Below are 41455 nucleotides of genomic sequence, written 5' to 3'. Positions count from 1 at the left end.
TCCTTGCGCTTTGGGGCGGAGTCCGTATAATCTTCCTCCCTGTGTACAGTACTGATGTGATTTTTACACGAAACTGAGGTAAACTTGTTGGGCTATATCGCTCTATTTTAACGTTAATGTTAGGCAGGGCGGGGGCAAAAGCAGGTTTTCAGCCAGTATGCGGATGTAATCATTCGTCGGCTGTCACAACATATGTCGGCAAACCGGTCAGCCAGGCTATAAATAAAAGTGGTTTGATTGCGTCATTTCATTGACGTGACCCCCTATGTTTTATTACAATCCTGCCTCTTTCTATATTGTTGCGATAGAGGCACAGGTGTAAATCAGTTTCCACTGGTTGCCAACGCGTTTACTGAATCAGTAATAAATTTAAAAGTTAGGTAGAAATCGTTATGAAACGCACTTTTCAACCGTCCGTACTGAAGCGCAACCGTTCACACGGTTTCCGTGCTCGTATGGCCACTAAAAATGGTCGTCAGGTTCTGGCTCGCCGTCGTGCTAAAGGCCGCGCTCGTCTGACCGTTTCATCTAAGTAATAAAGCTAGCCCTCTATTCAAGTGGTTACGCTCGCTTTTACCCGGGAGTTACGTTTGTTAACTCCCAGGCATTTCGATAATGTCTTTAAGCAGCCGCAGAGGGCGAGTTCCCCAGAGATAACAATCCTTGGTCGCCTAAACGAGCTGGGGCATCCCCGCATCGGTCTTACCATCGCTAAAAAAAATGTTAAACGAGCTCATGAGCGAAATCGTATTAAACGGTTAGCGCGTGAATATTTTCGTCTGCATCAACATGAGTTGCCTTCAATGGATTTTGTGGTATTGGTAAGGAAAGGGGTCGCTAATCTGGACAATCAACAGATCACGGAAGCATTGGATAAGTTATGGCGTCGTCACCGTCGCTTGGCTCAAAAATCCTGATCATGCTGATCAGAGGCTACCAACTGGCAATTAGCCCGTTGTTAGGGCCTCGTTGTCGCTTCAATCCTACTTGTTCAAATTACGGAATTGAGGCATTGCGCAGGTTTGGTATGCTAAAAGGGAGTTGGTTAACGGCGAAACGCGTATTAAAATGCCACCCTTTACACGCTGGTGGAGATGATCCTGTCCCACCTAGAAAAACTGATGATAATAGAGAATTATAACGATGGATTCGCAACGCAATCTTCTACTCATCGCTTTGTTGTTCGTGTCGTTCTTAGTTTGGCAGGCCTGGGAGAGCGATAAAGTTGCTCAGGACGTTAAAACTGTTCAAACTTCGCAACAAGCGGATATGCCAAGCAGTGATGCTCAAGCCGTAACTGGCAGTGGGCAAGGTAAGCTCATCACAGTCAAGACTGATGTACTGGATATTCGCATCAATACTCGTGGTGGTGATATCGATGAGGCTGACCTGTTAGCCTATCCTGCGACCCTTCATTCGGAAAGCCCTTTCCGTTTACTGGAAACTAACCCAGGTTTTGTCTATCAGGCACAAAGTGGTTTGATTGGTCTTCATGGCCCAGACAACCCAGCAAATAATAATGGTGAACGTCCGCTGTATAGCGCAGATTCTACAACTTTCACATTAGAGAAAGGCCAAGACGTCTTGCGCGTACCAATGACATTTACTGATAACAACGGTGTTGTGTATCAGAAAACGTACATTGTAAAACGTGGCCAATATACTGTTGAAGTTGAATACAGTATTCAAAACCCAACAGCTCAACCACTGAGCCTCGCTTTCTTCGGTCAGTTAAAACAAACTATCGAGTTACCAAAAGAGCGTGATACCGGTAGCAGTAACTTTGCTCTGCATACTTATCGTGGTGCGGCGTATTCTTCTGATGAAAACAACTATAAAAAATATAGCTTTGGCGACATCGAAGATAAAAACCTCGACTTGACCACTAAAGGTGGCTGGGTGGCAATGTTGCAACAATATTTTGCAACGGCGTGGATCCCTGCAAGTGCAGAAAAGAGCACTTTCTATACCATCGACCTAGATAAAAAGTCTGCCATCATTGGTTATAAGAGTGAACCAATGACTATCGCAGCTAATGGTGCAGGTACTTATTCATCAACATTATGGGTTGGTCCTGAAATTCAGTCTGAAATGGCCGCAGTTGCACCACATTTAGACTTAACCGTTGATTATGGTTGGTTATGGTTTATCTCTCAGCCACTGTTTAAACTGCTGAAATTCATTCACGGTTTTGTGGGTAACTGGGGTATTGCCATCATCGTTATTACCTTTATCGTTCGTGGTATTATGTACCCGCTGACTAAAGCACAGTACACCTCGATGGCGAAAATGCGTTTACTGCAACCAAAACTGGCTGCAATGCGTGAGCGTATTGGTGATGACAAACAACGTATGAGCCAAGAAATGATGGCGATGTATAAAGCAGAAAAAGTAAACCCACTGGGTGGCTGTTTACCTCTGCTGATTCAAATGCCTATCTTCCTTGCACTTTACTATATGTTGATGGGTTCTGTTGAACTGCGCCACGCACCGTTCTTTGGTTGGATTCAAGACTTGTCTGCACAAGACCCGTACTACATCCTGCCTGTATTGATGGGTGTGACAATGTTTGTGATTCAGAAAATGTCACCGACCGCTGTGACTGACCCTATGCAACAGAAGATTATGACGTACATGCCAGTCGTGTTCACTATCTTCTTCCTGTGGTTCCCATCAGGTCTGGTTCTGTATTATATCGTGAGTAACTTAGTAACCATCATCCAGCAACAAGTGATTTACCGTGGTCTGGAAAAACGTGGTCTGCATAGTCGCGATAAGAAAGAAAAGAAATAAATTGAATTTTAGGTGAGCCTTCTGCTCAGCTATCGATATAATATTAAGGCGGCCATTTAATGACCGCCTTAATTTTTTTATAGGAATGACAGAGAAACATCATGCAAATCAACGATACTATCGTCGCACAGGCAACACCTCCCGGTCGTGGTGGTGTCGGTATTTTACGTGTATCTGGCCCGAAAGCGGCACAAGTTGCTGAAATCGTGCTAGGAAAACTCCCTAAACCACGTTATGCGGACTACCTGCCATTTCGTGATGAGGAAGGCTCTGTTCTTGACCAAGGTATTGCGCTTTACTTCCCTGGACCAAATTCATTTACGGGAGAAGATGTCCTTGAGTTACAAGGACACGGTGGCCCTGTTATTCTTGATTTATTGTTAAGAAGAATATTAACGATTGATGGCATTCGTATCGCGAATCCAGGTGAGTTTTCTGAACGTGCATTTTTAAATGATAAGCTCGATTTAGCGCAAGCTGAGGCGATTGCTGACTTGATTGATGCGAGTTCAGAGCAAGCGGCACGTTCAGCGATGAATTCGTTACAAGGGGCTTTTTCTTCCCATATTCACCAATTGGTGGAAGCACTCACTCACTTGCGCATCTATGTGGAAGCCGCCATCGATTTCCCAGATGAAGAAATCGATTTTCTGTCTGATGGCAAAATCGAAGCTAAACTCAACGAAGTCGTGGCAGATTTAGAACAAGTTCGCTCCCAAGCACGCCAAGGCAGTTTATTGCGTGAAGGCATGAAGGTAGTTATTGCTGGGCGCCCAAATGCAGGAAAATCGAGCTTGCTAAATGCATTGGCGGGCCGTGAAGCTGCGATTGTGACGGATATTGCGGGAACGACGCGTGATGTGTTACGTGAACATATTCATATTGATGGCATGCCATTGCATATCATTGATACCGCAGGCTTACGTGAAGCCAGTGATGAAGTGGAACGAATTGGTATTGAGCGTGCTTGGAAAGAAATCGAACAAGCGGACCATGTGCTGTTTATGGTAGATAGCACCACAACCAATGCTACGGAGCCGCAAGAGATTTGGCCTGAATTTATGGCGCGTTTACCTGATGAACTTCCGGTCACCGTCATTCGCAACAAAGCAGATATGACAGGCGAACCGGTTGAGTTTATTGATAATACTCGTTATCCGTTAATTCGTTTGTCCGCACGCGAAGAAAAAGGCATTGATTTGTTGCGCGATCACCTAAAAGAAGCCATTGGCTTTAACAGTAATACAGAAGGTGGTTTCCTTGCTCGTAGTCGTCATTTACAAGCACTGAATGCAGCAGCCGTTCACCTTGAACAGGGCTATGACCAGTTAGTGAATGCTCGCTCCGGTGAGTTACTGGCGGAGGAATTACGTTTAGCTCAGCAGGAACTTAGCGAAATCACGGGTGAATTTACTTCTGATGATTTATTAGGCCGTATTTTCTCAAGTTTTTGTATTGGGAAGTGATACGGTATCATCTATCGTCTATAACCTACACGGTATTACGTGTAGGTTTGCTTTATCGGTGGTCCCCTCCATTTTTCCTGCCTTAATTCTCTATTAAGTTCTAGCAACCAAGTAATATATAAGCTTTACCTTGCTAAGGTATGGCACTGACTGTTTTGTGGGCCATACTTATTAATATATTTTTCACACGCTATAGCGTGTAACTTATGTCTTACCGCCTATAGCGTGTAATCTTGATATTACCGGCTATAGCGTGTAATATAATGTTTACCGGTTATAGCGTGTAAATATTGTTAGGGTGAAAAATAAGGTAGGTTTTAAAATGAAAGTGACGAATACCCGACAACTTAGTGCTTATATGAAGGATGTCAGAGAGATGAAAAAGTTATCTCAAAGCAAAGTCGCTAGTAAAGTAGGTATTCGGCAAGATACTGTTTCTAGCTTTGAACTCTCTCCTGACTCTACCAAATTAGAAACCTTTTTTAAGATTTTATCTGCCCTCAATTTAGAACTCGATATTAAACCGCGAAATGAAAGTGGCTCATCAAATTCAGACTCCGGATGGAAGGAGGAGTGGTGATGGCGACTTTGCATGTATACATGAATGGTTACTTGGTTGGGGATTTGATTCGTTCAAGTACTGGTGCTCACCAATTTACATATAATAGTCACTGGTTGGAAACATCAGGTGCTCGACCTATTTCTTTATCAATGCCACTTAGGCACCAAGAATATCGAGGAGACGAAGTTTATAATTTTTTTGATAATCTCCTACCGGACAATATTGAGATACGGAATCGAATTGTTAGTCGTTATCAAGCGGATTCAAATCAACCTTTCGATTTATTATCTAAGATTGGTCAGGATAGTGTGGGGGCTTTACAACTCATTCTAGATGGGCAAAGAGTCAGTAATATCAGAAAAATTGAATATAAACCTTTATCTAATAAGCAACTAGAAAAAATATTAACAGGGTATAAAGCGAATGCTCCTTTAGGCATGATTGAAGATGAAGATGACTTTAGGATCTCACTTGCGGGCGCTCAAGAGAAAACCGCATTACTCTATTTAGATGGGCATTGGTGCTTACCTCAGAATGCGACTCCAACTACCCATATTATTAAACTTCCCATTGGTAAAATAGAAAGCCATTCTTATTCGATAGATATGTCGGATAGTGTAGAAAATGAATATTTATGTTTATTGATAGCAAAAGAGTTTGGCCTAGATGTGCCCTATAGCTTTATTTTAAATGTAGGTGAAATAAAGGCGTTAGCGGTTGAACGTTTTGACCGTAAATATTCTTCTGATTCCTCGTGGATTATGCGTTTACCACAAGAAGATTTTTGTCAAACATTGAATATTTCACCGGCAAGAAAATATCAAAATCATGGTGGACCGGGTATTTCTGAAATTATGAATTACTTATTAGGTTCAATAAATGCGGAGAAAGATAGATATCAGTTTATGAAGAGCCAGGTTTTGTTTTGGTTACTTGCAGCGACGGATGGCCATGCTAAAAATTTTTCATTATTTATTGAACCTGAAGGCCGTTATCAGTTAACACCTTTTTACGATATTTTGTCCATGTATCCTAGTTATGGGGGGAGGGGAATTAACCCTAGAGATGCCAAATTGGCTATGGGGTTGAAGGGAACAAGGGGGATGAAATACAATATAGAGCAAATTTTCCCAAGACATTTTTTTTCAACGGCCAAAGCCGTTGGATTTGATCGTGCTGAGATGGAAAAAATCTTAATTGAATTTGGTGAGCAAATGGAAAGTGTTATTAAGAAAGTGAGAGAACAATTACCCACAGATTTCCCTGAGCATATCGCAGACTCAATTCTATCCGGATTACATCACAAAGCAGCGAGATTAAATAAAGGCTGGGACTAATTATGCCCCTTTAATCTTTAATTCGACTCCCATGCGTAAACACTGTCGCTTTCCCCTGACGACAAAATCCAACTAACGTTAAGTTGGCTTTCTCTGCTACCTCAATAGCAAGCGCGGTGGCAGCAGAAACGGCAAATAAAATTTCAGCGCCACAACTGGCCGCCTTTTGCACCATTTCATAGCTGGCACGGCTGGAAACCAGTACTGCACCTTGTTGCCATTGGTTGCGATGTTTCATACCCAAAAGTTTATCGAGTGCAACATGGCGACCGACATCTTCGCATCCACCGACTAATTGCCCTTCTGGTGAAATCCATGCGGCCGCATGGGTACAACCTGTCAGCGCACCAATCTCTTGCACTTTTTTCAATTCATGTAATGCATTATCAAGGTGCGAGAGAGAAAAGGTTTGGGTGAAAGGTAGTGGGGCGATCGGTTTGAAAATTTCTTCAAGTTGTTCTGTTCCACAAATACCACAGCCCGTACGCCCCGCTAGATTACGACGACGTTCTTTTAACTCCATAAACCGGCGGCTAGATAATTCAACTTGTACTTCAATTCCGCGGTTGCAGCCTTCAACGATATCAATTCCACGAATTTCATCACCTGACTGTATTATTCCTTCCGAAAGGGCGAACCCGATAGCAAAATCCGCCAAATCTTTTGGCGTCGCCATCATCACTACGTGAGATATACCATTGAAGACTAAAGCAACAGGATATTCCTCCGCAACATAATCATTAACGGGTAAATTAAGGTTGCCTTTTTGTTGCACGGTTGTTTGGTTTAAGCCAATCATTTTGATTAATTTGGAGTCATTTGTAGTATTTGTTTCATACATTAGATGAATTCCTAGCATTAATGATACATAATATTAATTATGGGTAAAAAGAATTTACACCATTTGCCAGGCAATGAACCTGGATACGTAAGGAAGACGTTGAATAAGAACAGTTTACCTGATTATCGCGATTGACGTTAGGTAAACATGAGCAATGTAAATGAGGAGATCCCCATGCAAGTCAGCAGAAGGCAGTTCTTTAAGATCTGCGCTGGCGGTATGGCAGGTACGACTGCAGCGGCTTTGGGTTTTGCACCCGCTACCGCATTAGCGTCAACGCGCCAGTATAAATTACTGCGTGCGAAGGAAACCAGAAATACCTGTACCTACTGTTCTGTCGGCTGTGGGCTGTTAATGTACAGCCTCGGTGATGGCGCGAAAAATGCAAAAGAGAGCATTTTCCATATTGAAGGGGACCCGGATCATCCGGTAAACCGTGGTGCACTTTGTCCGAAAGGTGCTGGACTTATCGATTTCATCCACAGTGAAAGCCGCTTGAAATACCCAGAAGTGCGTGAGCCGGGTACCAATGAGTGGAAACGTATCACGTGGAACGACGCGTTTGACCGTATCGCTAAGTTAATGAAAGAAGACCGTGATGCGAACTTTATTGAGAAAAATAAAGAGGGTGTCACCGTTAACCGTTGGCTGACCACTGGTATGCTGTGCGCATCGGCGGGCAGTAACGAAAGTGGATTTGTAACACAAAAATTTACCCGCGCTCTCGGCATGCTTGCCGTCGATAACCAAGCGCGTGTCTGACACGGACCAACGGTAGCAAGTCTTGCTCCAACATTTGGTCGCGGTGCGATGACCAACCACTGGGTTGACATTAAAAATGCAAACCTAGTTGTCGTTATGGGTGGTAATGCGGCAGAAGCGCATCCAGTCGGTTTCCGCTGGGCGATGGAAGCTAAAATCCATAATAAAGCCAAATTAATTGTGATTGACCCACGCTTTACCCGTACAGCGGCAGTGGCGGATTTTTACACGCCTATCCGTTCGGGTACAGATATCGCGTTCTTATCAGGTGTTATCAAATACTTACTGGATAATGAAAAAATTCAGCGTGAATACGTGGAAGCGTATACCAACGCCAGTTTAGTTATTCGTGAAGATTATGGTTTTGATGACGGCTTGTTCACAGGTTATGACGAAGAAAAACGTCAATACGACAAAACCACGTGGAACTATGAGATGGATGAAAACGGCCTTGCGCTGCGCGATCCGACTCTGAAACATCCACGCTGTGTGTTAAACCTATTAAAAGAGCACGTCAGCCGTTATACACCTGAAGTGGTGAATAATATCTGTGGTACGCCGATCAAAGACTTCCTACAAGTTTGTGAGTATTTGGCTGAAACCAGTGCTAAAGATAAAACAGCCTCGTTCTTATACGCATTAGGTTGGACTCAACATACTGTGGGTGCGCAAAATATCCGTACCATGGCGATGATCCAATTACTGCTGGGTAATATGGGGATGTTAGGTGGTGGTGTAAATGCCCTGCGTGGACACTCCAATATCCAAGGTTTGACTGACTTAGGCTTATTGTCACAAAGCTTGCCGGGTTATTTGACCTTACCATCAGAAAAACAAACGACATTAGAAAGTTACTTAGCTGCAAACACGCCAAAAGCGACGGTTGAAGGCCAGGTAAACTATTGGGGTAACTACCCGAAATTCTTTGTTAGTTTGATGAAGACATTCTATGGCGATAAAGCGCAGAAAGAAAATAATTGGGGCTTTGATTTATTACCGAAATGGGATCAAGGCTACGATGTACTGCGTTATTTCGAAATGATGGATAAAGGGGAAGTGAATGGCTATATCTGCCAAGGCTTTAACCCAGTAGCGTCATTCCCGAATAAAAACAAAGTTATTAAATCGCTTTCTAAGCTGAAGTATTTAATCACCGTTGACCCGCTGAACACCGAAACGTCGAATTTCTGGCAAAACCACGGCGAAATGAATGATGTGAACCCAGCAGAAATTCAAACTACCGTATTCCGTCTGCCATCTTGCTGTTTTGCTGAAGAAAATGGTTCGATTGTGAACTCAGCGCGTTGGTTGCAATGGCACTGGAAAGGTGCGGATGCCCCAGGTGAAGCTATCAGTGATGGTGAAATCCTGTCTGGTATTTTCCACCGTTTACGCCAACTGTATGCCTCTGAAGGCGGTGCGGTACCTGAACAAGTTCTAAGTATGACTTGGAATTACTTCGACCGCGATAACCCAACGCCAGAAGAAGTTGCTCAAGAAAACAATGGCTATGCTTTAGTTGACTTGAAAGATGCTGATGGCAACGTTATTGCGAAAAAAGGTGAGCTGCTTAGCTCGTTTGCACAGTTACGTGATGACGGTACCACCGCGAGTGGCTGCTGGATATTTACAGGTAGCTGGACGCCAAAAGGCAACCAAATGGCTAACCGTGATAACTCTGACCCAACAGGTCTGGGGAATACATTAGGTTGGGCATGGGCGTGGCCTCTGAACCGCCGTGTGATTTATAACCGTGCATCAGCAGACCCAATGGGTAAACCATGGGATCCAAAACGCCAAATCCTCGAGTGGAATGGTAGCAAATGGATAGGAATGGATATTCCTGACTATAGCAATGCCGCGCCGGGAAGTGGTGTTGGTCCGTTTATCATGCAACCGGAAGGTATGGGGCGTCTATTCGCACTGGATAAAATGGCCGAAGGCCCATTCCCAGAGCACTATGAACCAATTGAAACGCCATTGGATACCAATCCACTGCACCCGAAAGTTGTGTCAAACCCTGCGGCTCGTGTGTTTAAAGACGACTGGGCCCAAATGGGTAAAGCGACAGAATTCCCTTATGTGGGAACCACTTATCGCTTGACTGAACATTTCCACTATTGGACAAAACATGCTTTGCTAAATGCCATCATTCAGCCACAGCAGTTCATTGAAATTGGTGAGCGTCTGGCGAATGAAAAAGGTATTAAACAAGGCGATACGGTGAAAGTCAGCTCTAAACGCGGTTATATCAAAGCGAAAGCCGTGGTCACCAAACGTATTCATACGCTGAAAGTGGCAGGTAAAGATATCGATACAATCGGTATTCCTATTCACTGGGGCTTTGAAGGTTTGGCTGTGAAAGGCTTTATCGCGAACACGTTAACGCCGTTTGTGGGTGATGCGAATACTCAGACACCGGAATTTAAATCGTTCCTTGTCAATGTGGAAAAGGTGTAAGGAGATAAATTATGTCAATGCAATCTCAGGACATTATTCGTCGCTCTGCCACCAATTCCCTGACTCCCGCACCTCAGGTGCGGGACTATAAGGAAGAAGTTGCAAAGCTTATCGATGTGACGACCTGTATTGGCTGTAAAGCTTGTCAGGTTGCCTGTTCCGAATGGAACGATATCCGTGACAAAATCGGGACTAACGTTGGTGTATATGATAACCCAACAGATTTAACCGCTAAGTCATGGACGGTAATGCGCTTCTCTGAAGTGGAAGAGAACGATAAATTTGAATGGCTGATCCGTAAAGATGGTTGTATGCACTGTGCTGACCCGGGCTGTCTGAAGGCGTGCCCTTCGGAAGGCGCGATAGTACAGTACAAAAACGGTATCGTTGACTTCCAATCGGAACACTGTATTGGTTGTGGTTATTGTATTGCGGGTTGCCCGTTTGATGTACCACGTATTAACCCAGAAGATAACCGTGCATACAAATGTACGCTGTGCGTTGACCGTGTTGAAGTCGGTCAAGAACCTGCATGTGTGAAAACATGTCCAACGGGTGCTATCCACTTCGGTAGCAAAGAAGACATGATTAACATGGCTGGTGAGCGTGTTGAAGAGCTGAAAACCCGTGGTTATGCGAATGCAGGTTTATATGACCCAGAGGGCGTTGGTGGTACGCACGTGATGTACGTTCTGCACCATGCAGATAAACCTCAGTTGTATCACGGATTACCAGAAAACCCGACAATCAGCCCAACAGTGACTTTCTGGAAAGGTATCTGGAAACCGTTAGCAGCGGTTGGTTTTGCTGCAACATTTGCGGCGGCCATCTTCCACTATGTGGGTATTGGTCCAAACCGCGTCTCCAAAAAAGATGAAGAAGAGGCTTTAGAAGATTTGCATAATGCAATGTCATCTGACACTTCGAAATCAAAAGAAGGGGAGGATCAGAAATGATGCCAGATGATAACGACAAAATTATTCGCCACAAGCCGATTGAAAGGATCAATCACTGGGCGGTTGTGATTTGCTTTTTGTTCACGGCAATCAGTGGGTTAGGGTTCTTTTTCCCTTCACTAAACTGGTTTATGAATATTTTAGGCACACCACAACTGTCGCGAATTTTGCATCCATTTGTGGGTACGGCGATGTTCTTGCTGTTCGTATTTATGTTCTTCCGCTATTTCCACCATAACTTCATTAATAAAGAAGATATCAAGTGGGCAAAAAATATCGGCAAAGTACTGAAAAACGAAGAGGCGGGCGATGTCGGCCAATATAACCTCGGTCAGAAAGGGGTGTATTGGGTTGTCACTATCTGCTTATTGGCGCTGGTGATCACGGGAGTGATCATGTGGCGTCCTTATTTCGCAGATTATTTCCCAATCCCTGTTTATCGTGCAGCTATTCTTATTCACTCGCTCTCTGCAATTGCGCTGATTATCATGATTGTGGTTCACGCTTATGCCGCGATTTGGGTGAAAGGTTCAGTGCGTGCGATGGTTGAAGGTTGGGTGACTCGTGGTTGGGCTAGAAAACACCATCCATTGTGGTATCGCCAGCTTTTGGAAAAAGAAAAACAGCAAAAACAGCAACAAGAGAAAAACTAAGTTTTATTATTGTTGTTATCAAACCCACAAATGACTAATGTTATTTGTGGGTTTTTTATATCTAAAAAATATAAATATTCAATTTATTTGAAAGAAATAAAATTAGATATATTTATTTGATGACCTGTTTGCGATTTATTATCATTATAGTTAATCAAAATAAGATTAATAAAAAAATACACATCAAATAAAGATGCTCTTATTTCGCGTGTGATTTGCAATTTTTTTAAACCAATAATAAACAAATAAATATTTATTCATTTTTATTTTATGTAAAAAAAGACATTAAAAACTTAACTGATTGATAATTGGTTGTTTTAGTGATTGTTATTTTTTTGTGGATATCTGTTGGATATTGATATTAGTTCAATAAATGTCTATCTTAAATGGTCATTATTGATTAGTTCGAGACTTTGTTTTTTATTTTGATTTAAAAGTAAACTAATATTCTAATATTTATTCCTTTTAAGAGCGTTATGATGTACATATATTAAAGGAATTAATTGCTGGACATTGGTGATATTATTTAATAAAAATAGTAATATAATTATTAATAAATATAAAAACAGTCATATATTAAAATATCTTTTTAACACAGCTAAATAATAGAATCCTAATTCATTCCATTTACGATAGCTAAATAAAGAGGTACCACATGGATCTTCCTTTACAAGGTATTAAAGTACTGGATTTCACCGGTGTACAATCAGGACCATCTTGTACTCAAATGTTAGCGTGGTTCGGTGCAGATGTTATTAAGATTGAACGCCCCGGAGTTGGAGATGTCACGCGTAACCAATTAAGGGATATCCCTGATGTGGATGCGCTGTATTTCACGATGCTTAATAGTAATAAGCGTTCAGTGGAATTGAATACAAAGACTCCTGAAGGTAAAGAGGTTATGGAGCGGCTGATTAAGCAGGCCGATGTTCTCGTTGAGAACTTCCACCCTGGTGCGATTGACCATATGGGTTTCACTTGGGAACACATTCAAGAATTAAATCCTCGTTTGATTTTCGGTTCCATCAAAGGTTTTGATGAAGACTCGCCTTATGCAGATGTTAAAGCTTATGAAAACGTTGCCCAAGCCGCAGGTGGTGCCGCATCAACCACAGGGTTTTGGGATGGCCCACCATTAGTGAGTGCCGCTGCGCTAGGTGACAGCAATACGGGTATGCACTTGCTCATTGGCTTACTTGCAGCGTTATTACATCGCGAGAAAACAGGAAAAGGCCAGCGAGTGACTATGTCGATGCAAGATGCCGTACTCAACTTGTGCCGTGTCAAACTTCGTGACCAGCAACGTTTAGAGAAAATTGGCTACCTTGAAGAATATCCACAATACCCAAATGGCACATTTGGTGATGCCGTTCCTCGTGGCGGTAATGCTGGTGGTGGTGGCCAGCCTGGCTGGATCTTAAAATGTAAAGGCTGGGAAACTGACCCAAATGCTTATATTTATTTTACTATCCAAGAGCAGGACTGGGAGCAAACCTGTGTAGCGATTGGTAAGCCTGAATGGGCGACGGATCCCGCTTACAATACACCAAAGGCTCGTCAACCTCATATCTTTGATATTTTTGCTGAAATTGAAAAATTCTTAGCAGATAAAGATAAACATGAAGCGGTCGAGTACTTGAGTAAATATGGTGTCCCTTGTGCCCCTGTACTCAGTATGCGTGAAATCGCACGAGACCAATCTCTGCGTAAGAGCGGAAGTATTGTTGAAGTTGAGCAGCCAAAACGCGGGACTTACTTGACGGTGGGTTGCCCGATGAAATTCTCCTCCTTTACACCGGATATCAAAAGCGCACCATTGTTGGGTGAGCATACAGAGCAAGTCCTAACTGAGTTAGGTTATAGCGCAGATGAAATTGCGACTATGCGTGCGAACAAAGCGATCTAATTTTAAATATTGGAGTGAGAAATCACTCCATTTAATCTTTTAATCAGTTACTTATGAGGTAGACATGTCTGCTGATCAAACCCAAAACCTGACTGATGGTATGCATATTATTGTCGATGCACTTAAAAAAAATGGCATTGATACAATCTACGGTGTTGTTGGAATTCCAGTGACTGACATGGCAAGGCATGCACAAGCTGAAGGTATTCGCTATATTGGATTTCGCCATGAACAATCCGCGGGTAATGCGGCTGCAATTAGTGGTTTTATCACCCAAAAACCGGGTATCTGCTTAACGGTTTCGGCGCCAGGTTTTTTAAATGGCATGGTGGCGCTGGCTAATGCAACCACCAATGGTTTTCCAATGATTCAAATCAGTGGCTCAAGCGACAGAGCGATAATTGATTTGCAGCAGGGTGATTACGAAGAGTTAGACCAAATGAACACGGCAAAACCCTTTGTAAAAGCGTCTTATCGTGTGAATAAACCCGAAGACCTTGGTATCGCACTCGCGCGAGCAATCCGCGCTTCGGTATCAGGTCGTCCTGGTGGGGTTTATCTTGATTTAACAACGGAAGTGTTGTCTGCCGTGATGGACAAGGACGCAGCGGATAAAACCATTTTTACAGTTGAAGACCCTGCACCAAGACAAATTCCATCACCAGATTCAGTGAATAAAGCCCTTAAGTTGCTCGCCTCGGCTAAGCGACCATTAATTATTTTGGGTAAAGGTGCAGCTTATGCCCAAGCGGATGACAATATTCGTCAATTTATTGAAACAACCGGTATCCCTTATTTACCGATGTCAATGGCTAAGGGGCTGCTGCCAGATACACATCCTCTATCAGCCGCATCAGCTCGCTCATATGCCTTATCCAGTGCAGATGTTGTGGTATTAATGGGAGCACGTCTTAACTGGTTACTTGACCATGGTAAAGGTAAGCATTGGTCACCAGAAACGCAATTTATTCAGTTAGATATTGAACCTTCCGAAATTGATAGTAACCGCCCAATAGCGGCCCCAGTTGTTGGTGATATTTACTCCAGTATTGAGTCATTATTGGCAGGACTTAAATCAACCCCTGTTAAATCTCCAACAGAATGGATTGTCAGTATTGATGAGCACAAGAAAATCAATGTCGAGAAAATGGCAGTTAAGTTAAACACTGACACTTCCCCGATGAATTACTTCAACGCATTACGTGCAATCCGTGATGTGCTGGTCGATCACCAAGATGTTTATGTCGTCAATGAAGGCGCTAACACGCTTGATAATGGGCGAAATATTATTGATATGTACCAACCACGTAAACGCTTAGATTGTGGAACATGGGGCGTTATGGGGGTCGGAATGGGTTATGCAGTGGGAGCTGCTGTAACTAGTGGTAAGCCTGTTGTAGCGATTGAAGGCGATAGTGCATTTGGCTTTAGTGGTATGGAAATTGAAACGATTTGTCGCTACAAATTGCCTGTCACTATTTTGATTTTCAATAATGGTGGGATTTACCGTGGTGATGGCGTAAACCTCCATGGTGATCAAGACCCTTCTCCTACCGTTTTAATGGGCGGAGCACGTTATGACAAAATGATTGAGGCTTTTGGTGGCATCGGCTACCAAGCAACAACACCTGCTGAGGTACAAGAAGCCTTGAGAGCCGGTTTAGCATCGGGTCATCCAACCTTGATAAATGTTGTTATTGACCCTGCAGTTGGAACGGAAAGTGGCCATATTGGTAATTTAAATCCGAAGTCTGTCGTAAAAAATTAACGCAGCATAACGTTAACTAACAAAGATAACCCTACGCGGCTCATTTTTAATGAGTGGCGTACGGGGTCTTATTGCCAAAAATAGGTGGGTCTTATGGCTGATTTTATGTATAAGATTTTTATGAGCGACCTATTACCTATCATTATTATTATGGTATTAGGTTATGTGAGTGGTAAACGAAATGTGTTTACCAGTGACCAAGCGAAAGCATTTAATAAGTTGGTATTAAATTACGCATTACCTGCTGCATTATTTGTTTCTATCGCACGCGCTAATCGAGAAATGATATTTGCAGACGCTAAATTGACTATTATTTCATTTGTGGTCTTGCTCGTTTGTTTCTTTTTCTCTTTCTTTAGCTGTAAATATATTTTTAAACATAGTCGTGGCGAAGCTGCGGTATGTGCATTAATTGCAGGTTCTCCGACAATTGGTTTCTTAGGGTTTGCGGTTTTAGACCCTATTTATGGTGAAACTGTTTCAACTGGGTTAGTTGTCGCTATTATTTCCATCATCGTTAATGCCATTACAATCCCTATTGGCCTATTCCTACTGAACCCATCTGATGCGGAAGGGAAAAAGGGTGGTGGCGGTATGGATGCATTAATATCCGCCTTTAAAGAACCCGTCGTATGGGCTCCGGTACTTGCGACCGCACTGGTATTGGTTGGTGTGAAAATTCCTACCGTTTGGGACCCAACATTTGATTTAATTGCGAAAGCAAACTCTGGTGTTGCGGTATTTGCTGCCGGTCTGACATTAGCCGCTAATAAGTTCGAGTTCGATGGAGAGATAGTTTATAACACGTTATTAAAGCTAGTGTTAATGCCAGGGTTAATGTTACTGGCGGGTATGATGTTTAATATGGGAACAGAGCAACTGCAAATGATGGTATTAGCTGGGGCATTGCCACCTGCTTTCTCTGGAATAATTATTGCGAGTCGCTTTAATCTGTATACTCGGACAGGAACTGCGTCGCTGGCGGTGAGTGTACTTGGTTTTATCATCGCAGCTCCAGCGTGGATCTACATCTCTCGACTCGTTTCATAGAAAGAGTCAATAGGGCAAAATGAGTTGCCATGGCGTGAGAAATGACGCCATGGCAGTTTTGTAAAAAGGTGAATTATGACTTCTTCAAAACCGCTTGATGGGATACGCGTTCTTGATTTTACTGGGGTTCAGTCAGGCCCGTCATGTACACAAATGCTTGCTTGGTTCGGTGCTGATGTGATCAAAATTGAACGCCCAGGTGTTGGGGATGTGACACGTAATCAATTGCGAGATATCCCTGATGTGGATGCGCTGTATTTTACGATGTTAAACAGTAACAAACGCTCTTTAGAGCTCAACACCAAAACGCCAGAGGGAAAAGCCGTGATGGAGAAACTAATACGTCAATCTGATGTATTAGTTGAAAATTTTCATCCGGGGGCTATCGACCATATGGGGTTTACGTGGGAGCACATCCAAGAACTCAATCCTCGATTAATTTTTGGCTCAATCAAAGGGTTTAATGAGAACTCGCCGTATGCGAATGTGAAAGCCTATGAAAATGTTGCTCAATCTGCTGGTGGTTCAGCATCGACAACGGGTTTTCCTGATGGCCCGCCAACGGTAAGTGCTGCAGCATTAGGTGATAGTAATACGGGTATGCATTTATTGATTGGCATACTGACGGCGCTGTTACACCGAGAAAAAACAGGTAAAGGCCAACGTGTGACCATGTCAATGCAAGATGCGGTGCTTAATTTATGTCGTGTGAAATTGCGTGATCAACAACGTTTAGAAAAACTCGGTTTCTTAGAGGAATACCCTCAATACCCAAATGGCACGTTTGGTGATGCGGTTCCCCGTGGGGGAAATGCGAGTGGGGGAGGTCAACCTGGAACGATGCTTAAGTGCAAAGGCAGTGATACTGACCCAAATGCGTACATTTACTTTATTAATCAAGACCATAATTGGGAAAATACCTGTGATGCCATTGGGCGTCCAGAATGGAAAACTGATCCTGCTTTTGCCACTACACAGGCACGTGCAAGCCATATCCAAGATGTATGGGATGCAATTGAAGAAATCGCTAAAGACAAAGATAAACATGCACTAACCGATTATTTTGATCAGTTTGATGTGCCGTGTTCTGCAGTATTAAGTATGAAAGAAATTATGGAAGACCCTTCTTTGCGTCGTAGCGGCTCGATTGTTGAGGTTCAACAACCAAAACGAGGGACATATTTAACGGTAGGCTGCCCAATGAAGTTTTCAGCCTTTATGCCTGAAATTAAAAGTGCTCCATTGTTAGGGGAACATAATAACGAAGTGTTAAAAGAGCTTGGTTATAGCGATGAACAAATTATGGAAATGAGAAAAAATAATGTTATTTAATTAATAACATTAAATTCGCTCTTAATATGACTTTCTAAAATGGAAAATTAATATTAGCAGCTATATTTAGGTGCTCGATGTATTTAAATATAGCCGCTACACTCAAGCTATTATTACCTAAATTATTTGGAGTTATAGAAATATCATTCCTATTTAATATTTATTTTTATTAATAGCAAAAAATTATTTATTTACTAATAAATTCTTTGAATAAGGATTATTATATGAGTATTGCTGAAATAAAAAAAAGCAGTAAAGTAGCAGCCGTTGATTTTATTCCTGCATGGGGAGATCTAAATGGAAATATTCAACGTTTAGTCGAAGCGACAGAAAAAGTGGCCGCTCAAGGGGTAAATTACGCTGTATTTCCAGAAACGGCAGTGAGTGGTTATTTATTTTCTGACTCTACGGAATTAGCGCCTTATTTAGATACCATCCCAGGAAAAACGACAGCGGCAGTATTGCCTATATTGGCTCGTACAGGGATGTATATGAGTGTCGGTATCGCGGAACGAGATAGCGAAACAGGGCTAGCTTATAATTCCGCTGTTTTGATGGGGCCAGAAGGCATTATTGGTAAATATCGTAAAATAGGCCTGAATTCCCAAGACCAAAAAGTGTTTGCTCCGGGTAATACTGGTGTTAAAACCTTTGAAACACCGATTGGCCGTATCGCCTTATTGATTTGTTATGATGATACTTACTGGCAATATGTTCGGTTAGCTGCATTGGAAGGGGCACAAATCATTGGTTGGCATTCAGTATCCGACCGTATGATGCCTAACGCGAGTCCTGCTGAAATGCTTGGCGATCATTCAACCGTTGCACATGTGCAGCATATGAGTGCTTTCAATGGAGTGTGGGTAATTTGTGCAACACGTAGTGGAATTGAAACCAATCCAATTACCAAAGGACAGCTTTATTATAATGGTGGTTCGAGCATATGGGCGCCATCAGGACATAAAGTGGCACAATCTCCAGTGCTTAGCCCGTTAGAGCTAGAACCCGGGCTAAATGGTATATACAGTGCGACAATTGATTTAGATGAAGCGGATACACAACGCGATGCATTACTGGCGAAGCGTCGCCCTGAATTATATTTCCCAACGCTCGCTTTTCACCGCAGCCCAACAGATATCAATGCTACGTCAACAATAACACAAACGACACTTATTGCAGCGCAGTGGGAAAAATCGGTTTCTAAACTAGACTCAATTCAAGTGGGGGAAAATGAGCTCCTAGTACTTCCTGAGCTTTCCGCACTATCTTATACCAACGATCCCAACATTGTTTTGTCTTATGCTGAACAACAGGGTGGGGTTTTCGAGCAAACATTGTGTAAAGCCGCTCAAAAAGGGAAAGGGTATATTGTTGGAAGCTACCCTGAAATTGAAAAGGATAGATTGTTCCATACGGTAGTACTTGCAGGGCCGTTAGGAGATATATTAGCGCGCTATCGTGTGACACATCTTAATAAGCGGGATAGTGGCTGGGCAACAGCGGGTAGCTCTGTGAGTGTGACAGCAACGCCAATTGGCCGTATTGCGCTGGCAGCCGCACATGAATTAGACGTACCTGAGTTAGGTGGTTTATATAGTACGTTACGCGCTGATATTCTTGCTGCGCCAGCGGGTATGCCGAGTGATTTAAAAGTGGAGATTGATAGCCATCTTTTTTCGGTTGAAGAGCCACCAACAGGGCGTGCCGATTTTGCCCCTTATGCGATCGCTACGTTAAATCAGTTATGGGTGGTTTGTGGTGGACGAAACGAACGTGATTCTACGTCAGCGGCTATTTATGGGCCAGAGCCTGTTGTCCTTACTCCCACATTGACAGCACAAAGAGGGGCTGAAGATGTGCGTTTGCAAGCTCAGGTGCCAGCCCCTTTTACTTGGATTAACCAAGAACGGTTGGTGAGTGGTCAGCAAGCTATTTGGTTCCCCCCACTGACGCAGTAATGTTCATATCATCCCGTTGTTATTAGAAATATAGCAACGGGATCTTACTGTGAATAGGAGCTATGGTTAATGACTTCCATAACTAGATTATTTATATGCTGACTTTTCGACAGTTTGGTAGCCAAGAAACCTGGATTAAAACACTCCATTTTTTAAGGGGTGTTGCTTCGTTGGTTTTAATCGCGAGTATTTCTATTGAAACATTCAATCATGACCCCTTTCTCAAGCGGTCAATTTACTTTGATATTCAATTTTAGTTCTGCATCTATTTTACATGTGATTTTTTTATCTTATATGATTTTACTCTTTTCAACGGTTTATTTTATTAGATTAATTTTCTACATTTTCGAACGGGGTCTTAATGTTGATGTTAAAACGTATGGGGATGCCATTTAGTGGGCGGCAATGACGGTTTTTCCTATTTTTACGGTATATATCAGTCGACTAAGTTAGTCAGAAAAAGAATCATCAAGACAGGTAAGTAAACTATGATTTCCTCTCCAAAAGTTCCTTTTATGCAGTTACCTACGATCGCATTTTTATTAGCTATTGCGTCAGGAATGCTCGATGGATATGCCTTCTTTACGACTAAATCATTCGCTACTTTTCAGTCAGGCAATATTATTATGTTAGGTTATGAGTTTGCTAAGCATGGCCTAACCGCAGTGATGCCTTATATTGTTTCCATTATTTCCTTTGGTGCGGGGGCAATGCTGTTGGCATGGATCCGCTACCGCTATAATACCGATGAAAAAACATGGACATTTACATTATTATCACTGGAAATCGTCCTTTTATTATTACTCATTGTTTATATTTTTTTCTTTAATGTTCACTCTAATGGGTTTCATGCTGTTTGGGCTCTTTCTTTTATTGCGGGAATGCAAGGTAATGCGTTTCATAAGATTAATGGCATGCTATATGGCAATATTGCGGTTACTTTGAATGTGCAACTTGGCTTTAGTTCATTGGCAGAATCTATTGCATTTAAAGGCCAAGAAAGAAAAAGTGCATTATATAAAAGTTATTGTTATTTTCTGACGCTATTGGGTTTTGCTGGCGGGGCTTTCATGATGGTGTTATTAGCTGATTTTGCAAAGGAATACGCTTTATTTGCTACATTAATCCCATTGTGTTTGATATTTTTCTTTGGACATCAGTTTTCGAAAGAAAATAAAGGAATGCCAATAGATTCAAACTAGTTTGGATGAAAGAGGCAGGGAAGCCCCGCCTGCTAAGATGTTGTTATAGGTCGTGCTGGTGGTTGAGCGCTTCAACTGTTTTTTTGGCACCGTTATCACGTAGTGAAAGGTAGAATGCAGTCACCTTTTCAGTAAATAACGAATTATTAACGAGTTCTTTGGTAAACAAACTGTTGAGAGAAAGCAGTGCGCGAACACGGCTTTCATCATCAGTGCTGTTTGCAACTAGTTCAGCCAATTTTACAGCCTGTGGGTCGCTGACTTGAATTTCTGCACCATGATCATCTTTTCCGCTGACATAACGCATCCATCCTGCAACCGCTAAGGCTAAATAATCAAATGATCGGCCGTTTTTAAGATGAATTTGGATAGAGTCGAGTAAACGTTGAGATAATTTCAACGTTCCATCCATCGCGATTTGCCAAGTACGATGTTTCAACCCCGTATTTTTGAAACGCTCAATCAGGGCATTAGCATAGGCGGGTAAATCCACATTTTTGATGGATAACGTTGGTGCTTGCTCATTGACCATCAGGTGATAAGCCGCTTTTTCATAAGCGCTATCCTGCATGCACTCATTAATGTATTGGTAACCAGCCAAATAACCTAAATATGCAAGGAAAGAGTGGCTACCATTTAACATGCGCAGTTTCATTTCTTCAAATGGAATGACATCTGTCACTAATTGAGCGCCCGCTTTTTCCCACTCAGGACGACCCGCGACAAAATTGTCTTCAATCACCCACTGGCGAAATGGCTCACAGGCAATGGCGACTTTATCGACGATAGGGCCCAGTTGAGATTGAATTTTCTCTGCAGTGTCTGGTGTCATGGCAGGTACAATTCTATCCACCATGGTAGATGGAAAAGTGACGTTGGCTTCAATCCAATTGGCCAGTGTGACATCCTGTTTTGCGGCCATCGCTAAAATGACATTTTTCGTAATATGGCCATTTTCAGGCATATTATCACAGGACATGACTGTAAATGGTGCAATACCCAGTGCTTTACGGCGTTTTAACGCTTCAACAATCAGGCCCGGCAATGATTTTGGAGCATTTGGTGAGGCTAAATCATGTGCGATAGCGGGGTTAGCAAAATCAATCGAGCCTGTCGCGGGTACATAGCAATAACCTTTTTCAGTAACAGTCATGGAAACGATGGCAATATTAGGGTCTAACATGCGATTGATAACAGCATCAATTCCGTGAATGGTTGGGTGTAATGCTTCTTTTACCACCCCCACCGTACGGGTTTGCCAATTATCGCCTTGCATTTCAACTACGTTATAAAGGCAATCTTGAGCGAGTAAATCTTCAATTTGTTGCTCGCCACCGACTAAATTGACTTCACAAAAACCCCAATTACTCTGCTGTTCTGTAGCTAAAATATCCGCAAAGATGGCTTGGTGGGCGCGATGGAACGCGCCGAAACCTAAGTGAAGCATTTTTACCTTTATCTGCTCCCTATCATAGCTTGGTACTTTGATATTCGCAGGTAATTGGTTTAGGTTATTGGTTGACAGTTGCATATTTCACTTTACCTTTTTGTTGTTCAGCCTCTTCAACAGCATCCAACGTACTGGTTAAATCACGATCTTTCACTTCAGGCATGATGATGGCGCTGATTAATGAAATGGCAGAGTAAATGATGATCATGATGGCAATTGGCCACCAGCTTCCGGTGACACTACAGAAAATACCTGCTAGAACTGGGCCTAAGCCAGAGGCAATTAAGCCACCAATTTCTTTGGCCACAGCCATACCGGTGAAGCGATTACGTGAGTTGAACATTTCAGCCATCGTAATATTTTCTAAGGCAAATAATCCGAGTACTGAACAGTTATGAACGATAATAATACAGATGGTAATTAAGCTAACACTGTTCGCACCATCGACGATGACAGATAACATCGGATAGGCGAGCAACATGGCAGATAAGCTAAGAATAATATAAGGAATACGACGACCAAATTTATCGGATATCAGACCAATCACAGGAATAGTTAGGAAACCGACAACGGAGCTGATCATGATCGCATCAGTTGGAATACTCTTATCAAACAACAGGCTTTGAACCAAATATCCTGCTAAGAAAGTTTGAATTAACCCAGAGTTACCTGCTTGACCGAAACGAATGCCAGTCGCTAACCAAAATGCTTTAGATTTAAACATGGCAAAGAAACTTTCTTTCGGTGGTGTTTGTACTGCAACTTTGGCTTCTTGTTCTTCCGTATTTTGCACTTTCTCAAATACAGGGCTTTCTTTCAGATTCAGTCGTAACCATACTGCAAACAGCATTACCACGAAGCTTGCCAAGAAAGGTACACGCCAGCCCCAAGCCAGTAAGTCTGACTTATCTAGCCAGAAGAACATGACAGCCCAAATTGCAGTTGCGCTTAATGTGCCACAGTTTGTTCCCAGACCCACTAATGAGGCCACAATACCACGACGGCCTTTCGGTGCATATTCTGCTAGCATGGTACCTGCACCCGAAATTTCAGCGCCTGCCCCTAAGCCTTGAATAATTCGCAAGAGAACTAATAACAGCGGTGCGAGGATACCTACCTGTGCGTAGGTTGGTAATACCCCGATTAATGTAGTACACACCCCCATCATGGTGATGGTGATAAAGAGTACTTTTTTACGGCCGATTCGGTCGCCCATTTGACCAAAGAAAATCGCACCAACAATACGTGCGACATATCCGGCACCGTAAGTTCCCATCGCAAGAATTAATGCCATTGAAGCGGATTGTTCAGGGAAAAATATTTCATGGAAAACAAGTGCTGCACCTAACGAGTAAAGCTGGAAATCCATAAACTCTAGAGCGGTTCCTAGCCAGCCAGAAACTGCAGCTTTGGTTAGATCGCCAGAACTGCGTTCCACTTTCCCTGATGGGTCAATTGACTGAGTATTCATATTATTATCCTATTAATCACGTAGGGTAGTATCCAAATCGGATTTAGTTTTTTTAATTAAATTAAAAGGTTAAAAGAATTTTACAGCAGGTTTTCTGGTCTTTTTCAAAGGTTAAGATTGCCTCTTGCGCTTCAGTGAATGGTAACTGATGCGTCAAGATTTTCGTTGGGTCAATTTTTTTAGATTCTATCCAGCTAATCACCTCAGGGAATTTTTTGGCATTCAAACGTGAAGAAAACAATGAAATCTCTTTGCTGGTGATACTTTGCTGTGTAACGGCACTTGCTTCACTTGAAAAGCCCATAATAGAAACTCTTGCTGCGGGAGAAGCAATCAAGACGGCTTCTTGTAAGATAGCGGGATGGCAAGCTGCATCAAGTACTAACGTTGGGCGAAGACCCAGTGTTTTGAGTTGATCTGGTAGTGGGGTTTGTGAGTTATCAATGACAATATCAGCACCACAATCTTTTGCTCTAGCTAAACGCTCAGCCACGCGGTCAACCATGATCAAGGTTTTGACTTGATAAACCCCTTTGAGAACCTGTGCGCAGGTTAACCCAATCGTACCCGCACCATAGACTAATGCGATGTCATCTTGAGTTGGATGAACATGCGAAGTCACGTTGGCGGCAATAGAGTATGGCTCAACGGTAACGGCACACTCATCGCTGATTGAATCAGGAATAGTATAAGCATTAGCCGCAGGGACATTGACATATTCAGTGAACCCGCCATCAGTATGAACACCCAATACTTCTAGTGTTTCACACACATTTGGTTTACCAATTGAGCATGGGTAACAATGACCACAGCTAAGGACAGGGTCGATAGAGACTCGTTCACCAATGCGTTTGCTATCTATGCCTGAACCCACTTTTTCAATGACACCGAAAAACTCATGGCCAATCACACGTGGATATTTTGCAAATGGGTTATGGCCACGGTAGATATGGCTGTCAGAACCACAAATACCAGCTAAGCGAACTTTTATTTGTACTTGGTTTTCAGCTGGTTCAGGAACTGAACGTTCTTCAAACAATAATGTATTGGGTTCTTTGATTACTACCGATTTTACAGCTTTCATATTTGACTCCGAATAAAATAAAAATTACCAGTTCCACAACGTGCCGTCTTCGAGACGAGCGACTGGAAGATAAGCTGGGTTGTACGGGTATTTCGCTGCCAGTTTTTCATCAAAATCGATACCTAAACCGGGCTTATCACTTGGGTGCATATAACCATCGTTGAACGTCCAGTTAGTCGTAAATACGGACAACATTTCTTCTGAATAGCCCATAAACTCTTGAACGCCGAAATTGGGTACCCAAAGGTCAAAGTGTAAGGCGGCAGCATGGCAAATTGGGGATAGGTCAGATGGACCATGAGAACCGGTTCTGACTTGGTAAAGCGATGCAAAGTCCGCAATTCGGCGCATGCCTGTAATACCTCCGGCATGGGTAATTGTGGTGCGGATATAATCGATGAGTTGCTCTTCAATCAGTTGTTTACAATCCCAAATGCTATTAAAAACTTCACCTACGGCGATTGGGGTGACGGTATGTTGACGAATTAATCTAAAACAAGCTTGGTTTTCTGCTGGTGTTGGGTCTTCCATCCAAAATAATCGATAATCTTCAATACTTTTACCGAAGCGAGCCGCTTCAATAGGGGTCAAGCGATGGTGCATATCGTGTAGAAGGTGTTCATTAAATCCGTATTTGTCCCGAACGGCTTCAAACAGTTTGGGCATAAAATCCAGATATTTTTCGGTTGACCAAAGTTGTTCTTCAGGGTGATGGCCTTTTGTGGCAGGTTCATAAGCAAGGTTTTTTCCTTTACTCTGTCCATAGGTAGTTGCCATTCCTGGAATGCCACACTGCACACGGATCGCTTTAAAACCTTTTTCTTTATATTTTGCGTAGTTATCTAGTGTTTCAGCAATATCGGTACCCGTGGTGTGGCAATAAACCATCACTCCTTCACGAGAAGCGCCACCGAGTAACTGATAGACCGGAAGGTTGGCAATTTTGCCTTTAATATCCCACAGTGCCATATCAATCGCAGAAATGGCGGACATCGTAACTGGGCCTCTACGCCAGTAAGCTCCCTTATAGAAGAACTGATAAATATCTTCAATTTTATGTGGGTCACGGCCTATTAGCTGAGGACAGAGGTGATCTTGAAGATAGGATGCTACAGAGAGCTCCCTCCCGTTAAGGGTGGCATCACCTAATCCATATACGCCTTCATCGGTTGTAATTTTTAATGTGACAAAATTACGACCGGGGCTACATACAAAGACTTCTGCTTTTATAATTTTCATTTTGGCCCAAATCCCTATTACTTGTTAACCAACTGATCAACCAAATCACCATGAAATACTCAAAGTGGTTTATTTATTGGTTGACCAAACTCTCTTTTTTTCACTCTATCAATCGGTAAATTAAAAAACAATGACTAAAAAGACGACAATAAGTGAATCTGATCACAAATTGGTTAACTAATTTTGCGGAAATAGTGGATAAATTGGTTGACCATTGTAATGAGGGACGATAATCTACAATGGAAGAACTAAATTTAATTCGACAACGCGTTGTACATATATATGAAAACTCAATACCGCTCGTACCAATACCTAGGTCAGCAGTTAAAAGAGCTCATTGCATCTGGTGAATATCCGATAGGAAGTCGTTTAATGCCAGAGCGTGAGATCGCTAAAAAATATGATGTTAGTCGCTCATTGGTACGTGAAGCACTCATCATGTTGGAAATTGAAAAATTGGTTTCTATCAAGAAAGGTTCTGGGGTTTATGTCATTAATCATCCAGACCTATTGATTGATGAAATTAAAAGTTTAGATCATGGCCCTTTTGAAATACTGCAAGCTCGCCAAGTGATTGAAAGTGCAATAGCTGCATGCGCTGCTTTGTCAGCAACAAAAGCCGATATCCAAGAGATCCGCGCATTATTAGAAGATGAGCGAATCAAAGTCGCGAATAATGAAAGTGACGATGCTAATGATCATAAGTTCCATGTGTTAATTGCTCGCGCAAGCAAGAATGACATGATGGCGAAGATTATTGATGATATCTGGGCTGTGCGGTTACAAAGCCCTATGTGGGATAAGCTTCACGAACATATTGACAACACGACTTACCGAAAAAAGTGGTTGGTTGATCATGAAAATATTTTAAATGCACTACAAAAACGTGATCCGGAGTTGGCTAAAAAAGAGATGTGGCAGCATTTAGAGAATGTCAAAAATACGCTAATGCAGCTTTCTGATTTTGATGACCCCAATTTTGATGGTTACCTATTTGAAACAATTCCTTATCAGACTATTTTTGAATAATCGAAGGAGAAGTACTCATGGAGCATACGTGGCGTTGGTACGGTCCTAATGACCCTGTTTCTTTAAGTGATGCTAGGCAAGCAGAGGCGACAGGTATCGTCTCTGCGCTCCACCATATTCCTAACGGTGAAGTTTGGAGTGTCGAGGAGATTTTAAAGCGTAAGGCTATTATTGAAGATGCTGGGTTAGTTTGGTCTGTCGTGGAAAGTATTCCTGTTCACGAAGATATTAAAACTCAACAAGGTAATTTTGATCTCTATATTCAAAATTACCAACAGAGTATTCGTAATTTAGCATCCTGTGGTATTAAGACCATTTGCTATAATTTTATGCCAATTCTAGATTGGACGCGTACTGACCTTGCTTACACGCTACCGGATGGCTCCAAAGCGTTACGGTTTGATAATATTGCTTTTGCTGCGTTTGAAATTCATATTTTAAAGCGTGAAAATGCGGCAGAGAGTTATTCAGAACAAGAAGTTAAAGAAGCGGCTGAGTATTATGCCAATATGTCATCTGATGACATTGAAAACCTGATTAAAACCATCATCGCAGGGCTACCGGGTGCGGAGGAAGGTTATACATTAGACCAATTCCGTGAGCGCTTGGCGCTGTATAATAATATTGATGAAAATCAGTTACGTGAGAACTTACGTTATTTCTTGCAGAAAATCGTTCCTGTCTGTGAAGAAGAAAATGTGGTTTTAGCTATTCACCCTGATGACCCTCCACGCCCAATTTTAGGCCTGCCACGTATTGTTTCTACCATTGAAGATATGCGGTTTATTAAGCAAAGCTGCGATAGTATTCATAATGGGTTTACTATGTGCACAGGTTCTTATGGTGTACGAGCCGATAACGACCTAGTAAAAATGATTAATGAATTTGGTGATCGCATTCATTTCACGCACTTACGTTCAACGGTGAGAGAAAATAACCCGAATACCTTCCATGAAGGCAATCATATTGCAGGTGATGTTGATATGTTTGAAGTGGTCAAAGCCATTTTAGCGGTTGAACAAAAACGCTATGCTGCGGGACTTGCACCCATTCCAATGAGACCAGACCATGGCCACCAAATTTTAGATGATTTGAAAAAGGTGACCAATCCAGGCTATTCCGCTATTGGGCGCTTAAAAGGTTTAGCAGAAGTTAGAGGTTTAGAGCTCGCAATTAAGCGTATGTATTACCCTGAATTACTGAAAATCTAAAACCTAATTCGTTGTTAACAATATTGGCTTTTTATTTGGTATTTTGATGATACCAAAGGGACTGTTATACCCCTAAAGAAGCAAAACTGTTATTTCATTGTTACGCGACCGAATAGTATTTGGTCGCGTATTCTATTGACCATAAATGCTTTTTATATTTATTTTTATCTAAAAGGTACAGTAGATATGATATTAAATATATTTATGTTTTTATTTATTTCTTATTGAAGAACGGCAATAAAAAACACCTGAGATAAGAGTGAAATACCTATTCCTGTTGCAAATAGAAGGCTGCTTGCAGCATAAGCTTGTAGTCATAACCACTTCAAACCTCAACTTCACTATTTTTATCCTAGTGATAACAAATTATTTATATCAAATAAAACAATCATCATCCTGATTTACATTTACCTTGATCTACTACGGGTTAATGGAATGGATAATTCAGGGGCCAGAGTAGCCTCAAGGTGACTTTTGTTTTATCCTGAATGTTAGAGAACCGCTTTCGCGGATATAAATATGATGAGCAAAAACGCTTTCGAGAAAATAAATAGCCTTTTCTCGGGAATTGTCGTTATAAAAAAATAGAAAAGAGAGAACGCAATGGGTATTCGTATCGTTCCTAAAGAAGAGTTAGGACAAGAAAGATTGAAAGAAAAGGGAATTGGTTTTATTCCACCAGTTCTGTTTCCTAACTTAAAAAGCTTATATCAGCGCCGTGCTGAGCGACTAAAAGAACTTGGTGCGGGAGAACATCCTTTTGCAGATTATCTGAATTTTGCAGCTGAAGTGGCAACTGCCCAACATAATGCACAGCATGATAATCCATTAGAAGTGGATATGGTCTCTATCCTTGAACGCACAACAAATACTAATAATTCGCCATTGGATGCAAAAACATTTCCACGGACAACACATTGGCACAAATTATTAACGGCAATTATTGCTGAATTAATGCCAGTCGTGCCTGAGTCTGTGCGACCTGCATTAGAAAACCTGAATAAAGCCTCTGAAACAGAACTTGAAGGTATGGCAACGGCTTTGCTGAATGAAGAGTTTGAAAAAGTGCCTGCGGATAAATCGATGTTTATTTGGGCTGCACTATCGGTGTACTGGGCGCAAATGGCCGCAAATATCCCAGGTAAAGCGCGTGCGGAACATGGTGACCATCGTCATTTCTGCCCTGTTTGTAATAGCATGCCAGTGTCGAGTATTGTGCAAATTGGCACCTCACAAGGTTTACGTTATTTACACTGTAATTTATGTGAAACCGAATGGCATATGGTGCGCGTAAAATGCAGTAACTGTGAGCAAACCGGTAAATTAAATTATTGGTCATTAGATGATGAAAATGCAGCAGTTAAAGCGGAAAGCTGTGGTGATTGTGGTAGCTATCTGAAGATTCTTTATCAAGAAAAAGAAGCCAAAGTTGAAGCTGTTGCTGATGATTTAGCATCAATTATTTTAGATGCTCGCATGGAAGAAGAAGGCTTTGCGCGTAGTAGTATTAACCCGTTCTTGTTCCCTGGTGAAAAATAAGCGGTAAAAGAGAATTGTGACTATGGCTGAATCAGACTTGGCTTTATATCGTCAACTTCCTGCTATTGATAAATTATTGCAGCTCGATGAAGTTCAGATATTGGTTGAACAATCAGGGGCTCATTGGGTCACGGCATGTTTACGTGAGATGCAGGAGCAAGCTCGAGCCTGTATTGCACAGGCAGGGAAATTACCTGCTTGGCAGGACGATTGGGTCAAAGAGTTAGTTCAACGCCATCAAGCTTTAGGGCAAAGTGCGCTAAGAAACGTGTTTAACTTGACCGGTACAGTGCTACATACCAATTTAGGCCGTGCGGTAATGTCAACCACAGCGGTAAATGCAGTTAGCCAAGTGATGAGTTCGCCTGTCACATTAGAATATTCTCTCGATGGTGCGATGCGTGGGCATCGTGACCGTGCGATTGCTGATTTGCTGTGTGAGCTCACTGGCGCCGAAGATGCCTGTATTGTTAATAATAATGCGGCAGCCGTTTTATTATTGCTAGCAACGGTTGCAAATGGTCGACAAGTTATTGTTTCTCGTGGTGAATTAGTTGAGATTGGTGGGGCTTTCCGTGTGCCTGACGTGATGGCGCAGGCTGGCTGCCAATTAGTTGAAGTGGGAACCACGAATCGGACTCACTTACGTGATTATGAGAATGCGATTAATGATCAAACTGCATTATTAATGAAAGTGCATACCAGCAATTACAGCATTGAAGGATTTACGGCTGAAGTTGAAGGTGAAGAACTCGCAGAGTTAGGTAGAAAGTACCAATTACCGACAGCAATTGATTTAGGTAGCGGCTCGATGATTGATATGACAGCTTATGGGCTACCCGCAGAACCGATGCCACAAAGCTATCTTTCTCAAGGAATTGATTTAGTTTCAATTTCTGGAGATAAACTTCTCGGTGGTCCACAAGCAGGGATCATTTTAGGGAAGAAAAAATGGATTGATGCAATTCAGAAGCATCCATTAAAACGAGCTTTGCGGGTTGATAAAATGGTTTTAGCTGCGCTAGAAGCAACACTAAAACTGTATCTAACTCCTGAGAAACTCACAACAGATTTACCCACATTGCGTTGGTTGACCCGAGACCCTGAGACGATCCGTGATAGCGCAGAAAGCATAGTTGTTGCTCTACAAGCCTTTTACGGGGACAAATTTATTGTTGAAGTGGAGCCTTGTCTCTCACAAATAGGGAGCGGTTCACTTCCCATCGACCGGCTTCCTAGCTTTGCGGTAACCTTTACACCGCTAAATGGAAAAGGTGGCACATTAGAGCAACTCGCTACACAGTGGCGTCAGTTACCTCAACCTGTGATTGGGCGTATGAAAGAAGGTAAATTGTGGCTTGACCTGCGCTGTCTTGATGATGAACATGCATTATTACAGGCTTTACTTTCATGATTTTTGCGACAGCTGGCCATGTTGACCATGGTAAAACTTCTTTAATTCAAGCTATTACTGGCGTTAATACCGCGCACCTTCCCGAGGAAAAAAAGCGCGGCATGACCATTGACCTAGGGTATGCCTACTGGCCACAGCCAGATGGGAGTTCTATTGGTTTTATCGACGTTCCTGGACACGAAAAGTTTTTAGCCAATATGTTGGCTGGGATTGGCGGCATAAACCATGCTCTTTTGGTTGTCGCTTGTGATGATGGGGTAATGGCGCAGACCCTTGAACACCTTTCGATTTTAAGACTAGCAGGCTGTGAAAATGTCAGTGTCGTATTGACGAAGGCTGACCGAGTCGATCACTCACGAATTGAACAAGTTACTGAGCAAGTCACCTCCGAGCTGTCTCAGCAAGGTTGGCCTGACGCAAAATTATTTATTACGTCTACTGAAGATGGCCGTGGCATTAATGCGCTGCGGTTATATCTGCAACAACTTCATCAGCAAAGTGGTTCACATCCTAATACCCAACGTCGTTTTCGTTTAGCCATTGACCGCGTCTTTTTGGTAAAAGGCGCAGGGATAGTGGTGACTGGCACCGCATTAGCAGGAAAAATTCACGTTGGCGAGTCACTTTGGGTGACTGGCGCAGATAAGCAAGTTCGTGTCAGAGGCATTCATCGGCAAAACCAAACATCTGAATTCGCTGTTGCGGGTGATCGCGTGGCCTTAAACTTGGCGGGCGATATTGATAAAGAAAATATTACCCGAGGTGATTGGTTACTTGCGGAGCAACCTGCATTCATTGCAACACGGGTTATTGTCGAATTGGAATGCGATGCCTTAATTAAGCACTGGCAGCCTGTGCATCTTTATCATGGTGCGAGCCATATCACTGGGCGAGTGTCATTATTAGTGGAGCAAGGTGAAACCCCCGTGCTTGCTGAGTTAATTTTAGATACCCCATTATGGTTAGTAGAGAATGACCGATTAATCATCCGTGATATTAGCGCTCGCCAAACGTTAGGCGGTGCTCGCGTGATACGTTTGGTTTCTCCACGCCGAGGCAAAAGGCTCCCAGAGTTTTTGGATTGGTTATCTAAGCTTTGCCGAGAACAAGATGAGCTGGCTCACTTTAAGTTACAACTTCCTCAAGGTGAACTTAATTTACGTGATTACAGTTGGGCACGGCAACTCACCCATGACGCGTTAGATAATTTGCTATCACAATCAGATGTAGAACGTGTTGGAAACCATGTTTTATCCGTATTTAAAGCTCAAATAGCAAAAGATCGCATTGTTCAAACCCTTGAGAAATTTAATGAGATACACAGTGACCAAATCGGTGTGGGTAAAGCTCGTTTAAAACGTATGGCTCTACCTTCCATGAGTGAGGCGTTAACATTTAAATTCATTAATGACCTCATTGATGAAAATGTTATTAAGCAAACTCGAGGTTGGTTACATATGCCCCAACATGGGCTGGTATTTGATGCGCAACAGCAGTTAATTTGGCAGCAAATACATCCTTTATTTTCGCGTAACGAGGCGTGGTGGGTCCGTGATTTAGCATTAGAAAGTGGTTATGAAGAAGATACGATGCGCCGCGTTCTAAAAAAGGCTGCGCAAATGGGATTAATTACAGCGATAGTTCGTGACCGCTATTATAGCCATGAGCAAATTAACTATTTTGCTTCATTGATTCATCGCTATTGCTTGGAAAATGAGGCCATTTTTGCAGCTGATTTCCGTAACGAATTAGGCATTGGCCGTAAGCTTGCTATTCAAATTCTTGAGTTTTTTGATAAAAGCGGTTTTACTCGTCGTAAAGGCGATGGTCACCATTTACGAGACAAAGGCATTTTCGTTGAATAAATTGAGTGTTTGGATCCGTTATAGTAGTGCCTCATAGCAACCTCCAATATTAAATTTGTGGTAAAACTGATGAAGAAAAAGTTATTTGCAGGCTTTTATCTGGCATTGATCTTTATTGGCTCCCTTTTCTTGGTTTTTGAAAAAGGTAGCGTAATTTATCCTGTGCTCATATCGGTCAGTGTATATGCCGTTTTATTCGGTATTTTAATGGTGTTAACAGCCCGCTGGTTATTTTCTGTGGTGATTACCAGTACATTATTTATCATCATTAAATTCTTGAATCAGTTAAAAGTTCATTATTACAAAGAACAGCTCTTCTTTAGTGATATCAATATCATGACGGACACTTCCAATATGGGAACCTTAGGCCATTATTGGTTAGCGGGTGTCGCCTTGGTTGGGCTGCTTATATTATTAGTCATCAATGGGGTGATTAGCTGGCGGTTGGTCAAACCAAGTAAATCAAAGATTACTCGCGTTATTGGTGTTGTTCTTATTGTTGCGGGTTACTTTGGTATTAACTTCACAAGCTCACATTATTATGACAGATGGTCTCAGACGTTGCCAAAAGGCCGAGGGACAGTGACCAATATTATTATGTCAGCACAAAATGCGAGTTATCAGTCTCCTGAATTTGCAGGTTCAGCCGATTACTTTGTGGAGAAAGCAGCGGTAGTTTCCTTAGACAATAATGTGGGATCAGAAAAACCAGATATCGTTTTATTATTGCAAGAATCTACCGTTGACCCACATATTTATAATTTACCGGAAGGAACCAAGCTTCCTGATTTATTTATGTTCCAGCGAGATAGTGGCGTTAGTGCGCATAGTCAGATGCGGGTACAAACTTTTGGAGGGGGAACTTGGTTATCTGAATTCTCCGCCTTAACTGGCTTAAATAGCGATGATTTCGGTGCGCAAAAAAGCGGTGTATTTTATTTTATCGTTGACCACCTTAAAAATAGCTTATTCAAAGAAATGAAGGCCAACGGTTATTATACTGTGGTACTTACTCCTTTTAATAAAGGTGCATACCATTCAGGCCATGCCTATGAAACGCTTGGGGTTGATAGAATTATTCAACCACAAGAACTTGGTTACCCAGGAAAACTGCAGGATAATTTATGGACGATCAGCACAGATGACATGCTGAAATACGTAAAAGAAATCTTAGCTAAAGAAACAGATAAACCCGTATTTATTTTCTCTCTTACAATGTATGAACATGGCCCTTACAAAGAGAATCACAGTGATGACTATGGCATAAAAGATAAAATTAAAAACCCAGATGCAGCAGGCGAATTTAGCCATTATATGGACAAAATCGTCACTTCAGATGCATCAATACGTGATTTCGCCGAATTTATTGAAAAACGTGAGCGTCCGTTGATGTTTTTATATTTTGGAGACCATCAACCAGGTATTAGCTTAAATCAGTATAATTCTTCATTTTCATCACCCGCTTACCTAACACAATTTACTTTGCGGGATAATTTGAAATCAGGGACTACGATAAAAACAGGGCAGTTAACGGATATTTCCTTCTTAGGCGGAATTTTGTTAGAAAGGGCAAATTTAAAAATTTCCCCGTTTTATGAGGCCAACATCAAAATGCGTCACTTATGTGATGGCAAGCTGAATGATTGTGAAGACCAGAAGTTACTTGATAGCTACCGTAACTATGTTTATGGAACTTTAGAAGCGGCTAACGCCAATAAAGGTGATATGCAATAGTATGTTATTATCAGCCGTAGATATTTACGGCTGATCCCCTCTTTTTTGTTATTTCCTACCTAAAATATTAATACTTTCTTAAAATTTATTATTTTTTTAGGCTTTCTTGTTTTAATAACAAAACCATTCGTTATTATTTTTGTCTTAATTTTAGGTATTTTTTCTGTGAAATTTGGTGCTCATTTAGAGCTTAAGAATGGTTTAACGCTAGAAGACAATGAATATGAAATATTTGGTCACGGGAAGTGCGGGTTTTATTGGTTTTAAGCTTTGCCAGCGTTTATTAGAGGACGGACATGAAGTTGTTGGGATTGATAACTTAAATGCATATTATGATCAAGGGCTTAAACAATCCCGTTTACATTTATTGGAGCAGTTCCCTTTATTTCGCTTTATTCATCTTGACCTCACTGACCGTGAAACCGTTCGGGTATTGTGTACCCAAGAGCAATTTGACCGAGTCATTCACCTAGCAGCACAAGCGGGGGTCCGTTACTCATTGGAAAACCCATTTGCTTATGCAGACAGTAATTTGACTGGTCACCTCGCTATTTTAGAAGGCTGTCGCCAAGCAAAAGTGAAGCATTTGGTCTATGCCTCTTCAAGTTCGGTGTACGGAGTAACCGATAAGACGCCATTTACCACGGACATGGCAACCGATCACCCTATTTCACTCTATGCGGCAACAAAGAAAGCCAATGAATTAATGGCGCACTCCTACTCGCATTTATACCAGCTTCCAACGACTGGGTTGCGCTTCTTTACGGTTTACGGCCCATGGGGGCGCCCAGACATGGCTTTATTCAAGTTTACGAAAGCTATTTTGGCGGGCGAGCCTATCGATGTCTATAATAACGGCAATCTCAGTCGTGATTTCACTTTTGTTGATGATATTGTCGAAGGTGTGATCCGTATTTCAGATATAATTCCACAAGCAAACCCGAATAACCCTTCGGCATCACCGGCAGAAAGCAGCGCGCCATATCGAATCTATAATATTGGTAATGGTCAACCCGTTAAATTGATTGAATTTATTTCTGCACTGGAAAAAGCACTGGGTAAAGAAGCGATTAAAAACTTTTTACCTATGCAAGCGGGTGATGTATACACCACTTGGGCGGATACAGAAGACTTGTTTAATGTGACAGGTTATCGCCCACAAGTTTCTATTGAGCAGGGTGTTCAGGCATTTGTGGATTGGTATCGTTCTTATTACCACCAATAATATCAATAAGCTGTAACATCTTTAGCAGGATTTGAGAGGCAAGTTTGAAAATAGCAATCGCAGGAACCGGTTACGTCGGCTTATCTAACGCCATGTTGCTGTCACAACACCACGAAGTGGTCGCCGTGGACATCATCCCTGAAAAAGTGGCGATGTTAAACAACCATCAATCACCGATTGTTGATGCAGAAATTGAGCAGTTTTTAACGGAAAAGACGCTCAATTTTCGCGCTACAGAAGATAAAACAGAGGCCTACACAGGCGCTCAGTACGTGATTGTGGCTACACCAACTGACTATGACCCAAAAACCAATTACTTCAATACTAGATCGGTTGAGTCTGTTATTCATGATGTGAATGAAATTAACCCGCAAGCGACGATCATCGTAAAATCCACTATTCCGGTGGGCTTTACCGCGCGTTTACGTGAAGAATTTGGTTATACCAACGTGATTTTCTCTCCTGAATTTTTACGTGAAGGCCGCGCTTTGTGGGATAACTTGCACCCGTCCCGTATCGTGGTAGGAGAGCGTTCTGAGCGCGCGAAAATTTTTGCGGATTTACTGCTTGAAGGTGCAATTAAAAAAGACGTTCCCGTGTTATTTACCGACGGCACCGAAGCCGAAGCCATTAAGCTGTTTGCCAACACCTATTTAGCGATGCGTGTGGCGTACTTTAATGAGCTCGACACCTATGCAGAAAGCCGCGGTCTAAATGCACGCCAAATTATTGAAGGGGTCTCTTTAGACCCACGTATTGGCAGCCATTATAACAACCCATCATTCGGTTACGGTGGTTATTGTTTACCAAAAGATACCAAGCAACTGTTAGCTAACTACGATGACGTGCCAAATAACTTGATTAACGCCATTGTGGAATCGAACCGCACCCGCAAAGACTTTATTTCCGATGCAATCATTGCTAAAGCACCACGTAAAGTCGGTGTTTATCGCTTAGTGATGAAGGCTGGCTCTGATAATTTCCGCGCCTCTGCGGTACAGGGTGTGATGAAACGCATCAAAGCCAAGGGTATCGAAGTGGTGGTGTATGAGCCTGTTTTAAAAGAAAATGAATTTTTCCGCTCTAAAGTTATTCGTGACTTAGAGACTTTCAAAGCAGAAAGCGACATTATTTTAGCCAACCGGATGGTGCCTGAGCTGGAAGATGTGGCAGAGAAAGTCTATACCCGCGATTTATTTGGTAACGACTAAGCGGTTTTTATGAGAGTAGGTTGGCACTATGGTGAGCTGCTCTCATAGATAGAGCCGTACAGCTTTTCTAAAACCTTACCAATTTTGAGGTATATCGCACAACTTACCTATTTTTAGACGCCATTTTGCAACAATCGCTAAGAAATGTCGTTTTCCATTTGCTAGCATCCGTCAATTGATTAAAAATTGGCTATTTTGCTATGCAGAACATAATAAAAAAACAAAGAGACGGTTTTATCACCTTTCAAAAAGAAGGTGAGATAGATTTTTGGCAAGTTGTTAATGATTATATTGATGGGAAGATCGCGGGTAAGAATTTAAGTAGCGGAAATATCGATAGAAGCGTTGCCCGTATTCAAGTCAATGGGCAAAATTTTATTATTAAATGTGAGAAAGAACGTGATAAGCGTTTTGAAAAACGGTTAATGCGTATTATCTCAGGCCCTTTTTATTCACGTTTATTGAAACGTCTGGTGACCGCACAAAATAAGGGATGCACTGTAACGAATGATATTTACTTTGTTGCAGAAAAAATGGTCGGTCGCGAGTCAGTAGAAACATGGATTATTGCTGAGTATGTAGAAGGAACTGTTTTATCTGAAATTGATGATATCAAGCCTTACTATACAGAGATGAAAACCATTATAAACCAATTACATAGATATGGTTTATCTTCTAATGATATCCACGCAGGGAACTTTGTTATAACCAATGAAGGGCTTAAGGTTATTGATTTATCAGACTATGGTAATTTTGCTATTTGCAAAGCGAATGATTTAATTGCATTACAGCGTTTTTACAATATCGAACCTGATAGCAAAAATTTTGTTTATCGATTTATTCGTTTCAGAGATAACTTTCGTCATTGGTCAAGAAAAGTAAGAGGGAAGAAAACTCGGCTCTAATAAATGAAACCAAGTTTTCATTACAACAAAGTTATCGAAATAGCAAAAGCTATTGATCACAACAAAGCGATTGATAAAGCGCATCTAAAAACTCAGGGATAAAACTACCCGTCCCATGGCAACGCTGGGTTGCGGCTTCTCCGGCTTGTTTCATGATAGCGCAAGCCGCGGCAACATTTTGCAGCCTATCACCAGGTAGAGCACAACATGCAGCAACCACCGCAGAAAGAGCGCATCCCGTACCGACCACTCGAGTCATTAAAATATGGCCGCCAGTCACCGCAAAGGTGCGTGTTCCATCGGTGATGTAATCCACTTCACCGCTTATCGCAACAATAGTCTTAGCTTGTCTCGCTAATAATTGTGCCGCGGGGAGTGCATCATCAGTGGAGTTAAGGGAATCAACGCCTCTGCCACCTGCACTGCTTCCTGCTAACGCCATAATTTCAGAAGCATTACCGCGAATAGCGGCAGGTTTGAGTGTCAACAATTCATGGCAAAAATGGGTACGAAAGCTGAGCGCACCTGCAGCGACAGGGTCAAGTACCCAAGGTTTTTGTGCTTGATTTGCACTGTTAACCGCACATTTCATCGCATATCGACGCTCTGTCGTTAATGTGCCCACATTAATTAGTAAGCCATATGCGATAGCGGCAAACTGCTCAGCTTCTTCGGGTTCAATCACCATGGCTGGGGAACAGCCGAGTGCTAATAGGACATTGGCAGTGAAGGTCTGAACAACATCGTTTGTCATGCAATGAACAAGAGGAGATTGAGAATTAAGTTGCTGTAGTACCAGTGATTTCGCCGTGTTACTGATGTGTTCAAATTCTAACATGATCCCCTCATTAATAGTGATAGAGCATAGGTTCGTTGATTTATTCTACACTCTATCTGTTTTAATGAAAGAACCACTTAATCAGCAAGGTATTTCTCCATGACCATTCCACCAGCGCCTTGAGCAACAATTTCGTATGAATCATTGGCGGGGTAAATACGTGTCTTAATATGAGGAAAAATAGAGAGTTTTTCTTCAATCGATTTTTTAGTCATCTCAAAAAAATGATTTTTAGGTGTTAGGGTGCCGCCGCACACCACCACATCGGCTTGCGTCGTTAAAATAGCATTAGCGATGGCGATACCATAATAATAGGCCGCCTCACCCAGCGCTTCAAGGCATAGGGAATCGTCCACTGTGAGAGCTTGGAAAATAGTATGGTAGCTAATTTCAGACTCATCATTAACTAATTCATTGATTATTGAACTTTTTCCCAACCTAAGTTGCTGGATCACGCGTGATTTAATTGCAGACAGTGAACTATATTGCTTTAAACAGCCAAATGACCCACATTCACAGCGCTGGCCATTAATATCAATCGTTGTATGGCCAAAGGCTTGAGCTGTACTAATGGGGGCCGGAGCGTATTGGTTATTGATGATGGTGCAACTGCGAATATCAGTATCACAGGTTGTGAATAAAAATCTTTGGCTATCAGAGGTATAGCGCAAGCGATACTCAGCAAAAGCCGCAAAACTAATCCCACTTCCGAGTAACACAAAACAAGGAACTTTACTGGAAATGTAGTCGTGAAGTTCTTTTATTCTTGCGTGGTATTGATGATATGGCAGTTTATCACGTTCTAAAATATGGTCGATGGCGATGCCGATACCCAACAAGCTTTCTACGTTAAGTCCATGTTCAGCTAATAAAATATCTAATCTGTTGAGCAGATGATCCACCATATTTTCTGCGGTTTCTAGGTGCTCATATTTCACTTTTACCATACCTAAAATATCCAATTTTAGGTTTTGTAAAACAATCGTTGAATATATATCACTCATTTCAATACCAACAAGATAACCATCTGCAGCATTAATATTATAGAGGATTGGTTTGCGGCCACCGGTCGACTCTCCGAGCTCAGAAGTCGAAATTAAGTGATTTCTCCCCAGTTCGTCGAGTAACCGAGCACAAGTTGCTGGTTTCATGCTAGCCAGTGATGTCAACGTCTCTGCCCTAATGGGACCATGGTTTAAAATTAATCGGTAAAGCGTTTTGAGTTTTTGTGTTTTTGAATTTTTTGAGGTGCGAAATTCATTTAATAGTGTATGTAACAAGCGCCTCACTCCTTTTCATTCCGACTCTATCGATAAAGATTAGCAAATATACGCATAAGATTCTGCTTCATGTGATACATCATATCGAAATACTTTTTATTAAAATGAGATTAAGATCGCTGTTCTGTTTCTAAATTGCTTTATGATCGATTTTAACAATTTTTAGTCGATGTCAATTTGGAGACAACCATGCATCATACAAAAGATATTCTAGAAAGCTTAAGCTTTATTCAGTCTCGCACAGATATTAAACCAACAGTGGGCATTATTCTGGGTTCAGGACTCGGTCCGTTCGCGGATACATTAGAAAATGCAGTGCATATTCCTTATAGCGAAATTCCACACTTTGCTAAATCTGAAGCGGTAGGGCATGCCAATGAATTGGTGATCGGCACCATCGCAGGTAAAAATGTGGTTGCCATGAAAGGCCGTTTCCACTATTACGAAGGCTTTACCCTTGACCAAGTCACTTTCCCTGTGCGTTTGATGAAAGCGTTGGGTGTTGAAAAATTGATTATCACCAATGCCTGCGGTGCGGTAAATACCGACTTCAACCCAGGTGATCTGATGATTATTACCGATCATATTAATTTAACTGCAAATAACCCACTGATGGGGCCAAATAACCCTGAATTAGGGGTGCGTTTCTTGGATGTCAGTGAGGTGTATAACAAAGAATTACGCCAAACAATCAAGAATGTAGCGGCTGAACAAGGTGTTTCTGTCCGTGAAGGTGTTTATGCATGGTGGACAGGCCCAACTTATGAAACACCTGCCGAAATTCGTATGATCAGAACCTTAGGCGCAGATGCTGTTGGTATGTCTACCGTACCAGAAGCTCTGGTCGCTCATCATTCACAAATTAAAACAGTGGGCATTTCCTGCTTAACCAATATGGCTTGCGGTATTTTAGA

The 41455-nt window shown here is 42.0% G+C and carries 33 protein-coding genes (1 of these 33 cut by a window edge); 26 read left to right on the top strand and 7 right to left on the bottom strand.

What is annotated here, in order from left to right; genetic code table 11:
* The first annotated feature begins 392 nt into the window (after positions 1-392).
* The 7 genes from rpmH (at position 393) to M1F26_RS19465 (ending at position 6158) form a co-directional block, all read left to right on the top strand.
* On the top strand, positions 393-536 hold the full coding sequence (rpmH, locus tag M1F26_RS19495; RefSeq protein ID WP_004906236.1) for a 50S ribosomal protein L34: 144 nt from the start codon (positions 393-395) through the stop codon (positions 534-536).
* A 21-nt stretch (positions 537-557) separates the two neighbouring features.
* A complete protein-coding gene (gene rnpA / locus M1F26_RS19490; RefSeq protein WP_004906229.1) occupies positions 558-917 on the top strand; it encodes a ribonuclease P protein component in 360 nt (119 codons plus the stop codon).
* On the top strand, positions 881-1141 hold the full coding sequence (gene yidD, locus M1F26_RS19485; RefSeq protein ID WP_036959180.1) for a membrane protein insertion efficiency factor YidD: 261 nt from the start codon (positions 881-883) through the stop codon (positions 1139-1141). Before rnpA ends, yidD begins: the two co-directional genes overlap by 37 nt.
* Before the next feature lie 2 nt (positions 1142-1143).
* Positions 1144-2793: a membrane protein insertase YidC gene (gene yidC, locus M1F26_RS19480; RefSeq protein WP_004906225.1), complete on the top strand. Its 1650-nt coding sequence runs from the start codon at positions 1144-1146 to the stop codon at positions 2791-2793.
* A gap of 101 nt (positions 2794-2894) precedes the next feature.
* Positions 2895-4259, top strand: coding sequence for a tRNA uridine-5-carboxymethylaminomethyl(34) synthesis GTPase MnmE (gene mnmE / locus M1F26_RS19475; RefSeq protein ID WP_004906223.1), 1365 nt, complete (start codon positions 2895-2897; stop codon positions 4257-4259).
* Between the two features lie 322 nt (positions 4260-4581).
* A complete protein-coding gene (locus tag M1F26_RS19470; protein WP_140172676.1) occupies positions 4582-4839 on the top strand; it encodes a helix-turn-helix domain-containing protein in 258 nt (85 codons plus the stop codon).
* Positions 4839-6158: a type II toxin-antitoxin system HipA family toxin gene (locus M1F26_RS19465; protein WP_140172675.1), complete on the top strand. Its 1320-nt coding sequence runs from the start codon at positions 4839-4841 to the stop codon at positions 6156-6158. The genes M1F26_RS19470 and M1F26_RS19465 overlap by 1 nt, the downstream gene beginning before the upstream one ends.
* A gap of 10 nt (positions 6159-6168) precedes the next feature.
* Here the strand turns inward: M1F26_RS19465 and fdhD are convergent, their stop codons facing one another.
* Positions 6169-6999: a formate dehydrogenase accessory sulfurtransferase FdhD gene (gene fdhD, locus M1F26_RS19460; protein ID WP_036959175.1), complete on the bottom strand. Its 831-nt coding sequence runs from the start codon at positions 6997-6999 to the stop codon at positions 6169-6171.
* 174 nt (positions 7000-7173) lie between these two features.
* Here fdhD and fdnG point away from each other — a divergent pair, with 174 nt between their 5' ends.
* The 9 genes from fdnG to M1F26_RS19415 all read left to right on the top strand — a co-directional run bounded on the left by fdnG (position 7174) and on the right by M1F26_RS19415 (position 21046).
* Positions 7174-10221 carry a formate dehydrogenase-N subunit alpha gene (fdnG, locus tag M1F26_RS19455; protein ID WP_094961978.1) on the top strand — a complete coding sequence of 1016 codons (3048 nt, stop codon included), beginning with the start codon at positions 7174-7176 and terminating at the stop codon, positions 10219-10221.
* An 11-nt stretch (positions 10222-10232) separates the two neighbouring features.
* Positions 10233-11177 carry a formate dehydrogenase subunit beta gene (gene fdxH, locus M1F26_RS19450; RefSeq protein ID WP_004906826.1) on the top strand — a complete coding sequence of 315 codons (945 nt, stop codon included), beginning with the start codon at positions 10233-10235 and terminating at the stop codon, positions 11175-11177.
* Positions 11174-11830 carry a formate dehydrogenase cytochrome b556 subunit gene (gene fdoI / locus M1F26_RS19445; protein WP_004906828.1) on the top strand — a complete coding sequence of 219 codons (657 nt, stop codon included), beginning with the start codon at positions 11174-11176 and terminating at the stop codon, positions 11828-11830. The genes fdxH and fdoI overlap by 4 nt, the downstream gene beginning before the upstream one ends.
* Before the next feature lie 655 nt (positions 11831-12485).
* The gene (frc, locus tag M1F26_RS19440) at positions 12486-13736 is read left to right on the top strand and encodes a formyl-CoA transferase (protein WP_125893766.1); all 1251 of its coding nucleotides are present in this window, start codon (positions 12486-12488) and stop codon (positions 13734-13736) included.
* Between the two features lie 64 nt (positions 13737-13800).
* On the top strand, positions 13801-15504 hold the full coding sequence (gene oxc, locus M1F26_RS19435; protein WP_094961976.1) for an oxalyl-CoA decarboxylase: 1704 nt from the start codon (positions 13801-13803) through the stop codon (positions 15502-15504).
* A gap of 105 nt (positions 15505-15609) precedes the next feature.
* The gene (gene yfdV / locus M1F26_RS19430) at positions 15610-16554 is read left to right on the top strand and encodes a transporter YfdV (protein WP_004906833.1); all 945 of its coding nucleotides are present in this window, start codon (positions 15610-15612) and stop codon (positions 16552-16554) included.
* Positions 16555-16629: 75 nt separating this feature from the next.
* A complete protein-coding gene (gene frc, locus M1F26_RS19425; RefSeq protein ID WP_140172674.1) occupies positions 16630-17886 on the top strand; it encodes a formyl-CoA transferase in 1257 nt (418 codons plus the stop codon).
* A 224-nt stretch (positions 17887-18110) separates the two neighbouring features.
* Positions 18111-19844 (top strand): nitrilase-related carbon-nitrogen hydrolase, encoded by a 1734-nt coding sequence (locus M1F26_RS19420; protein ID WP_140172673.1) that lies wholly within the window; start codon positions 18111-18113, stop codon positions 19842-19844.
* A 488-nt stretch (positions 19845-20332) separates the two neighbouring features.
* Complete coding sequence (locus M1F26_RS19415; RefSeq protein ID WP_140172672.1) at positions 20333-21046, top strand: YoaK family protein; 714 nt, start codon at positions 20333-20335, stop codon at positions 21044-21046.
* A 43-nt stretch (positions 21047-21089) separates the two neighbouring features.
* On the opposite strand, the gene M1F26_RS19410 is transcribed toward M1F26_RS19415, so the two are convergent.
* From M1F26_RS19410 to manD, 4 genes are all read right to left on the bottom strand, one after another.
* Complete coding sequence (locus M1F26_RS19410) at positions 21090-22577, bottom strand: mannitol dehydrogenase family protein (protein ID WP_140172671.1); 1488 nt, start codon at positions 22575-22577, stop codon at positions 21090-21092.
* Entirely contained in the window at positions 22558-23967 is a 1410-nt protein-coding gene (locus tag M1F26_RS19405) for an MFS transporter (RefSeq protein WP_004906844.1), read from the bottom strand. The genes M1F26_RS19410 and M1F26_RS19405 overlap by 20 nt, the downstream gene beginning before the upstream one ends.
* 61 nt (positions 23968-24028) lie before the next feature.
* Complete coding sequence (locus M1F26_RS19400) at positions 24029-25051, bottom strand: Zn-dependent oxidoreductase (protein WP_140172670.1); 1023 nt, start codon at positions 25049-25051, stop codon at positions 24029-24031.
* A gap of 24 nt (positions 25052-25075) precedes the next feature.
* The gene (gene manD / locus M1F26_RS19395) at positions 25076-26290 is read right to left on the bottom strand and encodes a D-mannonate dehydratase ManD (protein ID WP_004906847.1); all 1215 of its coding nucleotides are present in this window, start codon (positions 26288-26290) and stop codon (positions 25076-25078) included.
* Positions 26291-26572: 282 nt separating this feature from the next.
* Here manD and M1F26_RS19390 point away from each other — a divergent pair, with 282 nt between their 5' ends.
* From M1F26_RS19390 to M1F26_RS19350, 9 genes are all read left to right on the top strand, one after another.
* Entirely contained in the window at positions 26573-27319 is a 747-nt protein-coding gene (locus M1F26_RS19390) for an FCD domain-containing protein (protein ID WP_042851476.1), read from the top strand.
* A 17-nt stretch (positions 27320-27336) separates the two neighbouring features.
* The gene (uxuA, locus tag M1F26_RS19385) at positions 27337-28530 is read left to right on the top strand and encodes a mannonate dehydratase (protein WP_109912535.1); all 1194 of its coding nucleotides are present in this window, start codon (positions 27337-27339) and stop codon (positions 28528-28530) included.
* Positions 28531-29133: 603 nt separating this feature from the next.
* Positions 29134-30069, top strand: coding sequence for a formate dehydrogenase accessory protein FdhE (gene fdhE, locus M1F26_RS19380; protein WP_140172669.1), 936 nt, complete (start codon positions 29134-29136; stop codon positions 30067-30069).
* Positions 30070-30091: 22 nt separating this feature from the next.
* Positions 30092-31483 (top strand): L-seryl-tRNA(Sec) selenium transferase, encoded by a 1392-nt coding sequence (gene selA, locus M1F26_RS19375; RefSeq protein WP_140172668.1) that lies wholly within the window; start codon positions 30092-30094, stop codon positions 31481-31483.
* The gene (selB, locus tag M1F26_RS19370; RefSeq protein WP_140172667.1) at positions 31480-33348 is read left to right on the top strand and encodes a selenocysteine-specific translation elongation factor; all 1869 of its coding nucleotides are present in this window, start codon (positions 31480-31482) and stop codon (positions 33346-33348) included. The genes selA and selB overlap by 4 nt, the downstream gene beginning before the upstream one ends.
* 69 nt (positions 33349-33417) lie before the next feature.
* Positions 33418-35082 (top strand): LTA synthase family protein, encoded by a 1665-nt coding sequence (locus tag M1F26_RS19365; RefSeq protein WP_140172666.1) that lies wholly within the window; start codon positions 33418-33420, stop codon positions 35080-35082.
* 223 nt (positions 35083-35305) lie between these two features.
* Positions 35306-36307 (top strand): NAD-dependent epimerase, encoded by a 1002-nt coding sequence (locus M1F26_RS19360; RefSeq protein ID WP_004906856.1) that lies wholly within the window; start codon positions 35306-35308, stop codon positions 36305-36307.
* A gap of 44 nt (positions 36308-36351) precedes the next feature.
* Positions 36352-37518 (top strand): nucleotide sugar dehydrogenase, encoded by a 1167-nt coding sequence (locus M1F26_RS19355; RefSeq protein ID WP_004906857.1) that lies wholly within the window; start codon positions 36352-36354, stop codon positions 37516-37518.
* 200 nt (positions 37519-37718) lie between these two features.
* Positions 37719-38423 carry a lipopolysaccharide core heptose(II) kinase RfaY gene (locus M1F26_RS19350; RefSeq protein ID WP_140172665.1) on the top strand — a complete coding sequence of 235 codons (705 nt, stop codon included), beginning with the start codon at positions 37719-37721 and terminating at the stop codon, positions 38421-38423.
* Positions 38424-38472: 49 nt separating this feature from the next.
* On the opposite strand, the gene thiM is transcribed toward M1F26_RS19350, so the two are convergent.
* Together thiM and M1F26_RS19340 are read right to left on the bottom strand one after the other, a co-directional pair.
* Positions 38473-39261, bottom strand: a complete 789-nt coding sequence (gene thiM, locus M1F26_RS19345; RefSeq protein ID WP_180359547.1) for a hydroxyethylthiazole kinase — start codon at positions 39259-39261, stop codon at positions 38473-38475.
* Positions 39262-39338: 77 nt separating this feature from the next.
* The gene (locus tag M1F26_RS19340; RefSeq protein ID WP_227528859.1) at positions 39339-40412 is read right to left on the bottom strand and encodes an ROK family protein; all 1074 of its coding nucleotides are present in this window, start codon (positions 40410-40412) and stop codon (positions 39339-39341) included.
* Between the two features lie 318 nt (positions 40413-40730).
* Between M1F26_RS19340 and M1F26_RS19335 the strand changes: the two genes are divergently transcribed.
* On the top strand, positions 40731-41455 hold the 5' portion of the coding sequence (locus M1F26_RS19335) for a purine-nucleoside phosphorylase (protein ID WP_004906865.1). It continues 94 nt past the right edge of the window; 725 of the gene's 819 nt are visible here — the first part of the coding sequence; its start codon is at positions 40731-40733; the stop codon falls past the right edge of the window.

Origin of the sequence: Providencia sp. PROV048 (genome assembly GCF_033688165.1) — a bacterium.
Classification (GTDB): domain Bacteria; phylum Pseudomonadota; class Gammaproteobacteria; order Enterobacterales; family Enterobacteriaceae; genus Providencia; species Providencia hangzhouensis.
The sequence above is the reverse complement of the archived record's forward strand: the minus strand, read 5'-3'. Positions and strand labels throughout refer to the sequence as shown.

Bases quoted from the DNA above. Each gene is read 5' to 3' on its own strand.
- rpmH (WP_004906236.1), top strand. From the start codon at position 393: ATGAAACGCACTTTTCAACCGTCCGTACTGAAGCGCAACCGTTCACAC.
- yidD (WP_036959180.1), top strand. From the start codon at position 881: ATGGCGTCGTCACCGTCGCTTGGCTCAAAAATCCTGATCATGCTGATC.
- yidC (WP_004906225.1), top strand. From the start codon at position 1,144: ATGGATTCGCAACGCAATCTTCTACTCATCGCTTTGTTGTTCGTGTCG.
- mnmE (WP_004906223.1), top strand. From the start codon at position 2,895: ATGCAAATCAACGATACTATCGTCGCACAGGCAACACCTCCCGGTCGT.
- M1F26_RS19470 (WP_140172676.1), top strand. From the start codon at position 4,582: ATGAAAGTGACGAATACCCGACAACTTAGTGCTTATATGAAGGATGTC.
- M1F26_RS19465 (WP_140172675.1), top strand. From the start codon at position 4,839: ATGGCGACTTTGCATGTATACATGAATGGTTACTTGGTTGGGGATTTG.
- fdhD (WP_036959175.1), bottom strand. From the start codon at position 6,999: ATGTATGAAACAAATACTACAAATGACTCCAAATTAATCAAAATGATT.
- fdxH (WP_004906826.1), top strand. From the start codon at position 10,233: ATGTCAATGCAATCTCAGGACATTATTCGTCGCTCTGCCACCAATTCC.
- fdoI (WP_004906828.1), top strand. From the start codon at position 11,174: ATGATGCCAGATGATAACGACAAAATTATTCGCCACAAGCCGATTGAA.
- frc (WP_125893766.1), top strand. From the start codon at position 12,486: ATGGATCTTCCTTTACAAGGTATTAAAGTACTGGATTTCACCGGTGTA.
- oxc (WP_094961976.1), top strand. From the start codon at position 13,801: ATGTCTGCTGATCAAACCCAAAACCTGACTGATGGTATGCATATTATT.
- yfdV (WP_004906833.1), top strand. From the start codon at position 15,610: ATGTATAAGATTTTTATGAGCGACCTATTACCTATCATTATTATTATG.
- frc (WP_140172674.1), top strand. From the start codon at position 16,630: ATGACTTCTTCAAAACCGCTTGATGGGATACGCGTTCTTGATTTTACT.
- M1F26_RS19420 (WP_140172673.1), top strand. From the start codon at position 18,111: ATGAGTATTGCTGAAATAAAAAAAAGCAGTAAAGTAGCAGCCGTTGAT.
- M1F26_RS19415 (WP_140172672.1), top strand. From the start codon at position 20,333: ATGATTTCCTCTCCAAAAGTTCCTTTTATGCAGTTACCTACGATCGCA.
- M1F26_RS19410 (WP_140172671.1), bottom strand. From the start codon at position 22,577: ATGCAACTGTCAACCAATAACCTAAACCAATTACCTGCGAATATCAAA.
- M1F26_RS19405 (WP_004906844.1), bottom strand. From the start codon at position 23,967: ATGAATACTCAGTCAATTGACCCATCAGGGAAAGTGGAACGCAGTTCT.
- M1F26_RS19400 (WP_140172670.1), bottom strand. From the start codon at position 25,051: ATGAAAGCTGTAAAATCGGTAGTAATCAAAGAACCCAATACATTATTG.
- manD (WP_004906847.1), bottom strand. From the start codon at position 26,290: ATGAAAATTATAAAAGCAGAAGTCTTTGTATGTAGCCCCGGTCGTAAT.
- M1F26_RS19390 (WP_042851476.1), top strand. From the start codon at position 26,573: ATGAAAACTCAATACCGCTCGTACCAATACCTAGGTCAGCAGTTAAAA.
- uxuA (WP_109912535.1), top strand. From the start codon at position 27,337: ATGGAGCATACGTGGCGTTGGTACGGTCCTAATGACCCTGTTTCTTTA.
- fdhE (WP_140172669.1), top strand. From the start codon at position 29,134: ATGGGTATTCGTATCGTTCCTAAAGAAGAGTTAGGACAAGAAAGATTG.
- selA (WP_140172668.1), top strand. From the start codon at position 30,092: ATGGCTGAATCAGACTTGGCTTTATATCGTCAACTTCCTGCTATTGAT.
- selB (WP_140172667.1), top strand. From the start codon at position 31,480: ATGATTTTTGCGACAGCTGGCCATGTTGACCATGGTAAAACTTCTTTA.
- M1F26_RS19365 (WP_140172666.1), top strand. From the start codon at position 33,418: ATGAAGAAAAAGTTATTTGCAGGCTTTTATCTGGCATTGATCTTTATT.
- M1F26_RS19360 (WP_004906856.1), top strand. From the start codon at position 35,306: ATGAAATATTTGGTCACGGGAAGTGCGGGTTTTATTGGTTTTAAGCTT.
- M1F26_RS19350 (WP_140172665.1), top strand. From the start codon at position 37,719: ATGCAGAACATAATAAAAAAACAAAGAGACGGTTTTATCACCTTTCAA.
- thiM (WP_180359547.1), bottom strand. From the start codon at position 39,261: ATGTTAGAATTTGAACACATCAGTAACACGGCGAAATCACTGGTACTA.
- M1F26_RS19340 (WP_227528859.1), bottom strand. From the start codon at position 40,412: ATGAAACCAGCAACTTGTGCTCGGTTACTCGACGAACTGGGGAGAAAT.